Origin of the sequence: Bradyrhizobium canariense, from assembly GCF_018130465.1 — a bacterium.
Classification (GTDB): domain Bacteria; phylum Pseudomonadota; class Alphaproteobacteria; order Rhizobiales; family Xanthobacteraceae; genus Bradyrhizobium; species Bradyrhizobium canariense_C.
Genome location: NZ_JAFCKJ010000005.1, coordinates 285,561 through 341,297, shown reverse-complemented (window position 1 = coordinate 341,297; position 55,737 = coordinate 285,561). Strand labels below are relative to the sequence as shown.

55 protein-coding genes, 1 tRNA gene, 2 pseudogenes and 1 riboswitch (1 of these 59 cut by a window edge) are annotated in these 55,737 nt (G+C 64.3%); of the genes and pseudogenes, 25 read left to right on the top strand and 33 right to left on the bottom strand.

Annotated elements, in window-relative coordinates; all coding sequences use genetic code 11:
• Positions 1 to 199 precede the first annotated feature (199 nt).
• Together JQ591_RS17200 and pdxH are read right to left on the bottom strand one after the other, a co-directional pair.
• Positions 200 to 952 (bottom strand): SDR family NAD(P)-dependent oxidoreductase, encoded by a 753-nt coding sequence (locus JQ591_RS17200; RefSeq protein ID WP_211397194.1) that lies wholly within the window; start codon positions 950 to 952, stop codon positions 200 to 202.
• 97 nt (positions 953 to 1,049) lie between these two features.
• Positions 1,050 to 1,691: a pyridoxamine 5'-phosphate oxidase gene (gene pdxH / locus JQ591_RS17195; protein WP_211397193.1), complete on the bottom strand. Its 642-nt coding sequence runs from the start codon at positions 1,689 to 1,691 to the stop codon at positions 1,050 to 1,052.
• Between the two features lie 113 nt (positions 1,692 to 1,804).
• Between pdxH and JQ591_RS17190 the strand changes: the two genes are divergently transcribed.
• Positions 1,805 to 2,212 carry an RT0821/Lpp0805 family surface protein gene (locus tag JQ591_RS17190; RefSeq protein ID WP_211397192.1) on the top strand — a complete coding sequence of 136 codons (408 nt, stop codon included), beginning with the start codon at positions 1,805 to 1,807 and terminating at the stop codon, positions 2,210 to 2,212.
• 109 nt (positions 2,213 to 2,321) lie between these two features.
• Positions 2,322 to 3,284 (top strand): DnaJ C-terminal domain-containing protein, encoded by a 963-nt coding sequence (locus JQ591_RS17185; protein WP_211397191.1) that lies wholly within the window; start codon positions 2,322 to 2,324, stop codon positions 3,282 to 3,284.
• Between the two features lie 409 nt (positions 3,285 to 3,693).
• Here JQ591_RS17185 and JQ591_RS17180 read toward each other — a convergent pair whose 3' ends face one another.
• Both JQ591_RS17180 and JQ591_RS17175 read right to left on the bottom strand, forming a co-directional pair.
• The gene (locus JQ591_RS17180) at positions 3,694 to 4,464 is read right to left on the bottom strand and encodes an anti-sigma factor family protein (RefSeq protein WP_211397190.1); all 771 of its coding nucleotides are present in this window, start codon (positions 4,462 to 4,464) and stop codon (positions 3,694 to 3,696) included.
• 106 nt (positions 4,465 to 4,570) lie between these two features.
• Positions 4,571 to 5,059, bottom strand: a complete 489-nt coding sequence (locus JQ591_RS17175; protein WP_007594679.1) for a sigma-70 family RNA polymerase sigma factor — start codon at positions 5,057 to 5,059, stop codon at positions 4,571 to 4,573.
• 173 nt (positions 5,060 to 5,232) lie between these two features.
• Here JQ591_RS17175 and fabI point away from each other — a divergent pair, with 173 nt between their 5' ends.
• The 4 genes from fabI to JQ591_RS17155 all read left to right on the top strand — a co-directional run bounded on the left by fabI (position 5,233) and on the right by JQ591_RS17155 (position 9,131).
• On the top strand, positions 5,233 to 6,048 hold the full coding sequence (gene fabI / locus JQ591_RS17170; protein WP_211397189.1) for an enoyl-ACP reductase FabI: 816 nt from the start codon (positions 5,233 to 5,235) through the stop codon (positions 6,046 to 6,048).
• A gap of 14 nt (positions 6,049 to 6,062) precedes the next feature.
• Positions 6,063 to 6,662, top strand: a complete 600-nt coding sequence (locus JQ591_RS17165; protein WP_211397188.1) for a histidine phosphatase family protein — start codon at positions 6,063 to 6,065, stop codon at positions 6,660 to 6,662.
• A gap of 114 nt (positions 6,663 to 6,776) precedes the next feature.
• Entirely contained in the window at positions 6,777 to 7,865 is a 1,089-nt protein-coding gene (gene aroC / locus JQ591_RS17160) for a chorismate synthase (RefSeq protein ID WP_211397187.1), read from the top strand.
• Between the two features lie 75 nt (positions 7,866 to 7,940).
• Positions 7,941 to 9,131, top strand: a complete 1,191-nt coding sequence (locus tag JQ591_RS17155) for an adenylate/guanylate cyclase domain-containing protein (RefSeq protein WP_211397186.1) — start codon at positions 7,941 to 7,943, stop codon at positions 9,129 to 9,131.
• A 43-nt stretch (positions 9,132 to 9,174) separates the two neighbouring features.
• Here the strand turns inward: JQ591_RS17155 and JQ591_RS17150 are convergent, their stop codons facing one another.
• From JQ591_RS17150 to JQ591_RS17115, 8 genes are all read right to left on the bottom strand, one after another.
• Complete coding sequence (locus tag JQ591_RS17150; protein ID WP_211397185.1) at positions 9,175 to 10,344, bottom strand: HWE histidine kinase domain-containing protein; 1,170 nt, start codon at positions 10,342 to 10,344, stop codon at positions 9,175 to 9,177.
• Between the two features lie 199 nt (positions 10,345 to 10,543).
• On the bottom strand, positions 10,544 to 10,738 hold the full coding sequence (locus tag JQ591_RS17145) for a hypothetical protein (RefSeq protein ID WP_211397184.1): 195 nt from the start codon (positions 10,736 to 10,738) through the stop codon (positions 10,544 to 10,546).
• Positions 10,739 to 10,967: 229 nt separating this feature from the next.
• Positions 10,968 to 11,627: a Spy/CpxP family protein refolding chaperone gene (locus JQ591_RS17140; RefSeq protein WP_211397183.1), complete on the bottom strand. Its 660-nt coding sequence runs from the start codon at positions 11,625 to 11,627 to the stop codon at positions 10,968 to 10,970.
• 240 nt (positions 11,628 to 11,867) lie between these two features.
• Positions 11,868 to 12,173: an ATP-dependent Clp protease adapter ClpS gene (clpS, locus tag JQ591_RS17135; protein ID WP_211397182.1), complete on the bottom strand. Its 306-nt coding sequence runs from the start codon at positions 12,171 to 12,173 to the stop codon at positions 11,868 to 11,870.
• Positions 12,174 to 12,216: 43 nt separating this feature from the next.
• Positions 12,217 to 12,558, bottom strand: a complete 342-nt coding sequence (locus JQ591_RS17130; RefSeq protein ID WP_211397181.1) for a DUF190 domain-containing protein — start codon at positions 12,556 to 12,558, stop codon at positions 12,217 to 12,219.
• A gap of 2 nt (positions 12,559 to 12,560) precedes the next feature.
• Positions 12,561 to 12,989 (bottom strand): fluoride efflux transporter CrcB, encoded by a 429-nt coding sequence (gene crcB / locus JQ591_RS17125; RefSeq protein WP_211397180.1) that lies wholly within the window; start codon positions 12,987 to 12,989, stop codon positions 12,561 to 12,563.
• 6 nt (positions 12,990 to 12,995) lie between these two features.
• Positions 12,996 to 13,394, bottom strand: coding sequence for a fluoride efflux transporter CrcB (gene crcB / locus JQ591_RS17120; RefSeq protein ID WP_283817780.1), 399 nt, complete (start codon positions 13,392 to 13,394; stop codon positions 12,996 to 12,998).
• 7 nt (positions 13,395 to 13,401) lie between these two features.
• Positions 13,402 to 14,613, bottom strand: coding sequence for an MFS transporter (locus tag JQ591_RS17115; RefSeq protein ID WP_211397178.1), 1,212 nt, complete (start codon positions 14,611 to 14,613; stop codon positions 13,402 to 13,404).
• 125 nt (positions 14,614 to 14,738) lie between these two features.
• A riboswitch (Fluoride riboswitch) is annotated at positions 14,739 to 14,816 on the bottom strand.
• A gap of 288 nt (positions 14,817 to 15,104) precedes the next feature.
• Here JQ591_RS17115 and JQ591_RS17110 point away from each other — a divergent pair.
• Positions 15,105 to 15,974, top strand: a complete 870-nt coding sequence (locus tag JQ591_RS17110; RefSeq protein WP_211397177.1) for a DUF1194 domain-containing protein — start codon at positions 15,105 to 15,107, stop codon at positions 15,972 to 15,974.
• Positions 15,975 to 16,149: 175 nt separating this feature from the next.
• Positions 16,150 to 16,782, top strand: coding sequence for a hypothetical protein (locus JQ591_RS17105; RefSeq protein ID WP_211397176.1), 633 nt, complete (start codon positions 16,150 to 16,152; stop codon positions 16,780 to 16,782).
• Between the two features lie 66 nt (positions 16,783 to 16,848).
• Here JQ591_RS17105 and JQ591_RS17100 read toward each other — a convergent pair whose 3' ends face one another.
• Positions 16,849 to 17,490 (bottom strand): carboxymuconolactone decarboxylase family protein, encoded by a 642-nt coding sequence (locus JQ591_RS17100; RefSeq protein WP_211397175.1) that lies wholly within the window; start codon positions 17,488 to 17,490, stop codon positions 16,849 to 16,851.
• A gap of 182 nt (positions 17,491 to 17,672) precedes the next feature.
• Between JQ591_RS17100 and JQ591_RS17095 the strand changes: the two genes are divergently transcribed.
• Complete coding sequence (locus JQ591_RS17095) at positions 17,673 to 18,275, top strand: hypothetical protein (protein WP_211397174.1); 603 nt, start codon at positions 17,673 to 17,675, stop codon at positions 18,273 to 18,275.
• Between the two features lie 12 nt (positions 18,276 to 18,287).
• Here the strand turns inward: JQ591_RS17095 and JQ591_RS17090 are convergent, their stop codons facing one another.
• The 9 genes from JQ591_RS17090 to JQ591_RS17050 form a co-directional block, all read right to left on the bottom strand.
• Entirely contained in the window at positions 18,288 to 19,346 is a 1,059-nt protein-coding gene (locus JQ591_RS17090) for an Acg family FMN-binding oxidoreductase (protein ID WP_249137101.1), read from the bottom strand.
• 108 nt (positions 19,347 to 19,454) lie between these two features.
• A complete protein-coding gene (locus tag JQ591_RS17085; RefSeq protein WP_211397173.1) occupies positions 19,455 to 20,702 on the bottom strand; it encodes a class I SAM-dependent RNA methyltransferase in 1,248 nt (415 codons plus the stop codon).
• Positions 20,695 to 21,429, bottom strand: coding sequence for a TlyA family RNA methyltransferase (locus JQ591_RS17080; protein WP_211397172.1), 735 nt, complete (start codon positions 21,427 to 21,429; stop codon positions 20,695 to 20,697). Before JQ591_RS17080 ends, JQ591_RS17085 begins: the two co-directional genes overlap by 8 nt.
• 26 nt (positions 21,430 to 21,455) lie before the next feature.
• Positions 21,456 to 22,010, bottom strand: a complete 555-nt coding sequence (locus JQ591_RS17075; RefSeq protein WP_211397171.1) for a nucleoside 2-deoxyribosyltransferase — start codon at positions 22,008 to 22,010, stop codon at positions 21,456 to 21,458.
• A 33-nt stretch (positions 22,011 to 22,043) separates the two neighbouring features.
• Entirely contained in the window at positions 22,044 to 23,972 is a 1,929-nt protein-coding gene (dxs, locus tag JQ591_RS17070; protein ID WP_211397170.1) for a 1-deoxy-D-xylulose-5-phosphate synthase, read from the bottom strand.
• A gap of 597 nt (positions 23,973 to 24,569) precedes the next feature.
• Positions 24,570 to 24,821, bottom strand: a complete 252-nt coding sequence (locus tag JQ591_RS17065; protein ID WP_008132970.1) for an exodeoxyribonuclease VII small subunit — start codon at positions 24,819 to 24,821, stop codon at positions 24,570 to 24,572.
• 73 nt (positions 24,822 to 24,894) lie between these two features.
• Positions 24,895 to 25,824 carry a histone deacetylase family protein gene (locus JQ591_RS17060; RefSeq protein ID WP_211397169.1) on the bottom strand — a complete coding sequence of 310 codons (930 nt, stop codon included), beginning with the start codon at positions 25,822 to 25,824 and terminating at the stop codon, positions 24,895 to 24,897.
• Positions 25,825 to 25,959: 135 nt separating this feature from the next.
• On the bottom strand, positions 25,960 to 27,618 hold the full coding sequence (locus tag JQ591_RS17055) for a bifunctional metallophosphatase/5'-nucleotidase (protein WP_211397168.1): 1,659 nt from the start codon (positions 27,616 to 27,618) through the stop codon (positions 25,960 to 25,962).
• A 117-nt stretch (positions 27,619 to 27,735) separates the two neighbouring features.
• Positions 27,736 to 28,494 (bottom strand): enoyl-CoA hydratase-related protein, encoded by a 759-nt coding sequence (locus JQ591_RS17050; RefSeq protein ID WP_211397167.1) that lies wholly within the window; start codon positions 28,492 to 28,494, stop codon positions 27,736 to 27,738.
• Positions 28,495 to 28,826: 332 nt separating this feature from the next.
• Between JQ591_RS17050 and JQ591_RS17045 the strand changes: the two genes are divergently transcribed.
• On the top strand, positions 28,827 to 30,065 hold the full coding sequence (locus tag JQ591_RS17045) for an MFS transporter (protein ID WP_211397166.1): 1,239 nt from the start codon (positions 28,827 to 28,829) through the stop codon (positions 30,063 to 30,065).
• 143 nt (positions 30,066 to 30,208) lie between these two features.
• Here the strand turns inward: JQ591_RS17045 and JQ591_RS17040 are convergent, their stop codons facing one another.
• Entirely contained in the window at positions 30,209 to 31,987 is a 1,779-nt protein-coding gene (locus tag JQ591_RS17040) for an acyl-CoA dehydrogenase (protein WP_211397165.1), read from the bottom strand.
• A gap of 275 nt (positions 31,988 to 32,262) precedes the next feature.
• On the opposite strand from JQ591_RS17040, the gene JQ591_RS17035 reads away from it, so the two are divergent.
• Positions 32,263 to 32,337, top strand: a tRNA-Gln gene (locus JQ591_RS17035).
• 310 nt (positions 32,338 to 32,647) lie between these two features.
• On the opposite strand, the gene JQ591_RS17030 is transcribed toward JQ591_RS17035, so the two are convergent.
• Positions 32,648 to 33,628 carry a LysR family transcriptional regulator gene (locus tag JQ591_RS17030; RefSeq protein WP_211397164.1) on the bottom strand — a complete coding sequence of 327 codons (981 nt, stop codon included), beginning with the start codon at positions 33,626 to 33,628 and terminating at the stop codon, positions 32,648 to 32,650.
• Positions 33,629 to 33,730: 102 nt separating this feature from the next.
• Here JQ591_RS17030 and JQ591_RS17025 point away from each other — a divergent pair, with 102 nt between their 5' ends.
• The 12 genes and pseudogenes from JQ591_RS17025 to JQ591_RS16970 all read left to right on the top strand — a co-directional run bounded on the left by JQ591_RS17025 (position 33,731) and on the right by JQ591_RS16970 (position 43,064).
• Positions 33,731 to 34,675, top strand: a complete 945-nt coding sequence (locus JQ591_RS17025; RefSeq protein ID WP_211397163.1) for a ketopantoate reductase family protein — start codon at positions 33,731 to 33,733, stop codon at positions 34,673 to 34,675.
• A gap of 4 nt (positions 34,676 to 34,679) precedes the next feature.
• Positions 34,680 to 35,066, top strand: coding sequence for a VOC family protein (locus tag JQ591_RS17020; RefSeq protein WP_211397162.1), 387 nt, complete (start codon positions 34,680 to 34,682; stop codon positions 35,064 to 35,066).
• 12 nt (positions 35,067 to 35,078) lie between these two features.
• Complete coding sequence (locus JQ591_RS17015; RefSeq protein WP_211397161.1) at positions 35,079 to 35,549, top strand: MaoC family dehydratase; 471 nt, start codon at positions 35,079 to 35,081, stop codon at positions 35,547 to 35,549.
• Positions 35,546 to 36,772: a CaiB/BaiF CoA transferase family protein gene (locus JQ591_RS17010; RefSeq protein ID WP_211397160.1), complete on the top strand. Its 1,227-nt coding sequence runs from the start codon at positions 35,546 to 35,548 to the stop codon at positions 36,770 to 36,772. The genes JQ591_RS17015 and JQ591_RS17010 overlap by 4 nt, the downstream gene beginning before the upstream one ends.
• A gap of 3 nt (positions 36,773 to 36,775) precedes the next feature.
• Positions 36,776 to 37,603: a shikimate dehydrogenase gene (aroE, locus tag JQ591_RS17005; protein ID WP_211397159.1), complete on the top strand. Its 828-nt coding sequence runs from the start codon at positions 36,776 to 36,778 to the stop codon at positions 37,601 to 37,603.
• Positions 37,604 to 37,618: 15 nt separating this feature from the next.
• A complete protein-coding gene (locus JQ591_RS17000) occupies positions 37,619 to 38,473 on the top strand; it encodes a shikimate dehydrogenase (protein ID WP_211397158.1) in 855 nt (284 codons plus the stop codon).
• 51 nt (positions 38,474 to 38,524) lie between these two features.
• Positions 38,525 to 39,193, top strand: coding sequence for an amino acid ABC transporter permease (locus JQ591_RS16995; RefSeq protein ID WP_211397157.1), 669 nt, complete (start codon positions 38,525 to 38,527; stop codon positions 39,191 to 39,193).
• A 12-nt stretch (positions 39,194 to 39,205) separates the two neighbouring features.
• Positions 39,206 to 39,862: an amino acid ABC transporter permease gene (locus tag JQ591_RS16990; protein WP_211397156.1), complete on the top strand. Its 657-nt coding sequence runs from the start codon at positions 39,206 to 39,208 to the stop codon at positions 39,860 to 39,862.
• Positions 39,863 to 39,913: 51 nt separating this feature from the next.
• Positions 39,914 to 40,741 carry a transporter substrate-binding domain-containing protein gene (locus JQ591_RS16985; RefSeq protein WP_211397155.1) on the top strand — a complete coding sequence of 276 codons (828 nt, stop codon included), beginning with the start codon at positions 39,914 to 39,916 and terminating at the stop codon, positions 40,739 to 40,741.
• Positions 40,742 to 40,803: 62 nt separating this feature from the next.
• Entirely contained in the window at positions 40,804 to 41,550 is a 747-nt protein-coding gene (locus tag JQ591_RS16980; RefSeq protein ID WP_249137090.1) for an amino acid ABC transporter ATP-binding protein, read from the top strand.
• A gap of 13 nt (positions 41,551 to 41,563) precedes the next feature.
• On the top strand, positions 41,564 to 42,013 hold the full coding sequence (aroQ, locus tag JQ591_RS16975; RefSeq protein ID WP_211397154.1) for a type II 3-dehydroquinate dehydratase: 450 nt from the start codon (positions 41,564 to 41,566) through the stop codon (positions 42,011 to 42,013).
• A gap of 6 nt (positions 42,014 to 42,019) precedes the next feature.
• Positions 42,020 to 43,064, top strand: a pseudogene (locus tag JQ591_RS16970) (Gfo/Idh/MocA family protein).
• Positions 43,065 to 43,218: 154 nt separating this feature from the next.
• On the opposite strand, the gene JQ591_RS16965 reads toward JQ591_RS16970, so the two are convergent.
• Positions 43,219 to 44,106, bottom strand: a complete 888-nt coding sequence (locus JQ591_RS16965) for a VOC family protein (RefSeq protein WP_211397153.1) — start codon at positions 44,104 to 44,106, stop codon at positions 43,219 to 43,221.
• Positions 44,107 to 44,272: 166 nt separating this feature from the next.
• Here JQ591_RS16965 and JQ591_RS16960 point away from each other — a divergent pair, with 166 nt between their 5' ends.
• Positions 44,273 to 45,460: a CaiB/BaiF CoA transferase family protein gene (locus tag JQ591_RS16960; protein WP_211397152.1), complete on the top strand. Its 1,188-nt coding sequence runs from the start codon at positions 44,273 to 44,275 to the stop codon at positions 45,458 to 45,460.
• 227 nt (positions 45,461 to 45,687) lie between these two features.
• Here JQ591_RS16960 and JQ591_RS16955 read toward each other — a convergent pair whose 3' ends face one another.
• From JQ591_RS16955 to JQ591_RS16925, 8 genes and pseudogenes are all read right to left on the bottom strand, one after another.
• Complete coding sequence (locus JQ591_RS16955; RefSeq protein ID WP_211397151.1) at positions 45,688 to 46,368, bottom strand: SDR family oxidoreductase; 681 nt, start codon at positions 46,366 to 46,368, stop codon at positions 45,688 to 45,690.
• Positions 46,369 to 46,372: 4 nt separating this feature from the next.
• Complete coding sequence (locus tag JQ591_RS16950) at positions 46,373 to 47,593, bottom strand: sialidase family protein (protein ID WP_211397150.1); 1,221 nt, start codon at positions 47,591 to 47,593, stop codon at positions 46,373 to 46,375.
• A complete protein-coding gene (locus JQ591_RS16945) occupies positions 47,590 to 49,026 on the bottom strand; it encodes a sodium:solute symporter family protein (RefSeq protein ID WP_211397149.1) in 1,437 nt (478 codons plus the stop codon). The genes JQ591_RS16950 and JQ591_RS16945 overlap by 4 nt, the downstream gene beginning before the upstream one ends.
• Positions 49,027 to 49,275: 249 nt before the next feature.
• A pseudogene (locus JQ591_RS35340) lies at positions 49,276 to 49,356 on the bottom strand (DUF72 domain-containing protein); the annotation flags it as partial.
• A 309-nt stretch (positions 49,357 to 49,665) separates the two neighbouring features.
• On the bottom strand, positions 49,666 to 50,814 hold the full coding sequence (locus JQ591_RS16940; RefSeq protein ID WP_211397148.1) for an amidohydrolase: 1,149 nt from the start codon (positions 50,812 to 50,814) through the stop codon (positions 49,666 to 49,668).
• Between the two features lie 134 nt (positions 50,815 to 50,948).
• A complete protein-coding gene (locus tag JQ591_RS16935) occupies positions 50,949 to 52,037 on the bottom strand; it encodes a mandelate racemase/muconate lactonizing enzyme family protein (protein WP_211397147.1) in 1,089 nt (362 codons plus the stop codon).
• Positions 52,038 to 52,162: 125 nt separating this feature from the next.
• The gene (locus JQ591_RS16930; RefSeq protein WP_211397146.1) at positions 52,163 to 53,356 is read right to left on the bottom strand and encodes a M20/M25/M40 family metallo-hydrolase; all 1,194 of its coding nucleotides are present in this window, start codon (positions 53,354 to 53,356) and stop codon (positions 52,163 to 52,165) included.
• Between the two features lie 101 nt (positions 53,357 to 53,457).
• Entirely contained in the window at positions 53,458 to 54,702 is a 1,245-nt protein-coding gene (locus tag JQ591_RS16925) for an MFS transporter (RefSeq protein ID WP_211397145.1), read from the bottom strand.
• Between the two features lie 159 nt (positions 54,703 to 54,861).
• Between JQ591_RS16925 and xylB the strand changes: the two genes are divergently transcribed.
• Positions 54,862 to 55,737, top strand: the 5' portion of a protein-coding gene (xylB, locus tag JQ591_RS16920) for a xylulokinase (RefSeq protein WP_211397263.1). It continues 570 nt past the right edge of the window; only the first 876 of its 1,446 coding nucleotides appear in the window; it begins with the start codon at positions 54,862 to 54,864; the stop codon falls past the right edge of the window.

Genomic DNA, 55,737 nt, shown 5'->3' with positions numbered 1-55,737 from the left:
TCACGTCGGATTCGACTCGATTGAGGAACGGAAGCCAAGGGCGATCCAGGTCTTGCGGCGGCGTTGTCTGGATCGCCTTGCTTCCCCGGCGTTGTTTCCAACATCGTCATTGCGAGGAGCTCTCGCGACGAAGCAATCCAGACTGTCTCCATCGAGGCGGTCTGGATTGCTTCGCTTGCGCTCGCAATGACGAGGTAGCCTACACGTGCTGGCCGCCGTTGATGTGGATCTCGGCGCCGTTGACGTAGGACGAGGTGTCCGTGCACAGCACGTAGATGATCTTGGCGACCTCGTCGGGCGTGCCGAGCCGGTGCATCGGGATCTGCTGGTCGACGATCTTCTCGGTGCCCGGCGACAGGATCGCGGTGTCGATCTCGCCCGGCGCGATCGCGTTGACGCGCACGCCGACGCGGCCGAAGTCGGAGGCCATCTCGCGCGTCAGGGATGCCAGCGCGGCCTTCGAGGTGGCGTAGGCGGCGCCCGCGAAGGGATGCACGCGCGAGCCCGCGATCGAGGTGACGTTGACCACCGATCCCTTGGCCGTCTTCAGTTCCTCGATCAGCCCGCGCGCCATCATGATCGGAGCGAAGAAGTTGACGTTGAACACGTGCGTCCAGGTGTCGAGGTCGGTGTCGATCGAGCCGAGCCTGGAGCCGCCGGGCCCCTTCGGCGAGATCGCGGCATTGTTGACGAGCGCATGCAGCATACCGCCTTCGAGGCGGTCGCGGATGTCGGAGATCGCGCGCGTGGTATCGGCGGGGGTGGCGAGGTCGACCTGGATATGGTCCTCGGGGCCCGCATCCCAGGGACAATCCTCCGGGAACGGATGCCGCGAGCAGGTGATGACGCGCCAGCCGGCCGAGGAAAATCGGATGACGGTCGCGTGGCCGATGCCGCGGCTGGCTCCGGTCAGGAGCAGCGTGCGGCGCGGCGCGTTGGAAGACTGCGGCATGAAGGTCTTTCAGGTTGGAGCATGATCCGGACCCGGAGGGCTGCGTTAGCGCAAAGTGTGCAGCGGTTTTCCGAACAGATCATGCTCAAACAAAATACTAGGGATACATCCGCGTCTTGGACCATTTCTGGCCGGCCGCGTCACGGCGAAATTCGATGCGGTCGTGCAGGCGGAATGGGCGGTCGTGCCAGAACTCGATACGCGACGGCGTGATACGCCAGCCGCTCCAGCCCGGCGGACGCGGCACCTCGCCGATGATGTGCTTGGCGGCGACCTTGGCGATCGCCTGCTCGAAGGCGAAGCGGCTCTCGAGCTCTTGCGACTGCTTGCTCGCCCAGGCGCCGATCTGCGCCTGCTTCGGGCGGGTGGCGAAATAGGCGTCGGCCTCGGCCTCGGTCACCGGCGTCACGTTGCCGCGGATGCGGACCTGACGGCGCAGCGACTTCCAGTGAAAAAGTAACGCCGCCTTAGGATTTGCGGCGAGTTCGCGGCCCTTCTGGCTGGCGATGTGGCTGTAGAAGACGAAACCCTCGGTATCGAAGCCCTTCATCAGCACCATGCGCACATCCGGCAGGCCGTCGGGATCGACGGTTGCGAGCGCCATGGCGTTCGGATCGTTCGGCTCGCTCTTGATCGCCTCGTTCAGCCAGGCCTCGAACAGCGCAAAAGGCTCGTCGGCGGCGGTGAAATCACCGGATGTTAAGGGTGTCTGGTGTTTCATCGAGGTCGTGTCGGTCATGTCTGGAGTCCGAGTTGCGTCCCGCGGTCCAAAACGCGTTGTTGTCCGCTACCGCCCTATATAGGGTATGGGGACGCGTTGGCCTATCCGCGATCCGGCCGTCCGGCGTCGTCATGACGATCATTCTGATCGGGCTCGGCACCGGCGGTTGCAGCTTTTCCCGGAATGACAAGAGTGCCTACGCCAAGGCCGACGACAACGACCTCACCGGCTCGATCGCAATGCAGGCCAAGGCGTCGGCCCCGACCGAGACCGATCTCGCCTTCGCCCGCAACGCCGCCTCCGACGTCCTCAGCAAGAACGACAAGGATTCCAGCCAGCATTGGGAGAATCCGGAAACCGGGGCGCGCGGTTCGGTCACGCCGATCGCGCAATCCTATGCCGCCGAGGACGGCCGCAAGTGCCGCGACTTCCTGGCGAGCTACGTCAACGGCAGCACCGAAAGCTGGCTCCAGGGCGCCGGCTGCCAAAGCACCCGTGGCAGTTGGGAGATTCATACGCTAAAGCCGTGGCGGAGCTAGGAATCGCTTCACCAGGCTAGTTGCAAAAATGCCACTCACCCCCCACATGAGGCTCAGGTGGGGCGGGGAGCCCTTTGAACAATTCAATTTCTTGAAGGAGACGTGACGGATGCGCGACCCCTATGAGGTCTTGGGGGTGCCGCGGAGCGCCAACGCTGCCGCGATCAAGAGCGCCTATCGCAAGCTTGCCAAGAAGCATCATCCCGACAGCAACAAGGACGACCCGAAGGCCGCCGAGCGATTCTCCGAGATCAATTCGGCGAACGAGATCATCGGCGACGAGGACAAGCGCAAGCAGTTCGACCGCGGCGAGATCGACGCCGACGGCAAGCCGCGCTTTCAGGGTTTTCCGGGCGGCGGCGGGCCGCGCGGTCGCGCCGGTCCTGGCGGGTTCGAGAGCTATACGTTCCGCGGTGGCGGCGCAGGCCCTGGTCAGGGTGGCGGCGCGTTCGAGGATATCCTCAACAGCATGTTCGGCGGTGGACAGCGTCCGCGGCCCGGGGCCGGCGGCGCCGGGCAGTTCGAATTCGACACCGGCGGGATCGGGGTTGATCTCGACCTGAACGTCGCCATGACTGTCTCGCTGGAAGAGTCGGTGCAGGGCGGGGAGAAGCGCGTCCGGCTGCCGACAGGCAAGGAACTCAACGTCAAGATTCCGGTCGGCGTCGTCAGCGGCCAGCAGATCCGGCTGAAGGGGCAGGGCGAGACCGCGCAGGGCCATCCACCCGGCGATCTCCTGATCACGATCACCGTTGCACCGCACTCTTTTTTCAAGATCGAGGGCGCCGATCTCAGGATCGACCTGCCGGTCACGCTTTATGAGGCGGTGCTTGGCGGCAAGGTCCGCGTGCCCACCCTCGGCAATGCCGTGGAGCTTTCGGTCCCGAAAAACACCTCCAGCGGCCGGACCTTCCGCCTCAAGGGCAAAGGATTGCCAAAAGCTGGCGGAACCGGGGATCTCTTCGTCACCATCAGGATTATGCTACCGGACGGGAACGACGCCGAGCTTGAAGCATTGATGGAGAAGTGGCGGGACCAACACCCCTACAATCCACGTAGCGGGCTTGGCTAACGCATGATCCGGAAAAGTGTGTAGCGGTTTTCCGAAAAGATCATGCGCAAACAAGAGCTAAAGCGCGATCCATCGCGCTTTAAGGCGAGATCGGCAGCTGAAGGGGTTCTCCTAAAGACTGAGAGCGTCATCCATCGAGATGATGCTCATCATATGCCTGAGGCGTGGTAGCCCTTCTTGGCTCACGTGCTCGACGTGTCGGCTGTCCGGCGGGGCAGCCGATAAAAAGGTGCGGCCTCGAGAGGGGGACCAGCGCGGTACCAAAAACCCCAATCGAGGCCGCCCGCGTCGATCGGCGGATCGAACGCTGCTCATTTTCGCGTGATCATCCGGTGCGATAATGAGACGCGCCGATGTCTTCATTCCAAATTTTCAATGTCGGAATCGAGGCACCGCGCTTGCGTGGTGTCTAGGTGCCGTTTTTCTCTGCCTGGTCGTAGACCGCTTGCGCCACTTTGGTCAGCCGGTCCCGGTCGCCGCCACCGCTGACGACGTAGCCGACGCCGCGCTCGGCCCAGAACAGCGCCCCGTCCTTGTCCGTCCTGGCGTAGCGCATCTGCGTCGCGCCGTTCTCGGTCTTGGCGGTGTAGATCGTGTACCGCTCGCCCGAGGCGCCCTCATACATCAGGAACGACGCCGGGCCGTTCGGCCCGGGCAAGAGCCGGCCGCCGACGAGCTTTAGTCCACTCGTCTCCAGGTTCGGAGCAAACACGGTCCAGCCGCAGCGCCTGGTCAACCAGGCCTGGAGGTGGTCGCGCTCGTTGCCGCCGACCTCGACGGGGTGGCGAACCTCGACGACATAGAGGCGGTGGGCGTCGAGCGCGTCCGTCGTGAAGTTTTGGAAGGTGGAGGGGGCATTGGCGGCGCCATGCGCCAGCCAGCCAGCGGTGCCGCCGGCGACGAAGGCAACCAGCACCGCCGCGGCGGCGCCATAGAGCCAGTGCCGCGGGCGGCGCTCGAGCCGCTCGAGCTCCAGCCGCGCCGGCACCGGCTCCTGGGCGACGGAATCGTAGCGGGCGTGCAGCATCTCGGCCATGGCGCGCCAGGACTGCACGCGCTCGCCATCCTCAGGCTGCGCGGCAAGCCAGGCCTCGACGTCGGCGCGGCGCTCGGCCGGCAGCTCGCCGTCGACATAGGCGTGCAGTTCGTCCTCGGTCACTGGGATCTTGCGGTCGTTCATATCGGTCGTCTCTGGCTCTGCGGCCCAAAATGTTCTTCGTGGTTCAACTGCGCCGCTTCCCACGCCATGCAGTGGAAACGACGGGCGCGATGCATCAACCCTGCCATCATTTCACCCGCCTGAGCGCCGGGCGCTCACCCTCCAGCGAGGCTTTAACGTGGGCGCGGGCGCGTGCCAGGCGCGACATCACGGTGCCGATCGGCACACCCTGGATGTCGGCGACCTCGCGATAGCTCATGCCCTCCAGCATCACGAGGAGCAGCACCGAGCGTTGCTCCTCGACGAGCGTCGCCAGCGCCCTCTCGATATCGCGCCCTTCGGCTTCGGTCCCGCTGGCATCCGGGTTGTTCTCCGTCAGCTGCATGAATTGCGGGCGCCGTGCCAGCGAGCGCCGCCGGTTCTTGTTGAGGTTGGTCAGGATCGTATAGAGCCAGCTCCTGACGTCGCCCCCGAGGAACAGGCGCTCCGAACGCAGCGCCCGCACCAACGTATCCTGCACCAGATCGTCGGCCGCATCCGCCTCTCGCGTGAGCGCGCGGGCGTAGCGGCGCAACGCCGGGATCATGGCTTCCACACTCTGGCGAAACGCACTCATTGCGGTCTTGACGTCCTGATGTTCGGCGCGAGCGCCACAACGATGATAACACCCGAGCGGAACGGCTATTCCGGCGCTCGAAACAGCGTTAACGCCGCGTATTAGGACTGTACCGCAACGGAGGGCTGGTGTACCTCCAAACCTTACCGAGAGCTCGACGGGACGTTAGGAAAATGGCGCAGAATTCAGGTCTGATGCAGGGCAAGCGCGGGGTCATTCTCGGCGTTGCCAACAACCGCTCGATCGCCTGGGGCATTGCCAAGGCATGCCATGCCGCGGGTGCCGAGCTCGCCTTCACCTATCAGGGCGATGCGCTGAAGAAGCGCGTCGAGCCGCTCGCCGCCGAGATCGGCGGGCTCGTGCTCGGCCATTGCGACGTCACCGATGCTGCGACCATTGATGCGGCCTTCGCGGTGCTGAAGGAGAAGTGGGGCAAGATCGATTTCCTGGTTCATGCGATCGCCTATGGCGAGCAGCTCGACGGCCGCTACGTCGACACCACGCAGGAGAATTTTTCGAAGTCCTTGCTGATCTCCTGCTATTCGTTCACGGCTGTGGCGCAGCGCGCCGAGAAGCTGATGACCGACGGCGGCTCGCTCATCACGCTCAGCTATTACGGCGCCGAGAAGTGGATGCCGCACTACAACGTCATGGGCGTCGCGAAAGCGGCGCTCGAAGCGAGCGTGCGTTATCTCGCCGCCGATCTCGGCGAGAAGAACATCCGCGTCAACGCGATCTCGGCGGGGCCGATCAAGACGCTCGCGGCGTCCGGCATCGGCGATTTCAGATATATCCTGAAGTGGAACGAGGCCAACGCACCGATGCGGCGCAACGTGACCACTGAAGACGTCGGCGGCAGCGCGCTGTATTTCCTGTCCGACCTCTCGCGCGGCGTCACCGGCGAGGTGCACCACGTCGATTCCGGCTATCACGTGCTCGGCATGAAGCGCCCGGACGCACCGGACATTTCGTTCGGTGGGAAGGACTAGTTTCTGAATCTGGAATGCCCGTGCCCACGATCTATTATCTGCGCCACGGCGAGACCGAGTGGAATGCGCTCGGGAGGCTTCAGGGCACCAAGGACATTCCGCTGAATGCGCGCGGTCGCGGTCAGGCCGTGCAGGCCGGCGGCATTCTCGCCGATCTGTTCAAGCGCGACGGCCGCGACAAGGCCGGGTTACCCTACGTGTCGAGCCCGCTTGGCCGCGCCCGCATGACCATGGAACTGGCGCGCGGCAGGCTCGAGCTGCCGGTGACGGACTACGCGCTCGACGACCGCCTGCGCGAGATCGGCTATGGCACCTGGGAGGGGCTGACGCTGGCCGAGAGCGAGGCGACCGACCCCGAAATCTACGCCAGGCGCCTCGCCGACAAATGGACGGTGGGCCCCGCGGGCGGGGAGACCTACGCCGATGTGCAGGTCCGCGTGCGCGCCTGGTACGACCAGCTCCGGACCGACACCGTCGCGGTCGCCCACGGCGGCACCTGCCGGGCCCTGATGGTTTCACTCGGCCTGGAGACGCCGGCGAGCGCCGCCGAACTCTATATCGAGCAGGGCGCCGTCTACGTGTTCCGCGACGGGCGGCTGGAGAAGTTTAGTTAGGCCGGTGTCGCCCCGTCCTCCGCCGACAAGCCCGGCCATGACGACCGTGGGCATATTTGACCCATATTTCAGGGCGAGCTAAGTCAGCACTGACTTATCAGCCAGCGAGCAGCGATGTCCTTCAACACCTTCGGCCACATGTTCCGCGTCACGACCTTCGGCGAGAGCCATGGGGTGGCGATCGGCTGCGTGGTCGACGGCTGCCCGCCCATGATCCCGCTCGTCGAGGCCGACATCCAGCTGGACCTCGATCGCCGCCGGCCCGGCCAGTCGCGCTTCACGACTCAGCGCCAGGAGCCGGACCAGGTGAAGATCCTGTCCGGCGTGATGGCGCATCCGGAGACCGGCGTACAGGTGACGACGGGCACGCCGATCGGGCTCCTGATCGAGAACACTGACCAGCGCTCGAAGGACTATTCCGAGATCAAGGACAAGTTTCGTCCGGGCCACGCCGACTTCACCTATGAAGCCAAATACGGCTTGCGTGACTACCGTGGCGGCGGCCGCTCATCCGCACGCGAAACCGCGATGCGCGTCGCCGCCGGTGCGATCGCGCGAAAAGTGCTGCCCGAGGTCAAGGTGCGCGGCGCGCTGGTGCAGATCGGCCCGCACAAGATCGACCGCGACAAATGGGACTGGGACGAGATCGCCAACAATCCGTTCTTCTGTCCCGACAAGGACAAGGCCGCGTTCTTCGAGACCTATCTCGACGGTATCCGCAAGAGCGGCTCCTCGATCGGCGCTGTGATCGAGGTCGTCGCCGAGGGCGTACCGGCAGGCCTTGGCGCACCGATCTATGCAAAGCTCGACGCCGAGCTGGCGGCCGCAATGATGAGCATCAATGCGGTGAAGGGCGTCGAGATCGGCGCCGGCTTTGGCGCGGCCGAACTCACCGGCGAAGAGAACGCCGACGAGATGCGCACCGGCAATGACGGCACGCGTTTTCTGTCCAACCACGCCGGCGGCGTGCTGGGCGGCATCTCCACCGGACAGCCGGTGGTGGTGCGTTTCGCGGTCAAGCCGACCTCGTCGATCCTGCAGCCGCGTCTCACCGTCGATCGCCACGGCGCCGACACCGAGATCATGACCAAGGGCCGCCACGATCCCTGCGTCGGCATCCGCGCCGTCCCCGTCGGCGAAGCCATGATGGCCTGCGTGCTGGCCGATCATTTCCTGCGCGACCGCGGTCAGGTCGGGCGCTAGCGCGGCGCGCTGGTGTCGCGCCACCAGCCTACCGCGCAGCTTGACGATGCCACAACTTCGTCTGCAAATGCGGACATGGAAAGCTCCGAGCTCCAACGCATCACCAACTGGCTGATCGACGGCGCCTGGGCGTCGAAGGCCCCGGCCGAGATGATTGCGGAAGCCTGCGAACGTATGGTCGTAGCCGGTCTGCCGCTGTGGCGGTTCGGCATCTTCATCCGCACGCTGCATCCCGAAATTTTCGGTCGCAACTTCATCTGGCGGGAGGGGGAGGGGGTCGAGACCGGCACGGTCGATTTCGAGATCCTGGAGACGCCGGAATTCGCCAGAAGTCCGCTGCGGGTCGTGTTCGAGCAGGGACTTGAGGTGCGGGGACGCATGGACGACCCCGGCAGCAAGCATTTCCCTTTTTTCGATGACATGCGTGCCGAAGGCGTAACCGACTACGTCGCGACGCCAATGCGGTTTCTCGACGGCTCGGTCCACGCGACGAGCTGGACCACGCGCCATCCAGGCGGCTTCAGCGATGAAAACATCGCGGCGATTCACGCTATCGTCAAACCGCTCGCTCGCGTTGCCGAGATCATCAGCCTGCGCCGCACCGCCGAGATGCTGCTCGACACCTATGTCGGCAATCGTGCCGGCGCGCGCATCCTTGGCGGCCAGATCCGCCGCGGCCACAACGACACCATGCAGGCTGCGATCTGGCTCTCCGACCTGCGCGGCTTCACCGCGCTGTCGGACCGGCTGCCGGCCGAGACCGTGGTCGAAATCCTCAACCATTATTTCGACTGCCAGGTCACCGCGATCCGTGGCCATGGCGGCGAGGTGCTGAAATTCATGGGCGACGGCCTGCTCGCGGTGTTCCCGATCGACGAATATGTCGGTGATGCCGCGCATGTCTGCACGCGCGTGCTGGAGGCGGCGCGCGAATCCCGCGCCAGCGTCGAGGCGCTCGCCTTTCCGGTCGGCGACGTCATCGAGCGCTTCCGCTTCGGCGTCGCGCTCCACGTCGGCAACATCCTCTACGGCAATATCGGCGGCGGCAACCGCCTCGACTTCACTTGCATCGGCCCCGCCGTCAACCTTGCCGCCAGGCTCGAGAAGATCACGGGGCGCCTGGGGCGGACCGTCGTGGCCTCGGAAGGCTTTGCCAATGTCTGCCACCACGACTGGCACGAGCTCGGCGAATTCCCGATCGCGGGATTTTCCAAGGCGCAGCGCGTCTACGGGCTGGCGGATGAAGCGCCGGTGGTGATGGCCTGAGGTCGTCCCCGGAAGTCCGCCGCCATCCCCGGTCGGAAGAATTTCAAGCGCTGGACGCCATCACCGACTTCAGCGGTACATCCAGCTGATAGACAAATCCGGACGCTTCATAGGCCAGCTGCACCTGCCCGTTCAGTTGCTGGCCGAGTGACTCGATCATCCGGGTGCCGTAGCTCCGTCGTGTCGGCGCCACCACCACGGGACCGCCGCTTTCGCTCCACGTCAGGCGCAGCCTTTGCTCGATCTCGTCTACGGTCCATGCGATCTCGACATGCCCGGAGGAATTGGACAGTGCGCCGAATTTCGTCGTGTTGGTGCAGAGCTCGTTGAACGTCATCGCGAGCGCTATCACGGCACCGGATGTGATCCTGAGGTCCGGCCCATTGAAATGGAATCGTCTGCCCCCCTGAATGTCGTAAGGATCGGTGGCGCCGCTCAGGGTGTGAGTGAGGCTCGCATTTGACCAGCTGACCTTGATCAACAGGTCGTGGGCACGCCCCAACGCCAGCAGGCGCCCATCCATGGCCTTTTGGCCTTGCTCGAGATTGATCGCGTCCCGGAAGCTCTGGGCTGCGATTGCGCTCACCGTTGCAAGCGTATTCTTGATGCGATGATGCAGTTCTCCGAGGATGAGCTTCTGCAACTTGTCGGCAGCCTCGCGCTCCTGGGCTTCGATGCCGGCTTGAGCGAGGAGGACCTTGGCGTCGGTATCGGCCTGTTCCAGCAACAGGCGCAAATTGTCGTTTTCCGCTGCCAGAACCGATTCCTGCGGCGATCGAGCCAGCTCAAGGTTTTCCCCGGAAGCGGTCGTTGTGCTCGGAAGGATCTTTCGCGCGCCCGCCCCGATCATTGCCTGCAACTGCGAGATCATTTCTCCGACGGCGAGCGGCTTGCGAAAGAAGCGGCTGTTCGCCGGCGTTTCGGCTTCAGGCGGCTTTACGTGGCCGGAAACCAGCACGATCTTGATGGCAGGCCAGCGATCGTGCACTGCCTGGGCCAGCTTCAACCCGTCCATGGTCCCGGGCATCTGGATGTCGCTGAACAGAAGCGAGATGTCCGACCGCGACTCGAGGATCGAGAGTGCTTCGTCGGCGTTGACTGCCTCCACAGGGCAGTAGCCTGCATCCTCCACGATATCGACCGCGCGCATGCGCAATATCATCTCGTCTTCGACGACGAGAACCTTCGGCAAGGAGGTTCGAATTGTTGACATCTGTGCACGACACCTTCCTGGATCATCCGACAAGCTCGGCCGGTGCTTTGCGATTGTTGGTCTAGCGGCGCGCCGTCACCATGCGGGTATCATGCGCCCCGACATCGGTCGGTTTTCCAGCAATTCAGCGCCGACGCTCAACCGGCACTGCTGCCTTGTTGGTTTCCGCTCCGTCGGCAGGCCGATGCTGCCTTCGCGCCTAGCGCGGTGCCTTCAGGCTTGGCAAACTTAGCCAATCATGAATGTGCGAAGCCGTTTCGCTCAATCGCGCCGCTTTGAGCAGCGATTCCCGCTGAACCCCGGGCGGGGCTATCTCCGCGCGACGGCGGGCCTCGGTTGCCAATTGGGCAAGGCGATCGCTCAGCGGGATGGTTCTCTTGGTGGTGTCTTGCATGGGACGCTCCGCATAGGGCGGGAGCGCAGAGACTCTCTCAGTCACCGATGGATGCCGTGACGAGCCGGTGATGGCTCAGCATGCGCCTCTTGACGGCCAATAGATACATTATTCGGCACAGCCGATTCGGCGGCTGGAATCGGGGCCTCGCCGGCCTTTGTTCGCGCGCGCCACCTACTCGAATGGGCACCGCCGGCGGCAAGTCATTCGTGCCGCCTGCGACCGCAGGTTATTGCGTCGGCTTGCCGGTCTGCATTCCCGTGCCCATCATGCTTCCGCCCCGCATCGCTGACATCATCGGCATCATGCCCATCTGCGGCGCGAGCAGCTCGTCCGCGGTCTTCTTCTGCTCGTCGGAAAACATCGCGACCAGGTTGGTGAGCGCCGATTTCATCGCCCGGGTGCCTTCGAGGCGCGCTGCGAGCCATTTCTCCTGGAACGCGAGCCTTTCGATCAGGACGGGACCTCCGGGGCCTTGCTGCGACATCATCGAGCCGCGCATCTCTCCCAACGTCTTGGCGTTCGTCCGCAGGGCATCGGCGAACGCGCTCCAGGCGGGCTGCTGTGCGTCGGTGATCTTGAGCTCGGTGCGGAGGAACGCGATCCGACCCTCGATGTGATCGATGAGCTCCATGCCACCCATCCCGTCTCCGGACTGCCGCATCATCTCCATCATCTTCGCCATGTTCATCATGGGCATCTTCCCGTCCATCATTCCTCCGCCATTGATGCCCTGAGAGCCGGCCGGACCCGGCTGGACCGCCTTGGGCTGCTCCTGCGCCTCCTTCGGGTCGGGGTGATGCCCCTGATGCTCCGCGGCTGGTTGAGCCCAGGCGGCATGCCCGAGTGTCGTGACGAGTAGGGCTGCGGCAAAGGTCAAAGCACGCATGGCAAGCTCCTGAGGGTAGGTGGCCAGTTCTCAGGATGACTCGTTCTCGCCGCCGGTTGCTTGAGGCACGTCAATGTGACCGCTTCCCGGCGCGCGACGAGCCGTCGCGGAGGGCTATGAGCCGGACGCTAAAGAGCGCGCCTTTGTCGGCATCGATGTAGCGGCCAATGGCTAGATGTCGCTAGCCGCCTGCGAAGTTCCGCGATGCCAGTCGGAGGGCAAGGTCGGAAAGCGTGTAAGCTATTCCTCCGGCTCCGTCGTGAACAGCAGCGGATAGCCCTTGGTGCGGCCGGCGTCGGTGGCGCGGGTGGCCTTGGTCTCTGCGACGTCCTTGGTGAACACGGCGACCACGCAGGCGCCGAGCTTGTGGGCGGTGATCATCACCTTGTAGGCCTGATCCTCGGTCATGCGGAACTCGGCCTTGAGGATCATCGTGACGAATTCGCGGGGCGTAAAGTCGTCGTTGATCAGGATGACCTTATGCAGCTTCGGCCGCTCGACCTTGGTCTTCGTCCTGGTTTTCGGCTTGATGACGGTGTCGCTCATTCCGCCTCCCGGATACGGCGGGCTCGGGTTCCTGCCGGCGCGCTCAGCGCGCGGCCTTCTCACCATATTGCAGGACCTGCACCTTCTCCAAGGTCATCAGGCCGCTCGACATCATGCCATCCAGGATGGGCAGGAATGCGTTGATGTGGTCCTCGCTGTCGACGATCTCGATCAGCAGCGGCAGGTCTTCCGAGAGCCGCAGAATCTTAGAAGTGTGGAGCCGGCTCGACTTGCCGAAGCCCATGGGGCCGCGCAGCACGGTGGCGCCGGCCAGATGCCGCTCGCGCGCTGTCATCACGATCGCTTCATAGAGCGGCTTGCCGTCGAAATGGTCGCTCTCGCCAATGAATATCTTGAGCGAAACTGCCTGATTGGGGATTTGCATGGTCAGCTCCTTGTCAAGCGGTTGGTGCCGCTGGCCATCATATGGCCGAGCCACACCGACACCAGCCAGCAAATGACGGACGCGGCGATATAGGCGAGCGCCGTATATTTCGTGCCGCCGTGGAACAGGCGGAAGGTCTCCAGGCTGAAGGTCGAAAAGGTCGTGTAGCCGCCGCAGAACCCGGTCATGACGAACTGCCGGTGCTCGGGCCGCGCCAGCACGCGGCCGTCGGGCCCGGTCAGCGTCGCGTAGAAGCCGATGATCAGCGAGCCCGTGGCATTGATGAACAGCGTCGCGACGGGGAAGCCGGGGCCGGTGTCGAGCGCAAGCCCGACCAGATAGCGCGTCAGCCCGCCGACGATGCTGCCGGCGGCAACCCAGGCATAGAGTACCGCGGTGCGCCAGCGATCGGCAGAGGAGGGGGACTTCATCTGCCTCTAGCCTCCCAGAGTGTCCGCGAGGAGGAAGCCGCAACTGACGGCCGCGAGGCACAGCCCGACCGAGAACACGACATTCCCGAGCGCGTGCATCGGCTCGCCGTTGCGCGCCAGCGTCAGCGTTTGCAGGCTGAACGAGGACACCGTGGTGTAGCAGCCAAGAAAGCCGGTCACCGCGAACAGCCATGGATCGGGCGCGGCGAAGGCCGAGCCGGGATGGGTCGCCAATGCGCCAAAAATGCCGATCAGGAAGGCGCCGGTGACGTTGATGGTCATGGTGCCCCACGGAAACGTCTCGCCTAGCCGCCGCGCGATCGCGCCGGAGATGAAATAGCGCGCACAGCCGCCCAGCACGCTGCCGATCATGATCGCAAACACTCCGCTCAGCACGGCGAACAGCCCCCCGTCATCGTTTCTCCTCCATTGCCAGCCCGTTGCCGACGGCCAATAGCCCCATGAGCGCGACCAGCGCGAAGCCGAGCCCGGCCAGGAACGTGCCGGCCGGACCATAGGTATCCCACAGCGCGCCGGCGATCACGCTTGCGGCCAGCAAGGCAAGGCCGGTGAACAGGTTGAAATAGCCGAACGCGGTGCCGCGCAAGCTCGGTGGCGCGGCGTCGGCGACAAGGGCCGAGAGCAGGCCTTGCGTCAATCCCATATGCAGTCCCCACAGCACGACGCCGAGGGCGAGGCCCCCGAGGCTTGGCAGCAGCGCGAGCGCGAGATCGGCGCCGGCGAGGAAGACGAGGCCGAGCGCGAGCAGGCCGGTGCGGTTGATCCGGTCCGAGAGCACGCCGGCCGGATAGGCCGACAGCGCATAGACGATGTTCATCAGCACCAGCACGGCCGGCACCCACATCGCATTGAGCCCGATGTTCTGCGCACGCAGGATCAGAAAGGCTTCGCTGAAGCGCGCCAGCGTGAAGACGATGCCAACCGCGACGACACGCCAGTACACGGATCCAAGCTGCCGCATCGCGGCGGTGTTCAGCGGATTCTTTGACGGCTCCCGGCCTGGGTCCGGCTCCGGCTCGCTTACCGCGAACGCGATCAGTCCGAATGACAGGAACGCCGGCAGCACGGCCACCCAGAACACCGCCGTAAAATTATCCGCCGTCCACCACATCAGGCCGATCGCCATGAGCGGCCCGACGAATGCACCGATGGTGTCGAGCGACTGACGCAAGCCGAAGCTCGCGCCGCGCAGGCCGATGGGTGCAATATCGGCGATCAGCGCATCGCGCGGCGCGCCGCGAATGCCCTTGCCGACGCGGTCGATGAAGCGCGCGGCGACCAGCCATCCGACGCTGGGGGCAAGCGGGAACAGCGGTTTTGTCAGTGCGGCCAGCCCGTAGCCGAGCGCGGCGAGCAATTTGCGCCGGCCGAGCCAGTCGGACAACGCGCCGGAGAAGATTTTCGTGATCGAGGCGGTCGCTTCGGCGATGCCCTCGATGAAGCCGACGGTGAGCGTGGAGGCGCCGAGCACGGTGACGAGATAGACCGGCAGCAGCGCGTGGATCATCTCGGAAGAGACGTCCATCAGCATCGAGACGAAGCCGAGCACCCAGATCCCCCTGGGCAGCCCCGCACGCGCAGCATTCGGTGTCGTCAGCGTCACGTCCAGGACTTCCCCTTGGCCTCTGCTTGACCTGTCCTTGGCCTTCGCGTCCAGGCAACAAAAAACCCGCCAGCGGCGGGTTTGTCCATGCTCCCGCCGAAGGCAGAGGCCCAAAAATTGCCCCTCCTCAAGCAGGAGTCATCAGCCCACTACGGTCACAGGCCGCCGGGCGGTTGTCGGGGGACTCCATCCCCATCTGTGTCGCCAGCCTAGCATGGAAATCGCGCCGGACAAGTGGGCGAGGTGCTCTGTCCAGTGGCCCGTCATTCCGGGCACGAACCGCGCGCTACGGCATGCCGCTGCCAGCGATCGCGCAGTCCAGCGGCGCGAGCGCGGCAACATGGCGGCAGCTTTGCGGAAAGCTTCGCAACTCCCGACTCGCAAATCCCTAACTGGCAAATCCCTAACCGGAATGTGAAGCGCAAGCGATCTTCGGACTTTGCGGCAAGGCGATTGCATGTCACCATCGCGTCATACGACGGGAGGCTGCGATGCGCTTGCTGTTCTCGATCGGGGCTTTGCTGGTGACCGGCATGTTTGCCGGAGGGGACGTCGCGGGCATCGCGGCACCAGGGCCTAAATTTGAGTCACCTAAAATTCAACCGCAGCGGCAAGCAGCCGACAGGGACGCGCAGACGGTCGATGTCGAGCTGATCCTCGCTGTCGACGTGTCCTACTCGATGGACATGGACGAACTGGCGATCCAGCGTGAGGGCTACGCGCAGGCGATCCAGTCGAAGGAATTCCTGCAGGCGCTGAAGCTGGGTCCGAACGGCCGGATCGCCGTGACCTATTTCGAGTGGGCCGCCTCGACCGACCAGAAGATCATCATTCCCTGGCGGCTGATCGACGGACCGGAGACCGCCGATGCCGTCGCCGCCGAAATCATGAAGACGCCGATCCGGCGCGCCTCGCGCACCTCGATCTCCGGCGCGATCACTTTCGCGATGCCGCTGTTCGACGAAGATCCCTATCGAGGGCTGCGCCGCGTCATCGACATTTCCGGCGACGGTCCCAACAACAATGGCACCCCGGTCACGATTGCGCGCGACGCAGCGATCGAGAAGGGCATCGTCATCAACGGCCTGCCGATCATGGTCAAGGAGCCGTCCTATTCGACCATGGATATCGACAATCTCGACTTCTACTATGAGGATTGCGTCATCGGCGGCCCCGGTTCCTTCGTCATCACGATCAAGGACCGCGACAAGTTCAAGGAAGCCATCCGCACCAAGCTCTTGATGGAGGTTGCGGGCCGCATGCCGGAGCGCCGCGTGATGCACGTTGCGGACAAGGACAAGGAGCCGCGTGTGAACTGCATGATCGGCGAAAAGATCTGGTCGGACCGCTGGGGTCGCTGAGCGCTGCCCCCGGACGAGACCTTTTGCCCTATTTGCCTGCGATGGAAATTTAACCATGCGTTAACCGTTGCGTGGCCCTAATCGGCTGTTTCCAGTTGTTTCCGGATAAGGTTCTGACGTTGCTGTCGGGGCACGAACGAAGCGGGCCTGTCAGACCAATCCGCCGAGCAATCCAATGGCCATCGTCACCTCGAGCACCAGCCAGATTTCTCCCGCTCTCGAGCGGGTCTATCACCAGAGCTCCCTGCTCGGTGAGTGGAAGGGCAATTGGGCTGGCAACAACCAGCCTGTCAGCTTCAAGGTCGTGAACATCCGCGGTGCCCGGGCGCAGGTCGAGTACACCCATAACGGGCGCACGGAGCGCGGCTTTGGCGAGGTCGCCGGTTCGCTTCTCACCTTCGGCACGGTCACGGTCGGCACCAAGGACGGCAAGAGCCTGGTGCTGTTGTCATCTGCAGGCGCGGGCAAGCAGACCGCGACGCTCGAGAAGCAGGCGCCGCCGGCCTCGGACAGCCGTCTGATGGGAAGCTGGGGCGGCTATTCCAGTGACAATGGCAAGAGCGCGAGCTTCAGGGTGCTCGCTGTCAACGGCAACGAAGCGCAGGTCAGCGTCACCACTGACGGCGTCACCCGTCAGGGCACCGGCACCGTCTACAAGAACGTCATCATGTTCGGGCAGGCGCAGATCGCGACCGATGACGGGCAGAACGGCAAGATCATCTACCAGGTCGGCAACAAGTCGTTCATGGTGCCCGTGACGAAATATCCGCCGGCCGATACGTCGTCCTCGGTGGACAAGACCGCGTAACGCCTCGCCGTCATTTGCCGCGGCATGATGTCAGCGCCGCCGTAGTAGTGAAATCGAACGCTCCGGCTATTTCGCGGCGAGCGGTGGCAGCGGCGGTACGCTGTCGTTCGGCGCGTCCGCCTGCATGGTGATCAGCGTCATCGAGACCAGGTCGTAATAGCCGATCAGGCCGATGATATCCATGATGCCGCGCTCGCCGAATTTCTGTTGCGCCACGCGGTAGATTTCGTCGGAGACCTTCTTGTCGCGGTAGAGCGCCATCGCGAGATCATAGAGGGCAGCTTCGTCGTCCTTCATCGCCTTCGGCCGTACGCCGTTCGCGATGTCGCTAGCGACCTCTGGGTCGAGGCCGGCCTTCATCGCGAGCGGATAATGCGCGAACCATTCGTACTGCGCGGTCCATTGCCGCGCGGTGATCAGGATGGCGAACTCGCTGAGGCGCGCCGGCAGCGACGAATTCCAGCGCAGGTAATCCGACATCGCCGAGAGCTTCGGCGCGAGCTCCGGGTTACGGATATAGGCGCGGTAGGGCGGGTTGGTGAATTTGGCATTGCGCGGGGGCACAGCGATCGCATCCGCCCATTCCTTCTGCGGCGGTGTGAGTTCGTCCGCCTTCAGCGGCACGAAGCGGGTCGGCTCGGCCGCGCGGCCCGCTCCCGAAATCGCGACAGTGAACAGCACGGCCAGCGCCACGCCCGGATATCGCATCGTCTTTCTCCCATTCCGGCGGACTCGCGCCGCCTTGTTTCGGACGACAGCTTACGGTCCGGTGGGAACCGTGCAAGACCTCGGCAACGCATGCGGGAGTTGAAGGAAACGATGCCGGGGCTCCACTGGCATTCGCCACATCCGTCGCGTATAATTTCCGTACTTCCTTGACGGTCACCTGAATGTCCAGCCTCGCAGATTCACGCGTCCTCGCAATTCTCTTCGCCGTGCTTTGCTTCGGTGGAGCATCGGCCCATGCGCAAGTGGCGCCCCTGAGGTATTGGATACCGGGCGGTCCTTTCGGTTGGGGTGGCAGTGCCGGCGAGAGCGCCGATGCCTACGGCAACTTTCCAAGCTTCAAGGCCGGCGACGTTGACGGAAGCTACAGTTTTCGTCCCGGTTTCTTTGTCGGAAGCGAACGCGGCAGTCTCGGTTTGAACGGTTTCAGCCAGAGCGGACCAGTCGGTAGCTTCAGCGCGCTCTCTTACGATGGCACGCAGTTCGGGTACAACACCAAGACCGCGGGCGGCATGCCCGTCACGTTCTTTGCCGGTTTCGACACGCTGAAATACGGCGGCGGCATTGGCAGCTCGCTTGCGCCGCTCACCTCCAGCGCCTCGCCCGGCTATGGCGCATTCGCGGGTGTCGAGTTCAAGCCGACCTCCAACCTCAGCCTGTCGTTCGGCGCCGGTTTCATCCAGCAGCAATCGGGGCGCATGGACAGCGACATCAACTCGTCGATATTGCCCGGCGAGTCACCGGCCCTGGGCAGCCTTCGGCGCTAAACTGGAACTGCATCATCCGCGCATCACCAGCTCCGGGCTGCGCCTCAGCGATTTCGGCAAATCCGGCCCGGCTCCGAAACGGATCACAATATCGGGACGCCGCTCGCCGAGTCCGAGTGAGGCTGCGAATTGCGACCTCAGTGTCGGCACCTCGACCGGCTGGTTGACGAAGGAATATTTCAGCCCGAGCGCGGTCGCCTGCAAGCCGAACCGCTGGCAAGCGCGTCCGACCGCGATCCACTGCGATGCGTCGCTCCGGTCGGCGGCAAGCACGAGGACCCCCGCGGAGCTGTCGAGCTCGTCGCGGTACTTTCTGTTCTCCGCCTGCTCCGTGAAGACGAGCTTAAGCAGCGGCCGCGCGACCCATGCCGGCAGTGACGGGCTGCCTGACGCGCGCGAGAACAGCCCGTCCATGGACGCGACCGCATCCGCCTCGTTGAAGCGCATCCAGCTCACGAGTTCGCTCATGAAAGCCTTGTCGCGCATTTGTGCGGAATTGCCTTCGAGCACATAGTCGGTGACCTCAGCGATGGCTGCGCGTTCGGTCAGCAGGATTGCCGACACGTTCGGCTCGCGACAGGCGTCCTCGAGCTGGCGCAACATCTCGGGCGCGACCGGCCTGCCGTCGAATGCCGCACGGGTGCATTGCCTGACTGGAATTGCGTCCGCCAGCGCCGATGGGGCGGGCGGAGCCTGGTCGAGTGCGATCACTATCCGGTCGCCGTCGATCGTCTGGTTTGCGCGCCAGCCCAGCGTTGCCGCCGCAAGTGCGAGATTTTGGGCGGCGCAGCCGAGGCTGACGAAAAGGTGGTGATCGTCCGGGTCGACTGCGGGACAGCGGCGCGCGACGTCGGGCCTAATCACGATTTCATTGCCATGGGCAGAAAAAATCCAGGGCTGGGTGTTGTGGCTGTTGGCCGCGAGTGTCGCAAAACGCACGAGCTCGCGATCTCTCGGGGTCGATCGCAGCGGTGCCCGAGCCGCCTGCACCGCTTCCTCATAGCTCCTGGCCGAGGCCTCCGCGGGACTGGCAGTGAGCGCCGCCGCGGAAAGGCCGAACGTATTGGTCATGAATTGTCGCCGGTCGATCGCCATCATCCGCTCCGCGGCCACTCCACGCGAGCTTAGCGCAACGGCAGAGCCGGTCGGTTGACCGGCATCAAGGTCGGGAGGACGCGGTTACCTCACAAACCGCGCCACCAGCTCGACATGCGGCGTATGCCGGAACTGGTCCACGGGCACGACGCTGTCGATCTTGTAGCCGCCGTCGATCAGCAGCCGCGCGTCGCGGGCAAATGTCGCGACGTTGCAGGAGACCGCGACCACCACAGGCACCTTGCTCGCGGCGAGCTTCAAGGCCTGCGCCTGCGCGCCTTGGCGCGGCGGGTCGAACACGATTGCGTCGAAATCGCGCAGCTCCGGCGGCACCAGGGGGCGGCGGAACAGATCGCGCGGCTCGGCCTTGATCGGCTTGAGCCCCGGCGTGCGCGCGGCCATTGCGAGCGCTGCAATGGCGCCGGCGTCGTTGTCATGGGCGGTGACGCGCGCCTTCTCGGCGAGCCGCAACGCAAACGGCCCGACGCCGCAGAAGAGATCGAGAACGTTCTTGGCCTTGCCGATGCGCTCCGCGACGAGAGACGCAAGCGTCTGCTCGCCCGCGACGGTCGCCTGCAGGAATGAGCCCGGCGGCAGCGTCACCTCGGCGCGGCCCATCTGCAGGGTCGGCGGCAGGCGTTGCAGCACCAGTTCGCCGTGCCGTGTCAGCCGCGCCAGGCAGTGCTGCTCGGCGACGCGCGAGAGCGCCGTCACGAGCGGCGTTGGTAGCGGGCCGGAGCCGCGCACATCGACGTCGAGACCGTTGGCGGTCGCGGTGACCTGGATGTCCAGCGGTTTCGTCACCGGCATTTTAGATGTCAGCAGCTCGGCGAGCGCCCAACCCGCATCGAGCGCACCCGCGAGCCCGGGATCGAGGATCGGGCAGCGATCGATCGGGATGACGTCGTGCGAGCTGGCAGCCGAGAAGCCGACCTTGAGGATGTCATGCGTGCCGAACCGGCCGTGCAGCGTGATGCGCCTGCGCCCCGCGCCGTGGGCGTCAACCAGCGACGCCACCTCGCAGTCGATGCCGGCCTGGGCCAGGGTCTCGACCACGATGCCGCGCTTCCAGGCGTGATACGGTTCAGCCGCCCAGTGCTGGATCGCGCAGCCGCCGCAGACGCCGAAATGCGGGCAGAACGGTGTGATGCGCTCCGGGCTGGCGACATCCACCGCCAGCAGCTTGCGGCGGTCAGGGTGGTTGCCGACGACATGATCGACCTCGACGGTCTCGCCGCCGAGCGTGTAGGGCACATAGATTGCCTCGCCGGCGTCGAGCGAGACGCCGTCCCCGCGATGGCCGACGTGATCGATCCTCACGCGCTCAACCACGGCGCGCGCCCAGGAAGAATTCGATATTGCCGTCCCCGCCGGTGATCGCCGACGGGAACACCTCGATATCGGTGCAGCCGAGCGAGGCCGCAAAGGCGGCGATGTCGTCGCAGATCTCGCGGTGCACGGCGGCGTCGCGGATGATGCCCTTCTTGTTGTGCTTCCGGTCCGCTTCGAATTGCGGCTTGATCAGCGCCAGCAGGCTCATCGGCGCGGCCGCGAGCGACAGCGCCACGGGCAGCACCGTCTTGAGCGAGATGAAGCTGACGTCGATCACGACGACATCGGGCCGCGCTGGCAGGCGCTTGCCGTCATAGGCGCGGATGTCGGTCTCTTCCATCGACACGATTTTGGAGTGACCGCGCAACGAGGGATGCAACTGGCTGGTGCCGACATCGACGGCAAAGACGAGACTCGCGCCGTTCGCCAGCAGCACCTCGGTGAACCCGCCGGTGGAAGCGCCGACGTCGAGGCAGACATGGTCCTCGATCTCGATGCTGTAGCGCTCCAGCGCGCCGGCGAGCTTGACGCCGCCGCGGGAGACGTAGGGGTGCGCGGGCTCGGCCTGGATCACGGCGTCCTCGGCGATGGTCTCCGACGGTTTTGCGACCTGCTTGTCGTCAGCGGTGACGAGCCCGGCCTCGATCGCCGCGCGCGCCCGCGCCCGGCTCTCGAACAGGCCGCGCTCGACCAGCAGAACATCCGCGCGCTTGCGGGCAGGGGACATAATCTCTCCGAAGACGCCTGAGGCGCTTATGTAGCGATCAATCGCGCGGCCGCCATCCGGACGCAAGCCTCGAACGCGGCCAGATCGTGCCAGACGTCGATTGGCATCTGCGCCGGCGTCACCAGCGGGCAACCATGCAGCTCAAGCGCATGGATCATCATGAGATTGTCGACGAGGCCAAAATCCTCGACCGTGAGCCCCTGCGCGTCGACCAGCCGTCCGTCCTCGGACGTCACGTCCATGAAGCGGCCGACACGGTCGGCATAGGCGGCGCCGTCGTTGGAATAGGCGAGGCAAAACTTGCGGCGGCCGGCCATGTAGCCGAGCTCGTAGACGGTGCCGGGATCGGCGCCGGCGCCGCGGAACGGGGTGAGGTTGGCGATGATGGCATCGGCCGCGTCCATCATCGCCTCGTTGCCGCAAAAGATCTGCCGCGAGGCGTCGGGAGCGGCGAAGTCGATTTCATTGTCGAGGGGGTAGAGGCCGGTCAGGCCGTTCGCGGCACAGATCGCGGCCTTCTGTCGGCCGATCTCGACCGCATCTGGCAGGAACACGTCGGGGCCTGCCAGATAGATTTTCATGAGAGCTGCTTCGCAGAAGGTCGAAGCTCGCTGTTAGGCGAGCTTGACCGTCTCGGCCTTGACGTCCTTGCCGAGCGCCTCGAACACCTTGGCGACGATGCCCTTGGCGTCGAGACCGGCACGACCGTACATCGCCGCCGGCGTGTCGTGGTCCTGGAACACGTCGGGCAGCACCATGGAGCGGAACCGCACCAGGCCGCTGTCGAGCGCGCCCTGGTCGGTCAGGTATTGCGCGACATGCGAGCCGAAACCGCCGACCGAGCCTTCCTCGATCGTGATCAGGATCTCGTGGTCGCGCGCGAGCTTGAGCACCAGTTCGGTGTCCAGCGGCTTCATGAAGCGCGCATCCGCGATCGTGGTCGAAAGGCCATGGGCTGCGAGCTCGTCGGCGGCCTTCTCGCATTCGGCGAGGCGCGTGCCGAAGGAGAGCAGGGCGATCTTGCTGCCCTGGCGGATCACGCGGCCCTTGCCGATCTCCAGCGGAACGCCGATTTCGGGCATCTCGATGCCGCGGCCTTCGCCGCGCGGATAGCGCAACGCGCTCGGGCGGTCGTTGACCGCGACCTGGGTTGCAACCATGTGCACCAGCTCGGCTTCGTCGGCCGCGGCCATGATCACCATGTTCGGCAGGCAGCCGAGATAGGCGTTGTCGAACGAGCCGGCATGGGTGGCGCCGTCGGCGCCGACGAGGCCGGCGCGGTCGATGGCGAAGCGCACGGGCAGGCTCTGGATCGCGACGTCATGCACGATCTGATCGTAGCCGCGCTGCAGGAAGGTCGAGTAGATCGCGCAGAACGGCTTGTAGCCTTCGGTGGCGAGACCGGCGGCGAACGTCACTGCGTGCTGCTCGGCAATGCCGACGTCGAAGGTGCGGTCCGGGAAGGCCTTGTTGAAGATGTCGACGCCGGTGCCGGACGGCATCGCCGCGGTGATGGCGACGATCTTGTCGTCCTTCTCCGCTTCCTTGACGAGGCTCTGGCCGAACACGTTCTGATAGGCCGGCGCGTTCGGCTTGGCCTTGGCCTGGGTGCCGGTCGCGACGTCGAACTTGACGACGGCGTGGTACTTGTCGGCGGAAGCTTCCGCCGGGCCGTAGCCCTTGCCCTTCTGCGTCACGACGTGAACCAGGATCGGGCCGGTCTCCATGTCGCGCACGTTCTTCAGCACGGGCAGGAGATGGTCGAGGTTATGGCCGTCGATCGGGCCGACGTAATAGAAGCCGAGCTCCTCGAACAGCGTGCCGCCGTCCATCATGAAGCCGCGGGAATATTCCTCGACGCGGTTGGCGCGGCTGGCGATGATCTTGGGCAGGCGCTTGTTGATCTGCTTGGCCGCATCGCGCAGCGTGCGATAGGTCTTGCCCGAGTAGAGCCGCGACAGATAGGCGCTCATCGCGCCGACCGGCGGCGCGATCGACATGTCGTTGTCGTTGAGGATGACGATCAGGCGCGAGTTCATTGCACCCGCATTGTTCATGGCCTCATAGGCCATGCCCGCCGACATCGCGCCGTCACCGATCACGGCGATAACGTTGTTCTTGCCGCCGGAGAGGTCGCGCGCGACCGCCATGCCGAGACCGGCGGAGATCGAGGTCGAGGAATGCGCGGCGCCGAACGGATCGTAATCGCTCTCGCTGCGCTTGGTGAAGCCGGACAGGCCGCCGCCGGTGCGCAGCGTACGGATGCGATCGCGTCGGCCGGTGAGGATCTTGTGCGGATAGGCCTGGTGGCCGACGTCCCAGATCAACCGGTCGCGCGGGGTGTCGAAGACATAATGGATCGCAGTGGTGAGCTCGACCACGCCGAGGCCTGCGCCGAAGTGACCGCCGGTCACCGAGACGGCATCGATGGTTTCCTGACGCAGCTCGTCGGCGACCTGGCGCACCTGCTCGATCTTGAGCTTGCGCAAATCGTCCGGCGTCCGGATGGTGTCGAGAAGCGGCGTTTTACTGTATGCGTTCACGGCGATTTCCAATTTGTCAGCGCCGGAAGATCGTTCCGGCGCGCGATGGGTTTGCACAATATCGGCGCAGCGCGAGTCCTAAAACCGTCGGAGCCACCTGCATGGGGCAAAGCCCCGTCTTCAAGCTTAGGTGAGCTTAAGTGCTCTCCGGTTCAGTCTCTGTGATCCCTGTCACTTAGATCGGCTTCGTCCATCCCAGCCAATTCATCAGCAGTTTGAAGCGCTTGTCGTCGGTAATCTGTGCCCACGCAAGGCTTACAAAAAGCCACACTCCGCGCAGCTTTACACCAAAGCTTGGGCCAAAGCCAACCCGCTGGGCCGATTACGGGCATGCACCTGCAACCCGCGGGCCAGGGTGGTTAATCCTGGCGCCAGCGGAAGGGTTCCAGGCTTGCCCGGTTCCTCGGCAGTTTTTTGGCGGGAGGGAGGCCATTTTGGACGGATTCAGGAGGGCGAGGGCCCTCGTGAGGGAGTTCCGTGATCTTTGGACCGCCGGTTACCCGGCCAAAGGCAGCAGCAGCGGCTCCGGCGGCGGCGTGCGATCATGAAAAATTGCGGGAGGCCGATGCTTGAGATGGGCGGCTTTGAAAGCGGTCCTTACTGGACGTCGAGCGGCGCGGTGCCGGTGGCCTGGCCGCTGGCATCGGTGGTGATCTTGTCGACGCGCGCCTCGGCCTGGCGCAGCAACTCCTCGCAGCGGCGCTTCAGGGCCTCGCCGCGCTCGTAGATCGTCACGGATTCCTCGAGCGGCACCTTGCCGTCCTCGAGCCGTTTCACGATCGTTTCGAGCTCCTCGATGGCGCGTTCGAAGGTCAGCCTGGAGACGTCGACTTGGGTATTTTCGGCCATTTAAGTTTCCGATTGCCCGATTCGCTTCACGTCAGAGAGAGCAAAGTTTTGAGGGCGTAATGTGGCGGGTGCGTCAGGCGCCCATCAGGGCGCCGACATGCGCCGTAACAGATTCTTTCAGTCCTTGCAGGTCGTAGCCGCCTTCGAGCACAGAAACAACGCGTCCCCCGGCGGTCTTGTCGGCGAGGTCCATCAGCTTGCGCGTCACCCAGGCGTAATCCTCCGCGCGCAAATTCAGCGATGCCAGCGGATCGCGATAATGCGCGTCGAAGCCGGCAGAGATGACGAGCAGCTCCGGGCTGAATTTCTCGAGCTGCGGCAGGATCAAATTCTCGAACGCGATGCGGAATTCCGGCCCGCCGTCCTCGGAGGCGAGCGGCGCGTTGACGATGGTGTCGTGGTCGCCGCGCTCATTCTTGGCACCGGTGCCCGGAAACAGCGGCATCTGGTGCGTCGAGCAGTACATCACGGTCGGGTCCGACCAGAAGATGTCCTGCGTGCCGTTACCGTGATGCACGTCGAAATCGACGATGGCCGCGCGCGTGATGCCGTATTTGCGCTGCGCGTGGCGCGCGGCGATTGCGACGTTGTCGAAGAAGCAGAAACCCATCGGCTTGCCGATCTCGGCGTGGTGGCCGGGCGGGCGCACCGCGACGAAGGCGTTGCGATGCTCGCCCGCCATCACCGCTTCGGTCGCCGCGACCGCGCCGCCGACGCCGCGCATCACCGCTTCCCACGTGCCCGGCGACATCGAGGTGTCGCCATCGATATAGACCAGTCCGCTGGTCGGCGCGATGTGGCGCAGCTCCGTGACGTAGTGCTCGTTGTGGCAGAGCGTGACGAGGTCGAGATCGCCCTCCGGCGCCTGGTCGCGTACCAGGAACTGGAAGCGCTCATGCGACAGCGCTTCCTCCACCGCGCGCAGGCGGTCCGGCCTTTCAGGGTGTCCCGGCGGCGTGACGTGGTCGAGGCAGGCCTTGTGGGAGAGGAGAAGCGTACTCATCAGGTCGGCCTCATGGAATGCGGGCTCTCGGCGTCGCTTGGCGCATCCGGCGCCAAAACGCAAATGCAAAACCCAATCTATGCGTTCCCCCGGGAATGGCAAAGGGTGGTCCCGGACCGGTCCGTTTGATCCGGATCAATTCACGCGCAGGATGCGGCTCAGCGGCAGCGGCCCGATCGGTCCGTGCGCCCTGAAAAACGCGAACAGCGCGTCAGCGTCGTAGCCGCCATATTGCGGCCCGGTGCCCTGTTTGGCGACCGTAAAGCCGTCGCCACCGACTGCGAGGTAATCGTTGAGGGTGACGCGGTAGCCGCTTCCGGCGTCGATCAGCCTGCCATTGAGCGTCATCTTCTCGTTGATCACGCGCTCGCCGAATGGCTTCGCCGCATCCCAGGCATAACTGAACCCGTTCGAGACCTGGAGAATCCGCGGCCGCTTCGGATCGAGCCATTGCTGCTCCAGCATGTCCTTGAGCTGGCTGCCCGTGAGCGTCATGGTGACGAGGCGGTTGCGGAACGGCTGGCTGGCGAAAACGTCGCCGAAGGATATCGCGCCGTTCTCCTTTGGAACGATGTCGGTGCGGATGCCGCCGGGATTGGTGAGTGCGATGACAGCGCTGCCGTCCTTGGCGTCCCTGGTCGCGGCGAGCTGCGCGTCCGCGATGACGTCGCCGAGCGCGCTTTCGCCGGCCTCGTTCGGCACGCGTGACAGCGTCTGCGTCACCGATCCAGCCGGCCGATTGGCGATCGGCGCCGAAAGCTTGTCGTAGGCGTCGATCAGTGCGGTCTGCTCGGGATCCTTTGCCAGTGAGGCATTGGCGACGATGACGTTCTCGGCCCTGGCGCCGACGATGTCGCGCGTTGCCGGATCGAGCTTGAGGTCGATCGCGGTGACCAGCGTGCCGTATTTGTCGCCGCTGGTGACGAGCCGGCCGTCGACTTCGCAAACATAGGCACGATGAGTGTGGCCGCTGACGACGACGTCGACGGCGCGATCGAATTTTTTCACGATGTCGACGATCGGCCCCGTAATGGCGGGGCATTCATTGTAGTCGCCGGCCGGCTCGCCGCCCTGGTGGATCAGCACCACGATCGCCTCGACCCCACGCGCCTTCAGCTGCGGCACCAGAGCGTTCACCGTCTCGGCTTCGTCGCGGAACTCGAGGCCAGTGATGCCTGATGGCGAGACGATGCCCGCGGTCTCCTTCAAGGTCAGCCCGATGAAGGCGATGGGGATGCCCTCGAACTCCCTGATCTCGTAGGGCGGGAGCACGCTCCTGCCCGTCGCCGTCTCGATGGTGGACGCCGCGAGATAGTGGAATTTGGCGCCGAGGAAGGGATGCGGCCCCTGACAGCCGTCGACCGGATGACAACCGCCGTTCTGCATCCGCAAGAGCTCGGTCTTGCCCTCGTCGAATTCGTGATTGCCGACCGAGGTGATCGCGAGCCCCATCATCGAGAGCGACTCGATCGAAGGCTCGTCGTGGAACATCGCCGACAGGAACGGGCTCGCGCCGATCAGGTCGCCGGCGGCGACGAAGATCGTGTTCTTGTGGCCCTCGCGCAGCTGCTTCACCAGCGTCGCCATGTATTCGGCACCGCCGGCCGCCACCATCACCTTCCTGGACCTGTCCTCGGGATCGCTGATCCGGATGCCGCCCGGCGGCGGGCGCAGATTGCCGTGGAAATCGTTGATCGCGAGGATGCGCAGCTCGACCGGTGCTGCGGTTTGGGCGGACGCGGGCAGGATGGCGAGCGCGAGCGAGAAGACGGTCAGGCGGAGAACATGTCGCATGGAACCAGACTAGTCGCTCCGCACGAAGATTTCACGAAAGTTCTCTCCGTTATTCCGGGGCGCGACCAAGTCGCAAAACCGGAATGACGGCGGGTGGACGCGGCGCCGGACGGTACCCTACTTTTTCTTCCTGTTCGCAAACGCGTTGAACGCGGCGGTGGCTTCTTCCGACTTCAGCCGTTCGCCGAACAGGTGGGCCTCCTGGTCGATGCGGCGGGTGAGCTCCTCGGATGCGACGCGCAGCAGTTTGCGCGAGGTCGCGACCGCTTCGGCGGGGAGCCGGCAGATATCGCGCGCCACCTTGCGCGCCTCGACCTCGGTATGACCCGGCGAGACCACGGTGTTGACGAAGCCGGCGGCATGCGCTTCCGCGGCTGTAAAAGTCCGTCCCATCACCAGCATCGCGAAGGCGCGCTGGTAGCCCATCGTGTTCGGCATCAAGAGGCTGGACGCGCCGACCGGCACGAGCCCGAGATGGATGTAGGGCGCGGAGAAGGTCGCCGCGTTCGAGGCCAGCACATAGTCGCAATGGAACAGCATCACGGTGCCCATGCCGATCGACGCGCCGTCCACGGCTGCGATCACCGGCTTGGTGTTGAGGGCGAGCGAATAGAGAAACTTGGCGCCGTCCGACAGCGTCTCGGGGCGCGACGTGTCGGCGTGCATGAAATCGTCGATGTCGTCGCCGGCAGTGAACACGCCGGAGCCCCCGGTGACGATCATGCAGCGGATGTCGGGATTGTTCTGCGCGGTGTCGATCGCGCGGCTCATCTCCCGATACATATCGTGCGTGATAGCGTTCTTCTTGCTCGGGCGGCGCAGGGTGATCACGCGCGTTCCGCGCTCTTCGGTGACGACGATATTGCCATTCGGCATGAGGAGCCCCTGTGGTCGTCGCGACGCTGACGAGTCTCGGACGCTGGCGAGTCTTGGATGTTAGCGAGTCTGCCACCCTCAGCCTACATCATCTCGCAGGCGTGCCAATCCGGTCGCGCCACCTTTTCGACGATCCCCGTGTACCGGACGCCCGGCGCCGCCCTTGGTCCGCGTTCCCTGCGTGGCGCCGCGTCACACTGGATCACACGCGCCGTGTTGCACATTATCCGCTATTGCGCGTTGCAACAATCAGCTACAATGTTTCATTTGAAAAACCAGTGGTTGTGCGGCACGATGGCCCCGTCTCGTTCATTTGGCCGATTGCTCGATTGATGATTGCCGCCACTTGTGTTGACGAATCCTCGCTGCACTACCGCGGCTGGCGCGTCGTGCTGGCCTGCTTCCTGATGGCCTTCTTCATGTTCGGCTTCGGCCTGTACGGCCAGGGCGTCTATCTCGCCGAGCTCCAGCGCGCCCATGGTTGGTCGGGCACGCTGGTCTCCGCGGCCAGCACCTTCTCCTTTCTCCTGACCTCCGTCCTCGTCATCTTCACCGACGACCTGCTCGCCCGCATCGGGCTGCGGTCGCTGATCCTGTGCGGCCTGTTGGCGCTCGGCGCTTCGACGGTGCTGCTGGCGCTGCTGCAGACCCCCTGGCAGCTCTATCTCGCCTATGCGCTGATGTCGGTCGGCTGGACCGGCATGGGCACGGTGGTGATCGCGACCGTGCTGAACGCATGGTTCGAGCGGCGTCGCGGGCTCGCGCTCAGCCTCGCTTACAACGGCGCGACCTGCGGCGGGATCGTCCTCGTGCCGCTGCTGCTGTCGCTGACCGTCAGCATCGGCTTTCGTTCCGCCATGCTGGCGGCTACGACCGCGATGGTGGTGCTGGTGCTGCCGGTGGTCGTGATCTTCATCGGCTGGCCCGCCGGGACGTCGCTGGCATCGGGCCGATCTGCGTCCAGTGGCGGCACGGCCGCGCCGGCGCAGTCCCGCAAGGCGCTGCTCGCCAACGCGGCGTTCTGGACCATGGTGCTGCCGATCGCGATCGCGCTTCTGGCGCAGATGGGATTCATCATCCACCAGGTGACGTTTCTCGAACCGCTGATCGGCCGCGCCAGTGCGGGCCTTGCCGTCACCATCATGGCGGCGATGGCGGTGGTCGGGCGCCTGTCGCTCGGCCTGTTCGTGGATCGGCTCGATCCGCGGCTCGCCTGCGCGGCATCGATGACGAGCCAGGCGGCGGCTCTCTTTGTGCTTCTGCAAAGCACGAACCCGACCGTGCTGCTCGTGTGCTGCGCCGTCTACGGTTTCTCGATCGGCAACATGATCACATTCCCGCCCCTGATCATCCAGCGCGAGATCGGCGCGAGCGCCTTCGCCGCCGCGATGGGACTGGGCACGTCGATCAGCGGCATCGTCAGCGCCTTCGGCCCCGGCATCGTCGGTCTCGTGCGCAGCGTAACCGGCGATTACGCGACGGCGTTCGCGATGTGCGTGGTGCTGGATCTCCTCGCGGCGACGATCGTGCTGTGGCGGCCCGGGAGAAGGGCGAAGCTCGCAGCCTCGTAGTTCGTCCCACACACTCGGTGTCATCGCCCGACTTGATCGGGCGATCCAGTAATCCGAGACGTCTGTAGTCTATCGAGAAGCCGCTGCGTACTGGATTCCCCGCCTTCGCGGGGAATGACAGTGAGGAGGAGGGTAGGCCTCACTCACCCCAACAACACCGCATCCGCCGCCGCGACCGACTCCGCGCTCTCCGTCACGGTGCGCTCGAGCGCGCCGGCCTGCACGGTGATGTTCTCGGCGAAGAAGCGCGCCAGCGAGACGTAGCGCGCGGCGTCCGTGATGCCATCGGATTTCGCGGCGAGCGCTTCGGATGCCAGCATGCAGCCGCCGAGCGTGGCGCCGAACTGCTGCAAATACGGCGTCGCGCCGGCAAGCGCCTCGTTCGGCGCAGACGCAACCCGCTCCAGCAGCCATTTGCTGGTGCGCGTCAGCGCATCGAGCGCCTCGCGCAATTTCACGCCGGTGGTGCCGAAGGCGGGATCGTTTGAGGCTTCGACCTGCTTCACGATCGCCGAGAGCTCGTCGAGCAGTGCCCACACCGACGCGCCGCCGTTGGCCGCGAGTTTTCGCGTGACGAGGTCGATGGCCTGGATGCCGTTGGTGCCCTCGTAGATCGCGGTGATGCGCGCATCGCGATAGTACTGCGCCGCGCCGGTCTCCTCGATGAAGCCCATGCCGCCATGCACCTGCACGCCGAGATAGGCGACCTCATTGCCGACATCGGTGGAATAGCCCTTGGCCATCGGCGTCAGCAGCGCCGCGCGCGCGGCGGCGTCGGCGCGGACCTTCGGATCCCTGGCGCGCGTCGAGACGTCGATCGCGACGGCGGTCGCATAGCAGATGGTGCGCGCCGCCGCGGTCTGCGCCCGCATCCGCATCAGCATGCGCTTGACGTCGGGATGCACGAAGATCGCATCGGAGCCGTCACCCTTTTTGCCGAGGGCGCGGCCCTGCTTGCGCTCTTGTGCGTACGACAACGCCTGCTGATAGGCGCGGTCGGCAACACCGACGCCCTCGAGGCCGACGCCGAGGCGGGCCTGGTTCATCATCGTGAACATGCAGCGCATGCCCTGGTTCTCTTCGCCGACCAGGAAGCCGATCGCGCCGCCATGATCGCCCATGGTCATGGTGCAGGTGGGGGAGGCATGCATGCCGAGCTTGTGCTCGACGCCAGAGGCAAAAATGTCGTTGCGCTGCCCCAGCGAGCCGTCTTCGTTGACCATGAATTTCGGCACGAGGAACAGCGATATCCCCTTGGTGCCGGCGGGTGCGTCCGGCAGGCGCGCCAGCACGAAATGCACGATGTTGTCGGTCATGTCGTGCTCGCCATAGGTGATGAAGATCTTCGTCCCTTTGATGCGATAGGTGCCGTCGGCGGTCTTCTCGGCGCGGGTGCGCAGCGCGCCGACATCGGAGCCGGCCTGCGGCTCGGTCAGCTGCATCGTGCCGGTCCATTCGCCGGAGACGAGCTTTTCGAGGTAGATTTTCTTCAACGCGTCGCTGCCATGCGCGTCCAGCGCCTCCATCGCCGACGCCGTCAGCAGCGGGCAGAGGCCGAAGGCGACGTTCGAGGCGCTCCAGATCTCGGTGCAGGCCGCGTTGATCGCGAGCGGCAGGCCCTGGCCGCCAAACTCCTCGGGGCCGGAGACTGCGTTCCAGCCGCCCTCGGTCCAGCGCTTGTAGGCGTCCGGCCAGCCCGGCGCGGTCGTGACCTTGCCGTCGCTGAGCTTGATGCCGTGCTCGTCGCCGACCTTGTTGAGCGGGCCCAGCACGTCGGTTGCGAACTTGCCGGCTTCTTCAAGGACGGCGCTCACGATATCGCCGTCGAAATCGCCGTAATGGCCGGCCTCCATGGCAGCCTTCAGGCCGGCGCCGTGGTTGAGCGACAGCAGCATGTCAGAGATCGGCGCGCGGTAGGTCATGGTTCACTCCCGTGGACAGTTCTTGGCGCCGTATTCCCATGAAACGGGGGAGGTCTCAACTGTCGGGATACCAGGCTGCGCCGGGCCGGAACGGGCTGTTGCCGGGGCCTATGATAACGAGGGCCTATAATAAGGTGTGGCACCTCCCGGGCCGGCGGCTGTGGTATTTTGCCCTTCCAGGCGGTTGAAATGCCGCTTCTCTCCCTATAGACCGGCTGCGACCAACGGGAATCTGCGGTAGCCAGTTCTTCCGCCCCGTTTCGTTGGTCGCCTGTTGGGGCGTAGCCAAGCGGTAAGGCAGCGGATTTTGATTCCGCCATTCGGAGGTTCGATCCCTCCCGCCCCAGCCAGATCTCAAGCTGTTGAGTTCATTCGATAAGCAGTTTCACTTTGGGCGCGTTTGGAAACACAGATTCTAAGGCTCGGTCCAGAATTGAACTAAACGGCGTGGCCATGCCGGCTTATCTCCGAGGCTTCCATCCCAACATATATCGCGGAGGCTGCTTGGGCAGGTCTGTTTTGCCCTCATCGTAGAATAGGGTGCTACGGCGAACGAAGCGGACAACCGGTCCAGATGCGCATGTGCGGAATTGCAGCCGTGCCGCAGTCGGCCCAGCCGGCGGCCTCGGGGGGCGGTCGTTGCCCCGCTACCGGGGACCATTACGACTGCATATCGCGAGGCGCTCGTTTCTTGGGCCGACCGGAATGATATAGACCCCGCACTTCCTGCTGTTGAAAAAGCTCCGCGCAGACGCCACGAAGCCATTGGCTTGCCGGGTCGTGATGGAAGCGGGCGTGCCAATATTGCTTGACCGTAAACCCGGCGATTGCCAGCGGACAATCGAGCACCCGCAGTCCGTAATAGTGAGCCAGCGTTTCACCAATGTGCCTCGGCAAAGTGGCGATCAGGTCAGTCGTCCCGACGATCGCGGGTAGTCCCAAAAAGCCGGGTAGCTCCAGCGCGACGTCAAGGACCATTTGCTGCTGCTGCAGCGCGCCCGCGAGCAAGTGATGTCCAGTGCCGGAGCGAATGAGGACGTGCGCCTCGCGCCTGAAATCCTTTGCCGTGATGCGGTCTCGGATTCGAGCATGTTTTGCGTTCGCCAGGCAGACCCAATCTTGCGGAAATAGTGCCTGTTGGAAGTGTCCAGCATCGAGATCCGAGATGTAGCCAAGCGCCAGATCGGCCTCGCCGGATTGCAGCATGCGTGGGGTATCGGCGCCGATCTGTGTCGCCTCGATACGAATGCCTGGCGCAACGCGGCGGACGTGAGCGAGAATGGACGGAAGCAGCGTGACGTGGCTTCCGTCCGTCATGCAGATGGCAAAACGGCGCTTTGCAGTTGTCGGATCGAAGTCGGTGCGGAGCTCGGCAAGGCGACGCAGCATTTCCAACGCCTGCCTCGCGGTGCCGATGAGAGCCTCGGCGCGCGGCGTCGGCAGCATCCCCTTCGCTGAGCGGATGAAGAGCGGATCGTCCAGTTCCGCACGCAGGCGCGCCAACCAGATCGAGATGGTCGGCTGACTTTGACCGAGCTTTTCGGCTGCCTTGGTGACGCTGCCCGTGGTGAATAATGCGTCGAAGAGCCTGAGCAGGCGCGGGTCCAGCAGATTGGTCTCGACGTGATCCTGTTGCTTCATTGCGATTCTCAATAATAGATATAGAGGTCATAACATATCCAAATATCAACCGGCCAGCTACCATGCTTCCAACGCCGAGCATGGCGCGGGAGAAGCGTTCGGATGAGGATCTGCTTTATGGGAGCGGGAGCCTTGGGCTCGACCATCGGCGGTACGCTGGCGCGCGGCGGGGCCGAGGTCTGGCTGATCGATCCGTTCCAGGCCCATGTCGACGCGATCAACGCAGCCGGCCTGCGGATGCTCGAAGATGGCGTCGAGAACGTCGTGAAGATCACTGCTTGCACCTCTGCGACCCAGGTTGGGGTAGAGGCGGACCTCGTCATTGTCCTCGTCAAATCCTACCACACGCGGGATGCCATCCGTACCGCGGCGCCGATCATCGGGCCGCGGACGGTCGTGATGTCGCTCCAGAACGGTCTTGGTCACGAGGACATCCTGTCGGAGGAGGTTGGTCGTGATCGAGTCATGGCAGGCAAGACCTACGTCGGCGGTGTGCTGCTCGGCCCTGGTCATGTTCGTTCCGGGGTCATCGGCAAGGAGACCATCATCGGCGAGCTTGATGGGCGCTTGACAGAACGCGCGCAGCGAATCTCCGAGACCTTTAATCGCGCCGGCATTCTCACGCTGCTCAGCGACAACATCTTGGGCACGATGTGGGACAAGTTGTTCATCAACGTCGCCGGAGGAGGAATTACCGCCGTTACCGGGCTGACTTATGGCGGCCTGTATTCGTTGCCGGTTCTGGAAGATTGCGCGCTGGCCGCAATCTCGGAGGGCATCTCGGTCGCGCAGGCTGCTGGCGTGAAGATCTCGATTACCGATCCGCGACGCGCCTGGACGATGGCATCCGCTGGCCTGCCGCCCGAGTTCAAGACGTCGATGCTGCAGAGCTTGCAGTCCGGCAATCTGACCGAGGTTGATTATATCCACGGTTCCGTCGTGCGCTGGGGCGCCAGGCTCAACGTGCCGACCCCCGTCAATTCCACCCTCGTCGCGCTGGTCAAGGGCATCGAATACGCCCGCAGCGATTATCCTGGAAAGTCTTGAGACGATGTCGTTGCCCCGCGCCTATGTCGAACACGTCGCGATCCGTGTGCCGGACGTTGATCGTCACGTCGACTTCTTTCGTGAGGTGCTTGGTCTCGCCATTCGCGACGAGCAACCCGCCGATGGTGCGCGCCCGCGCCAGGTGTGGGTGCTCGGAAGCGTGCAACTCGTCGAAGATCCGAATTTCGTCGGACCGGAGGGGCGTCTCGCCCACCTCGGCATCATGGTCGACGATTACGAAGGCGTACTCGCTCGCGCCGCCGCCTGGGGCGCCAAGGCGTTGCCCGCGGGGCCGAACTGGCTCGAACTGCCGGGCGGGCTCAACGTCGAAATCTTGCAAGCCAGCGCAGGCGCTGTGGAATCCGCGCTGGCGATCAATCCGCGAGCTTAAGGAAGACGCGACATGACTGATGAGCGCTACTGGGACGATGCCAAGGTCGGTGACGAATGCGTCACCCTCTCAGTGACGGTCACCGAAGCGATGGTGAATGCCTATGCCGAACTGACCGGCGATTTCACGCCGGTCCATGTCGACGAGGAGTACGCAAAGACAACGCCGTTCGGTACCCGCGTCGCGCACGGGTTGTTTGGTCTGTCGCTGGCCGACGGTTTGAAGACGCGTGCCGATTACCGGTTCCTCCCGGGAATGTCGCTGGGCTGGACGTGGGATTTCAAGCTGCCGATCAAGCTCGGCGACACCGTGCACGTGAAGTTTCGCGTTGGTTCAATGCGGGCCACAAAGCGGGATGGGTGGGGCATCGTTGTGTTGCCCTCGGAGCTGATCAATCAGCGCGGCGAGGTGGTGCAGCTAGGAGAACATCGACTGATGATCCCGATGCGCCCGAAGACCACGGCCGCGGGAGAGCACGCATGAGCACGCAGAACCTGCCGCTCAAAGGCATTCGCGTCATCGACTACAGCCATTTCCTGGCGGGCCCGTTCATGGGGCGTTGTCTGGCCGCGATGGGCGCGGAGGTCATCAAGGTGGAGCGTCCAAAGAGCGGAGACGCAGGCCGGGCCCACGGATATTTCAAGGACGGACAATCCGGCTACTTCCTGCAGCAGAATATGGGGAAGCAGGGACTTTGCATCGACCTGCGCGACAAGCGTGGTCTCGACATGATGATGAAGCTGGTCGACACAGCCGATGTCTTCATCGAGAATTACCGACCCGGCGCACTCGAGCGTCTCGGGCTCGGTTACGAGGCGCTGTCGGGGCGGAATCCCAGACTGATCTATTGCTCGGTCTCCGCCTATGGCCATACCGGTCCCTATGCCGACCGTCCGGGCTTCGGGTTGATCGCAGAGGCGATGTCGGGGGCCCTGGCGCAACTGGGCTCCCCCGGTGAAGCGCCGCCGCTACTGCGGATGCCGCTGGCCGATATGTACACTGGCATTCATGGCGTCGCGGCTATCAATGCGGCGCTGGTTGGCCGTGCGCCGTCCGGGCGCGGCCAACATATCGATCTGGCGCTGTACGACTGCATGGTCTCGATGCACGACTATGCGGTTCAGCGTTACTTCCTCTCCGGCGGCGCCGACCTGCCGAAGCAGACCGGCAGCGGACAGCCGGATTCGACCGTTTACGGGGTCTTTCCGGCCAAGGACGGCAATCTTGTCATTGCTGCGCAAGTTGATGATGCGTGGCGACGATTGGCGAGCCTGATAGGAGGAGACACGCTGGCATTGGACGAGCGCTTCGCCAAGCCCGCTGCGCGGAACGCCCATTATGCTGAAGCCATGGAGATTGTGCGCAACTGGACGCTATCGCAGCCGTCTCGGGATGCGTGTCTTGCGGCACTCGAGGAAGCAGGTGTGCCGTCCGCTCCCGTGCAGACCATCGAAGAGGTCGTGAAGGATCCGCAGATCCACGCGCGCGGCATGCTGGTTGAGCAGGAGCATCCGGTGCTCGGCAAGGTAACGCTGCCGAACCTGCCGTTCCGGTTCTCCGATTGCGACACCACGGTGCGCACTCCGGCGCCACTGCTTGGGCAGGACAATCGCCGCATCGCCGCATCGCTTGGTCTGTCGAAGGAAACCGTCGACGCGATGGTGCGCGACGGCGTGCTTTACAACGAAGCTGCAGTGCAGGAGTGAGCGATGAGCGATCGCTACGCGGTGATTGGCAATCCGATCGGCTTCAGCAAATCACCCCTCATCCATGGCACTTTCGCCAAGATGACGGGACAGGATCTCGTCTATGAAGCGATCGAGGCACCCCTCAATGGCTTCAACGAACGGGTTGATCAATTCCGGACGGAGGGCGCCAAGGGGCTGAACATCACCGCTCCGTTCAAGCTTAATGCCTTCGAGTACGCAAACGAGCTTTCAGAGAGCGCCGAACGAGCTGGCGCCGTAAACTGTCTGAAGTTCGTCGGCGATCGGATCATTGGCGAAAACTTTGACGGGATCGGTCTCGTGCGTGACATCATCGGCAATCTCGGCGTCAAGATGGTCGGCCGGCGCGTCCTGATGCTCGGCGCCGGAGGAGCGGCGCGCGGCGCGCTGCTGCCGTTCCTGCGCCAGGAGCCGTCTGAGCTGGTTCTCGTCAATCGAACGCTGTCGAAAGCTGTTGCAATGGCCGAAGAGTTTGCCGGCTGTGGTCCCCTGATCGTGAGCGGCTACGCTGAACTGGCCGACCTTGCCGAGGGCTATGACGTCGTGGTCAACGCGACCTCTGCCAGCCTGCGAGGTGAAATGCCGCCGCATCCGGGCAATGTCTTCCAGGGCGCGGAGCTGGCGTACGAACTCGCCTATGGCAAAGGATTGACTCCCTTTCTGCAAGCGGCCCGCGTCGAAGGCGTGGCCAAGCTGGCTGACGGCGTCGGCATGCTGGTCGAGCAGGCGGCGGAAGCCTTTGTCTGGTGGCGTGGCGTCCGACCGGGCACGGCCGAGGTCATCGCCGAATTAACTGTCCCATTGAACTGACGGACGACGCCGATAATGCATCCCAAACCCAGCTTTCTCGTCGGCCTGATCGGCAGCGGCATCTCGGCGTCTCGCACGCCGCCCATGCACGAAGCGGCCGCCGACGCCGCTGGCATCCGCTATCTCTACAAGAAGATCGATCTGGTCGAGTTGAACCTCGGGGTCGAAGCGTTGCCGGAATTGCTCACGGCCGCAAGGCGGATGGGCTTTGACGGATTGAACGTGACCCATCCCTGCAAGCAGGCGATCCTTCCGCTGCTGGACGAGCTTTCGCCCGACGCGGAGGCGCTTGGCGCCGTGAACACCGTGGTCGTCAGCAAGGGCCGAATGACCGGCCATAACACGGACTGGTTCGGCTTTGCCGAGAATTTTCGTCGCAACATGCAAGGTGCACCGCTCGGTCGCGTCGTGCAATTCGGTGCAGGCGGCGCGGGCGCGGCGGTTGCTTTCGCGCTCATGAAGCTTGGTGTGCAGGAACTGACCATCATAGACGTCGACTTGGCCAAGGCGCAGAGCGTGGTCGACGGCTTGTCCTCTCGATTTGTAGAAGGGCGCTTGAGGGTCGGCCGGGATGTCGCAACGGCCGTGGCTGCCGCAGACGGAATTGTCAATGCGACGCCGATCGGCATGGACAAGTATCCGGGAACGCCGCTGCCGCTGGCGATGCTGTGTTCCAGGCTCTGGGTCGCTGAGATCATCTACTTCCCCCTCGAGACCGCGCTGCTGCGCGCGGCGCGTACCCTCGGCTGCCGCACGGTCGATGGTGGCGGAATGGCGATCTTCCAGGGCACCGAAGCATTCCGCCTGTTCACGGGCGTCTCGCCTGATCCGGACGTCTTCTTCGCAACGTTCGCCTCCCTGGGAGGGTGACACCCGGCCGATGGGCGAGCGGCACGCACAACGCCCGAGAGGAAACGCAAGATGGGCTACACGCTCGATTTCTCGGTGGTTTGGCACGCAATGCCCGCGCTGCTGTGGGGATGCGTGGGGACGTTGGGTTTGGCGCTTGCTGGCATGACGCTCGCAATGATCATCGGCGTCGCGGGCGTCGCGGCCCGCGATGCGAAGTCGGCCTGGTTGCGCGCCATCGTGATCGGCTTCGTCGAGATCGTGCGCAATACGCCGTTCTTGGTGCAGATCTTCTTTCTGTTCTTTGCACTGCCGCTTATTGGGTTGAAGCTCAATCCGACCGCCACCGCCATTATCGCACTCGGTGTGAACGGAGGCGCGTACGCCATCGAGATCATCCGCGGCGGCGTGCAATCGATTCACAAAGGGCAAATCGAGGCCGGCTACGCGCTCGGACTGCACAAAGGGCAGGTATTCCGTTCCATCGTACTCAAGCCCGCGCTTCGCGCGATCTATCCCTCGCTCACGGGGCAGTTCATCATGCTGACGCTGACCTCGTCGATCTGTTCGGCTGTGTCCGCCTATGAATTGACGTCGGTTGCGCAGCGAATCGAAAGCGACACGTTCCGCAGCTTCGAGGTCTATTTCTTCGTCACGTTCCTCTACCTCGCGATCTCCTGGCTGCTGATGTCGGGCTTCGCAATCATCTCCCATCGCTTCTTCTCATATCCGACGCGCTGAGGAGCACAGATCATGACACCGCATTTCGGTCTTCCAGAGTTCGGCTTCCTCATGCGTGGTCTGCAATGGACGGTGCTGCTGACGCTGGTTGCATTCGTCGGTGGCTGTACCGCCGGCCTGATCGTCGCACTGTTGCGCACCTGCGGTCGCACGACCGTTGAATGGATAGTCCGGATCTATATTGGAATCTTCCAGGGGACACCGCTGCTGCTGCAACTGTTCGTGGTGTACTACGGCCTGGCGCTCCTCGGATTGAAGCTGTCAGCATTCGTTGCGGTCGCGATCGGGTTCACCGTCAACGCCTCGGCTTTTCTCGGCGAGATCTGGCGCGGCGCAATCCAAGCCGTGCCTCGCGGTCAGACCGAGGCCGCAATGGCGCTCGGTCTGCATTATTCCTCGCGCATGCGCGACATCGTGCTGCCGCAAGCCATTCGCATCGCGCTGCCGGCGACCATCGGCTATCTCGTGCAGCTCATCAAGGGCACCTCGCTCGCTGCCATCGTCGGCTTCATCGAACTCGCCCGCGCCGGTCAAATCGTATCGAACCAGATCTACCAGCCGTTGCTCGTCTTCGGTGTGGTCGGCGCGATGTATTTCATCCTCTGCTGGCCACTCTCATGGTGGGGCAGTCGGGTGGAGGCCAGGCTCGCCCTGGCCGCTCAAAGGTAGGTTCGGCGCACCTACTCAATCAAACACAGCCATCACCAGGAGGAGATACTCATGTTGTTTTCGCTCAATCGCCGCCAGTTCGGCATTGCGCTGCTGACGTTGTCGGCCATCGTTGTCGCAGGCGGCTCGCAGGCGGGCACTCTGGAGGACGTGAAGAAGAAGGGCGTCGTCGTCATCGGCATTCAGGGCGATAATCCGCCCTGGGGCTATGTCGATAGCTCAGGAAAGCAGGACGGGATCGATGCCGACATGGGGCGCGCCTTCGCTGAATATCTCGGCGTGAAGGCCGAGTTCGTCCCGCTGGCGGTGGCCAATCGTATTCCGGCGCTGACCACAGGCCGCGTAGACATTCTGTTCGCGACCATGGCGATGCTGCCCGAGCGCGCGAAGGCGGTACAATATTCCAAACCATATGTTGCCAATGAGATTACACTTGTCGCTGCCCAGGCAACGCCGATCAACAGCAATGCCGATATGGGGAAGTACGTTATTGGCGTCCCACGCTCCTCCACGCAGGACACCCAGGTAACCAATAATGCTCCAGCGGGCGCCGAAATCCGCAGGTTTGACGATGACGCGGCCACGATCCAGGCGCTGCTCTCGGGTCAGGTGCAGGCGGTCGGCGCAAACAGCTTCTACCCGCAGCGTCTGAATGCCGCAAAGCCGGAACTTGGGTTCGAGCCCAAGCTTCACTTCACCGCTTTGTACAACGGGGCCTGCACGCGCCTGGGAGAGAAGGAGTGGAACGAGACGGCGAACAAATTCATCGACCAGATCAAGTCTAACGGCAAGTTGGCCGGTTTCTACGCCAAGTGGATGAAGGCGCCCGTGCCGATCTTCCCCGACTCAGTCCCCGGCGTTCCGTTCACAGTTCAATAATCACTGCAAGCGGCCGACGCGCTGGGCGCGTTGGCCGCTGTTCGATAGCGGAGGCCGAATCCATGCAGGACCAGATCCTGATCGAAATGAAGGGCGTGCAGAAATGGTACGGCGGGTACCAGGCTCTCCGCAACGTTGATCTCACTGTGCGCCGAGGCGAAAAGATCGTGCTCTGCGGTCCGTCCGGTTCGGGCAAGTCGACGCTGATACGCTGTATCAACCGCCTGGAGGCAATCCAGCAGGGTAGTATCGTGGTGAACGGTCATCGGTTGGACGACAGCATCAAAGCCATTGATGTCGTACGCCAGGACGTCGGCATGGTCTTTCAGAGCTTCAACCTTTTTCCGCATATGACGGTGTTGCAGAACTGCATGCTCGCGCCCATTCGCGCGCGCCGCATCAGCAAGACCGAGGCGGAGGCGACCGCGCAAAAATATCTCGAGCGGGTACACATTGGGGATCAGGCCGAGAAGTATCCGGCTCAGCTCTCGGGCGGTCAGCAGCAACGTGTCGCGATCGCGCGTGCGCTCTGCATGCAGCCCAAGGTGATGCTGTTTGACGAACCGACCTCGGCTCTTGATCCGGAAATGGTCAAGGAAGTGCTCGATACGATGATCGGCCTCGCCAACGACGGCATGACCATGATTTGCGTCACCCACGAGATGGGTTTTGCCCGCCAGGTTGCCGACCGTGTCATCTTCATGGCTGAAGGGCAGATCATCGAAGAAGGCGCGCCCGACGCTTTCTTCCGCAATCCGCAGCACACCCGCACCAAGCAGTTCCTTGGCGAGATCCTTGCCCATCACTGAACGGAGTTTTTCCATGAGTCGTCTTGTCTACGTCCTGAACGGGCCAAATCTCAATTTGCTCGGCAAGCGTCAGCCCCATATCTATGGCCACGAGACTCTTGCGGATGTGGAGCGAGATTGTCGGGGGCTGGCCGCGGAGCTCGCGCTGGAGATGCGCTTTCACCAGTCGAACAGAGAGTACGAGCTGATCGATTGGATCCACGAGGCGCGCGAGACGGCTGCCGGTATCGTGATGAATCCCGCAGCTTTCACCCATACTTCGGTCGCCATCCTGGATGCTCTGAACACGTTCGAGGGTACAGTGATCGAGGTGCACATTTCCAACGTGCACAAACGCGAGGAATTCCGTCACCACTCGTTCGTTTCCAAACGAGCTGATGGCGTGATCGCAGGTTTCGGAACTCAGGGTTATCTGCTCGGCTTGCGTCGTGTGGCCAAGCTACTTGACGAGAAGAAAGGGTAGCATTGCATGAGTGCACCCATTCGCCTGTCGGTCGTGGGAGCGGGTCTCATCGGCAAGCGACATATTGAGCACATTCTCGCACGGCCGGAGGCGGTACTATCGTCGATCGTCGATCCGATGCCGGCGGCACAAGAGTTGGCGGTATCGCTGAACGTGGACTGGTTTCCGTCCTTTCCAGGACATGGTCTCGGAAAATCGGCCAGAGGGGGTGGTGATCGCCACCCCCAACCAGATGCACGTGGCGAACGGCATGGATTGTATCGCTGCGGGCATCCCGGCGCTGATCGAGAAGCCGTTAGCGGATGATGTCGTTGCTGCACAGGCGTTGGTCGAAGCCTCCGACCGGGCGGGCGTGCCACTGCTCACCGGCCACCACCGCCGCCACAACCCGATGATCCAGCGTGCCAAGGCGGAGATCGACAGCGGCAGGCTCGGTCAGATCGTCGCGGTGCATGGCATGTTCTGGCTGGTCAAGCCGGACGATTATTTTGAAGTGTCCTGGCGCCGCGAGAAAGGGGCGGGGCCCATTTTCCTAAATCTCATCCATGATGTCGACCTGTTGCGGTATCTGTGCGGCGATATCGTCGCGGTACAGGCTGCGCAATCCAATCGGGTGCGCGGAAATGCGATCGAAGAGACCGCGGTGATCATCCTGCATTTCGCCTCCGGGGCGCTGGGAACGGTCAATGTCTCCGATACCATCCAGTCGCCTTGGAGCTGGGAATTTACCACCGGAGAGAATCCGGCCTACAGCCATGCGCTGGAGACCTGCTACCAGATCGGCGGCACGAGGGCATCGCTGGCTATTCCGCAACTCGATCTATGGCATCACCCGAGCAAGGCGAGTTGGTGGGCGCCGATTGAGCGCGAGCGGCTGAGCTACGAGAACGAAGACCCGCTTGCTCTGCAGATCGCCAATTTCTGCGGAGTCATCCGCGGTACGGCCGAGCCCGCGGTGAGCGGGCGCGAAGGGCTCAAAACCCTCACAGTGATCGACGCGGTCAAACGCGCGGCGGAAACCGGAGATTTCATATCGGTCCGAAATTCGTAAGCTTCCTTTTCATTTGGAAACAACCGCCAAGCTATTGATATTACTAGGGCAGAATTCTTGGCTTTTTTCCAAACGCAGATTGAAATCATTGAATAATCAAGCTGATTTTGATTCCGCCATTCGGAGGTTCGATCCCTCCCGCCCCAGCCAGCCCCTATCCCTCGTATTGGTCCGGCCCCATCGCCCAGAGCGACTGATCGTGGCCGGCCGCGTAATTGCGATTGTTGATCGCCGGGTTGCGGTTGACCATCGGCCGCATGAACATCGGGTGGGTGGCGCTGCGCACTTCGTGCTCGACCGTGAACAGAGGCTTGCCGCTGTCGAGATCGACGATGTCGCAGAACCGGTACTGGTATCGATTGTCCTCGCGCGAGACCAGGTTGCGCGCCAGCAGTCTGCGGTACGGGCCGGAGAAGTCGGTGATGTACATCTGCACATGGTGGCCGTCATAGTCGCCTTGCGGCCGATCGGTCTCGCGGAACAGCAGATGCTGGTCGCGGCCCGTCTTCACGGCGGCGACGGTGCCGTCGCCGTTCCACACCTCGGATGGCATGCCCATGATCTCGGGGTAGAAGGCGCAGATGCGCGCTGCGGATCCCACCGGCACGTCGAACTCGACATAGGGAATGCCGAGCGCGACGCGGCCGAAGCGCGCGGCGTCGGGCTCGTAGCAGCGCAGGCGGTTGCCCCACGGACAAATCGCTTCGACATGGTCGTTGTGCTCGGCGAAGGCGAACGCCGTGCCCTCGAGCTTTTTGGCGACCGACGCCAGCCGGGCGAGCAGCGCCTCGCGGCCCGCGATGACCAGCCCGACATGACCGCGCAGCACCTGCGGCCGTCCGCTCGGCAAGTGAAACTGGCTGCGGCCGGCGTTGATCCACATGTTGGTGTCGGACACCATGAGGTAGGGATCGCGGGTGAGCCCGAGGCCTGTGACGTAGAACAGCGTGGCGAGGCGCTGGTCCGGGACCTGGATGTTGACGTGCTCGAAATGGATCGCGTTGCCGAGATCTTCTGCGGATCGATCGAATTGTTGCGGCATGGATGAGGCTCTGATGGGGGAGGGACAGGTCCATACTAGAGCACAATTTCCGCCAGTCGAAATGATTCGCCGATCACATCTTGAGGGCAGGGCATGGCGTCCGTTGCCACCTTGCCGCAAATGCCAATCCCTGTAATCTGACAAAAAGCACAAAGGAAAGAGATCGATGGGAGGGGTTCTGGAGGGCGTGCGCGTCCTCGATTTCGGGCGCTATATCGCGGGGCCCTATTGCGCGACCTTGCTGGCCGAATTCGGCGCCGAGGTCATTCGCGTGGAGAAGCGCGACGGCAGCGAGGATCGCTTCGTGGCGCCGGTCGGCGAAAATGGCGAAGGCGCGCTGTTCCTTCAGGTCAACCGCAACAAGAAGTGCCTCACGCTCGATCCGATGAAGCCGGAAGGGCAGGAGGTGATGCGCCGCCTGATTGCGACCGCCGACGTCGTCGTCGCCAATCTGCCGCCGCAAACCCTGCTCGCGATGAAGCTCGACTACGACTCGCTCAAGGCGATCAAGCCCGACATCATCCTGACCACGGCCACCGCGTTCGGCGGGCCGGGGCCATGGTCCGACCGCGTCGGCTTCGACGGCGTCGGGCAGGTCATGTCGGGCTCGGTGTACATGACGGGCGCCGGCGATCCACCCTACCGGGCCGCGGTCAACTGGGTCGATTTCGGAACCGCGCTCCATTGCGCGTTCGGCACGCTCGCCGCGCTGATCGAGCGCGGCAAATCCGGGCGTGGGCAGATCGTCGAGGGCGCATTGCTCGCAACCGCTTTGTCCTTCACCAACGCCACGCTGATCGAACAGGCCGTCATCAACGTCAATCGCGTGCCATCAGGCAATCTCGGCCAGACCGCAGCGCCCGCCGACATCTACCGCACCAGGGACGGCTGGGTGCTGTGCCAGGTCACGGGGCATCCGCTGTTCAAGCGCTGGGCCAGGCTGATGGGCGAAGAGGAGCAGTGGCTGAACGATCCGCGCTTTGCCGACGACATCAGCCGCGGCAACAACGGCGCCGTCATCAGCGAGCGGATGGCGCGCTGGTGCGCCGAGCGCACCACGCAGGAGGCCGTCGACACCCTGGGCAAGGCGATGATTCCGACCGGCCCCGTGCTGAGCCCGCAGCAGGCGCTGGATCATCCGCACATCCGCGCCGCCGGCTTCATGCAGGACGTCGACTATCCCGGCTTGCCGAAGCCCGCACCGGTGGCACGCGCTGCCGTCCGCCTGTCGGAAACGCCCGGTGAAATCACGACGCGCCCACCCACGCTCGGCGAGCATACCGATCTTATCCTGGCCGAGCTCGGCTACGACAAGGCCGCGATCGCGGCGCTACGGCAGGGCGGCATTGTCTAGAGAGGAAGGGCTATCGTAGAAGGCAGCGGAGAGCTATCTGGCATGCTCGGCCTGCATGGTTCGCCCGGCGATGCAGAGCATCGTCCGGAACGCCCGCTTTGGCGGGCTCCTCACCATGAGGGTCTGATATCTCGCCGCGAAACACGACCTCATCCTGAGGGCCTGCCGCAGCCGGGCGTCTCGAAGGATGGCCGCAGACGAGCTTCCCGCCTCGTCTTGCCGCAAACTCACAGCGAGCTGCCGCCGCAGATGACGAGCTGCTGTCCGGTGATGGCGGCGGCGTCCGCCGAGAGCAGGAATGCCACCGCGTTTGCGACTTCCTCGGCGCGGATGTAGCGGCCGATCGGCGGCAATCTGGGCGTGACGTCGGCGCGCGAGGGATCCTTCAGCATCGGCGTCTCGGTCGCTGCCGGCGCAACCACGTTGACGGTAACGCCGCGCGGTGCGAGCTCGATCGCCCAGGACCGCGCCAGCGCCACCAGGGCCGCCTTGGTCGCGGCATATTGCCCGCGGCCGGACGCGCCTGATGCGGTGCGGCTGCCGATGAAGACGATGCGCCCGCCCTGCGTCAGGCGCGGCGCCAGCGCGTTGGCGAGGCGCTCGGCGACGTCGACATGCAGTCGCCACATCGCGGCACCCTCGTCATGGTCGAGCGATCCGAGCTGCCCGACCTTGAGCATGCCGGCGGCATGGACGAGCGCGGTCGGCGTGATGTCGGCGACGGCGGCCGCGATGGCGTCGACATCGGCGAGGTCGAGTGACAAATGATCGAATGCCGGGTGCTCGAATGGTGCGGGCCGTCGGCTGATCCCGGTGACGCGCCAGCCGTCGCGCAGCAGGCGCTCGACGATCGCCGCGCCAATCCCCGAGCTGGCGCCGGTGACGAGTGCGTGGGGGCTCTTGTCCATGATCTCAGTCCCGCGCGGCGGCGTCACCCGGTTCTCGTAACCCAGTTCTCGTGACCCATGGCTCGCTTACGCGCACGTATTTGATCGCGCGGCGGTGGAAGGTGAACGCCATGTGGATCGCGCCGTCGGCGGTCTGCTTGACGGACGGGTAGGACAGCTCGCGATTGGTCTGCTCGCGCGAATTGTTGGTCATGCAATAGCCGTCGCCGGTCTCGACGTTGCGCCTGGTCCAGCTTCGTCCGCCGTCGGCCGAGACGGCCAGCGTCATCGGTGCCCGCGGCGCGCCCCAGAATGCAGTGCGTCCGTCCGTCTTGCTGCCATCGTCGGCGATCACGGGAGGAAGGTCGTCCTCGATCTCGTCATACAGCGAGAGACGGCGTCCGGTCGCGTCATTTGCGCTTGAGTCGTTGAACACGAGCGCAAGATGACCGTTGGCGAGCCGCGTGACCTGGATCGAGGAATTGTTGTTGGGAAGCACGGTCGGAACAGGCGCCGACCAGGTCCTGCCGTGATCGGTGGACCGGCTCTGATAGATGTTGTCCGCCCAGCGGCTGCGATACAGCGCGAGCAGCGAACCGTCGTCGAGGCGCACGATGGACATGTGGACGCAGCCGCGGCTGCCGGGAACGTCGACGTCGCGCCAGGTCGTGCCGGAATCGGACGAGATCTTCACCGCGCTGGTGTCCTCGTCGCCGTTCCATTTCCGTCCCGGCGTGCTGTGACAATAGAACACCGGCAGCAGCCAGTCGCCATTGTCGAGCACGACGATCGGCTGGCGGATGAAGGTGCCGCGGCCACGGTGCTCGGGAAACAGCGTCTCGATCGGGCCCCAGCTCTTGCCGTTGTCGCGGGAGAGGCGGCGGCGGATCAGGGCGGTGTCCTGGTTTCCCGCCAGTTGCGCCGTCCACATCAGCCACAGCGCACCGTCGGGCGCGGGAAACAGCACCGGGTTCTGCTCCGAACGCGAATTGTCATCGGACAGCTTTTCGGCGCGCGACCACTGCGTCGCACCACGGGCCAGGCGCGAAAAATACACCGAGATGTCCGACATGCCTTCCTGGGTGCCGCCGAACCAGACGCAAGCCAGATCGCCGCCCGCAAGCGGCATCAGATTGGCGGCGTGGTTCTGCACGCAAGGCGAGGGAATGAAGGCGTCGAACCGGTCGGGATCGCCGGCAGCCGGGCGAACGACGCCGTCGGCGGCGATCTCGATGTCGGCAATCATGTCGAGGTCCTTTCCACGAATGCATTGGGTTGTGCGGCCTGCGGCGTCGCGGCAGCGATGGGCGCGCGGCCCAGCGCCAGGCGCTCGACCGCCATCACGATCAGCGGCGTCGCGGCGGCGACATACATGTTGTCGATGCCGAAGGGATTTCCGAGCATGTACCAGACCGTCGTCGAGACGGCGGCGCCGATCAGGCCCGCGGTGGCGCCACGATTGCTCGCGAACAGCGGCAGATAGAATCCCATCATCGCGATGATCGTGATCGACAGGCGCAGCGCGCGCGTGAAGAACGACAGCTTGAGGATCTCCGGGACGAAGAAGACGAACAGCAGCGGCGCGATGCCGATCACCACCGAGAACAGGCGGGTCATCTTCAGCTCGCGCTCCGGCGTCGGCTTCCAATAGGGAACGTAGAAGTCGCGCACCACCAGCGAGGCGATCGCCAGCGCAACGGTGCAGACGCTGACGAAGATCGAGGCGACGAGCGAGGTCGTCACGAAGGCCGAGGCCAGCGGCGGCATCTTCTCCAGGAATACGGGAAGCGCGTAGAGGCTGTTCATGTCGGGATAGAGGAATTTCGCGGCAACGCCGATCAAGGCAAGCAGGAAGCCGAGCGGCAGGCAGAACGCAGCGGCATAGAAGGTTGCCTTGCGGGCGTCGTCGGCGCTCGGCGTCGAGGAGATCGCCTGGACGATGAACTGGGTCGAGAAGATCGCACCGACGGTGCCGAAGGTCCAGGCGAAGATGGTCGCAAAGCCGATCTTGCCGTCCCAGGTGAAATAGTGGGCGGGCAGCTTGGCCTGCATCGGCGCAATGCCGCCGGTCAGGGACATCGCGACCGTGAAGATGATGAGGATGCCGACGACCTTGAAGGCGCTGTGCAGGATCGTCACCCAGGCGACGCCCTTCAATCCGCCGAACACGTAGTAGAAGGTGCTGACCACCGCGATGACGCACATCGCGAACGGCAGGCTGACATGCAGCGCGGTTGCGATCGCCGCCGCGCCGCTGATGTAATTGCCGACGTTCACGAGCAGCAGCGCGTAGATCATGATCACGGAGACCGTGAGCATGGTCGACTTGCCGTATTTCTGCGCGATCGCGGCCGAGATGGTGTATTCGCCGGAATTGTAGAGCTTCTTCACCATCAACAGCCCGAACAGCAGAAAGCCGATCGAGGCGCCGAGCACGGCCCACCCCGCAGCCATGCCGGACTGGAACGCTTCCTGCGCGGTGCCGACGGTGGACTTGGCGCCGACGAATTCGGACATCATCAGCACGCCGACCACGACGGCCGGCATCGCGCGCCCGCCGGTCATGAACTGATCGCTCGTCCTGCTGCGCAGCTTGAGCGTGAGCCAGGAGGTGAAGGCGATGTAGGCGACGATCATCGCGACGATGAGCGTGCTGTCGCCATTGAGGATGGCTTGCATCGTTGACGTTTCCTCTGGTGACGCGGACGCGGTGTTGTGACCCCGCTTGGTCCGGTTGCATTTGTTCGGAATGCGAACAATTGTTCTTAAGATCCATTAAACCTCCCCGGGCGCCGTGCGTCAAGCACAGGCGGCGCGAACCATCAGCGGGACACGGGCGATCAGCGGCGTCGGCGCTCCTCCGCCAAGGACCGGATCAAGGCGAGACGAAATGGGGGAGGCGGGCGTTCGTGAACCGGCGTCCGCGCGTTACAGCAATTGCTTCAACGCTCGCGCATCGGCCGGCGCCGCGCTCTTCTGGTCGTTGTCGAAATAGACAAAGACGTCGCACATAGACGAAGGCAACAAGCAGATCGGCGATCCCTTTCCCTCCGGGAAGGAGGTATGGGAAGCCGCATAGATCGAAGGGTTGGTGACCGACGTACCGGTCGCGGACGAGGAGGGCGGCAGGCTTCTCCCGGATATCACGTCGCGCAGGTCGAGGAGGTCAACGAGCCGCGGCCCGATTGGAAGCTGCCGCGCGAAATCTCGTGAGCGGGTTCGCGCCTTTCGTCAGGCCTTCAGCAGCAGCGCCCGCGCCCGGGTGAATTCGCCCGCCGCAGCGATTCGGACTTGGCTCGCCGCTCACGGGTCCATGCCCTAGTTCGACGCCAGCGCCGCCTTGGCGACTTCCGCCATCCAGCCTGACGCCACCGGCAGGATCGCGTCGTTGAAATCATAGCGCGGGCCGTGCAGCTCGGCGCCATCACGCAATTCGCCATTGCCGATCCAGACGAAGGCGCCGGGGCGCCGCGAGAGATAGTGGGCGAAATCCTCACCTGCCATGCTGGGCGCGAGGTCGCGCCGCAGCTCGGCCTGCACCTTGTCCGCGGCGAGGCGCGCGAGACCCGCTTCGACCGGTGTGTTGATGACGACGCCAACGCCGATGACGATCTCGGGCGTCACCTTGACGCCAAAGCTCGTCGCGATTCCGGCGCAGGTACGTTCGATCGCCTCGAGGATGGTGTCTTTCACCGCCTCGCGATGATAGCGTAGCGTGCCGCCGATCACGACCCGCCCCGCGATCTGGTTGCGCGCCGTGCCGCCTTCGAGCGTGCACAGCGAGAGCACGGCGGTGTCGAGCGGATCGACGCTGCGCGAGACGATCGATTGCAGCGCCACGATCAAATGGCCGGCCGCCATCACCGGATCGCGCGTCAGATGCGGCATGCCGGCGTGTCCGGCATGACCATCGATAGTGATGGTGATGCGCCCGCCGGATGCCATGACGACGCCGTCATGAACCGCGATGGTGCCGGTGCTAAGTCCCGGCCAGTTGTGAAAGCCGAACACCCGTTGCATCGGAAAGCGCTCGAACAGCCCGGCCGCGACCATCGCGCGCGAGCCGCCATAACCTTCCTCGGCCGGCTGGAAGATGAAGTCGACGGTGCCGCTCCAGCTTGTGTCGGCGGCGAGCAGCGCGGCGGCGCCGAGCAGCGAAGCGGTATGCCCGTCATGCCCGCAGGCATGCATCACACCGGGATTTTTCGAAGCATAGGGCAGGCCCGTGTCTTCGGTGATCGGCAGCGCATCCATGTCGGCGCGCAGGCCGACGCGGCTCTGTGCATGCCCGCGCGTCAACGTCGCGACGATGCCGTGGCCGCCAACGCCTGACACGAAGGGAATGCCGAGCTCGGTGAGCTTGTCCTGCACGAAAGCGGCAGTGGACTTCTCCTGGAGGGACAGTTCGGGATGCGCATGCAAATGCTGGCGCAACGCGGTCAGTTTCTGGTGCAGTTCGGGGGTCAAGGTCGGTCTTTCGGATGATGACGGCTGCTGCCACCATAGCGGATTATCGGGCCGCTGCATCCAGCCACGAGCGAATGCCCCACGTGCAACTACATCGTCATGGCCGGGACAAGCCCGGGCACGACGACCTCATGCTACGCCGCAAGCTTCGCCAGCCCGTTCCAGTCGAAGCTGATGCCGTGGCCCATACGGTCCGGCGCGAGCGCGAGCCCGTCCTGAAGCACCAGCGGATGCTCGATATATTTGTCGAGCCCAAAGCCGTGCGCCTCCAGATACGAGCGGTTCGGGCAGGCCGCGAGCAGGTGCACGGTGATGTCGTGCGCGCCGTGGCTGGTGACGGGCAGGTTGAATGCTTCCGCCAGCCGCGCGATCTTCATGAAGGCGGAGACGCCGCCGCAATTGGTGACGTCAGGCTCGGGATAGGACACCGCGCCCGCGACGATGTAGTTCTTGAACTCCCACAGCGAGCGCAGGTTTTCGCCGGCGGCGATCGGCACGCCGCCGGCCTGCATGATGCGGGCATGGCCCGCGACGTCGTCGGGGATGATCGGCTCCTCGAGCCAGGTGAGGTCGTAGGCTTGGAACGCCCGGGCGGCGCGGATCGCTTCCTCGACCGTCCACTTCATGTTGGCATCCACCATCAACGGAAAGCCGCCGCCGAGATGGTCTCGCATCGCCGCGACCCGCGCCACATCCGATTTGAGATCGGGCCGGCCGGCCTTCATCTTGATGGCGCGAAAACCCTTGGCGAGGTTGCCGTCGGTCTGCTGCAGCAGCGCCTCGACCGAGAGATCGAGGTCGATGCCGCCGGCATAGCAGGGTACGCGCGCGTCGAAGCCGCCGAGCAGCCGGAACAGCGGCAGCTTCGCGCGCCGCGCCTTCAAATCCCACAGCGCGATGTCGAGCGCGGAGAGCGCCAGCACCGCCGGCCCGCCGCGCCCGCCATAATGCAGGCCCCACCAGACCTGATGCCAGATCGCTTCGGTATCATCGGCCTCGCGCCCCTCGATCAGCGCGGGGATCTCGCGTTTGAGGATGTCGGCGACGGCGCCGCCATTGCGCCCGACCGTGTAGGTGTAGCCGACGCCTTCGGCGCCATCGGCATCGCGGATACGGCAGGTGATCAGCTCGAACGCTGCGATGTCGCCATGGGTCGAGTCGGAGAGCATGACGGGCAGGGGGATCCGGTAGAAACCGGTCTCGATAGTTGCGATGCGTGCCATGTCGCCTCCCTGTTTTTATTTTTGTTCGTAGGATGGGTAGAGCGAAGCGAAACCCATCATCTTCTCTTCGCAAGTAGCGATGGGTTTCGCTAACGCTCTACCCATCCTACAAGCCGCTTCCATGATCACCGCATCGTCGCGAGCTGCAGCGCCAGCGCGCAGGCGCGGTCGTATTCGTCGAGATTGATCCATTCGTCGATCGTGTGCGCCTCGTTCTGGCCGGCGCCGAAGGTCACGGTCGGAACGCCGTGGCGGACCATCCAGTTGGCATCGAGGCCGCCATTGGCGGTGCGCACGTTCGGGGTGCCGCCGACGGCGGACACGGCCTCCACCGCGCGTTTGACGACGGGCAGGTTGTCCTTCATGCGGAACGGAAAATAATCGGTTTCGGCCTTGAACTTGACCTTGCCGGACTTGCCTTGCGCGTTCGTGACCTTCTTGGCCGCCTTCTCGAACGCGGCTTTGTAGGCCTTGGTGATCTCCTTGAAGAATTTTCCGTCGTGGCTGCGGCTTTCGCCGCGCACATGGACGTAGTCGGTGACGACATTGGTGGCGTCGCCCGCGGGCCGCCCCTCGCCGCCGGTGACGGGGCCGACATTGCTGGTGCCTTGGCTCTTGCCCTTCACCACCTTGCCGAACCAGCCGCCGGCCTTCACGTCGGCAAGCGCGAGCGCCATGATCATGGTGGAGGAGATGCCGCGCTCCGGCGCGACGCCGGCATGCGAGGCGCGGCCGAGAATCTCGACGGTCCAGCGATCGGCGCCGACGGCGCCGATGACGACGTTGGAGGCCGCGCCGCCGTCATAGTTGAACGCCATCACCGGCGAGCCGAGCTCGTCCAGCTTGACGTGGCGCGCGCCGTAAAGCCCGCTCTCCTCGCGCACGCAGAACAAGAGCGTGATCGGCGGATGATCGAGCTTCTGCTTTTCGAGCTCGGCGGCCAGCGTCACCAGCACGCCGCAGCCGCAGCGGTTGTCGCCGCCGAGCGCGGTCTTGGCATCATTGACGATCTTGCGCTTCGCGAGTTTCGGCTTGGCGCCGGCGCACAGCGGCACGGTGTCCATGTGGGTCATGAACATGATGCGCGGCTGGTTGTGCAGCGCGCCGCGGCCGGGCAGGTCGACGATGAGGTTGCCGGTCTCGGTCGGCACGGGAATGCGCGTATTGGCGTCGTCGAGCCGGATCGCCTTTGCCGGCACGCCGCTTTCCTTCAGCGCGGCCGTGAGCTCACGCCCGATCGCCGCCTCCTGTCCGGTGACGCCCTCGATGGCGAGGAAGCGCATGAGGCGGTCGGTGGCGGCTTTGGTGTCGACAGGCATGGTTCATTCCTTTGGAACGCACTCGTAGGATGGGTAGAGCTCTTCGCGAAACCCATCATCTTCGTGCAAGAGTGATGGGTTTCGCTTTCGTTCTACCCATCCTACGAACGCGACGATGTGTAAGTCAAAAAGATCAGCGTACCGAACAGAAGCATGGCAGCCATGAAAAGCAGCACCGACGGCAGCCCCGCGAAGGCCGCTACCGCGCCGGTGACCGACTGCATCAGCGCCGCGCCGAGGAAGAAGGCGAGGTTGATCGCCGCGAGCGCCTTGCCCGCCACTTGTGCGTCGACCAATTGACGCGACATGCCGAACAGCAGCGGCTGTGCCGAGGTGGCGAGCCCAATGAGCACGAACAGCACGAGGTCGTATTGCGGCGGCATCACGGGGACGCCGAACAGCACGGAGACTGCGTAGTGCGGCGCCCCTAACGCCATCAGCGCCAGCAGCAATGCGCCGACCAAGTGCGTTCCCGCCACCAGGCCGCGGCGGCGGCCGATCCTGCGGTCGATCATGCCGATGAGAAGCGGACCGGCAATCATCGCCAGCGTGAATGCACCGAGCTGGTTGCCGGCCTCGATCCGCGACAATCCCTTGACCTGCATCAGCCACGGCCCGCCCCAGAGGCCGCGCAGCACCAGCGAGGTCGCAAGCGACACCAGCGCCAGCGCGATCAGGCCGCGCAAGGGCCGCGAGAGTCCCAGCCTGAGGACCTCGATCATCTGCGACAGCGGCGAGGATTCGTCCTTGTGCTCGGCCGGTTGGCTCGGCACCAGAAGGAACACCGCGAGCGCCACGGCGACGCCGCCGAGTGCCGAGATCCAGAACCCGGCGCGCCAGCCGTAAGTGTCGACCACGAAGGCGAGCGGGCTCGACGACAACAGCATGCCGATATTGCCGATCGAGAGGATCGCGCCCGACCACAGCCCGAAGCGCGCGGCCGACAATTGCTTGGCCGCCAATGTCATCGGGCACATCAGCATGCCGGAGGTGGCAACGCCCAGCAGCACCTGCCCGACCGCGAAGCTTTCGGGTCCCGTCGCGAACCCCGACGCGATGGCGCCGACCACGGTTCCCGCGAGCAGGCTCAGCGACACCGGCCGCACGCCAAAGCGGTCCATCGCCGCACCGACCGGGATCTGCGCGGCCGCAAACGCGAACGGGTAGACCGAGGTGAGGCTCGCCAGCGCCTGCGGTTCGATGCCGAAATCCGCCGCCATCAGGTCGAGGCTGACCGCTGGAATGGTGCGCAGCAAGGTCGAGAGCATGTGCCCGCAGGCGAGCGCGAGCAACGCAAGGATCAGCGCGCGGGTGGCTCCCGCGTCGTTGGTGGCGTCGATGGTCATGGGCGTTGCGTCCCGGCAAGGTTTCGGGTGGGGTTACATGATTGGCGGGTGCATGCCAACATCGGGAACGCCATGCCCGCAATGTCATGGATGCACAAGGCAATGGACGCGCAAGATCCTGGACCCGCAAGATCCTGGACCCGCAAGGCAAGTGACATCATGTATCTCGGCATCGACCTCGGCACCTCGGCCGTCAAAATCGTTCTGGTCGACGATGCGCAGCGCGTGGTGGCGAGCCGCAGCCGGTCGCTGACGTTCTCCTCGCCGCGTCCCGGCCAGTGCGAGCAGGATCCGGCGCAGTGGATCGAGGCCACCTTCGCGACGCTGGACGCGCTGAAGGCAGATCATGCGCGCGAGCTGGCCGAGGTCGAGGGCATCGGCCTGTCCGGCCAGATGCACGGCGCGACGCTACTCGACGCCAGCCACACGCCGTTGCGGCCCTGCATTCTCTGGAACGACGGACGGTCCTTCGCGGAATGCGCCGAGCTGGAGCGGCGCTGGCCCGCCTTGCGGGCGACGACAGGCAACAAGGCGATGCCGGGATTCACGGCGCCAAAACTGCTGTGGGTCGCCAGGCACGAACCGGAGATCTTCGCGGCGACAAACCTCGTGCTGCAACCCAAGGCCTATCTGCGCCTGGTGCTGACGGGCGAGGCGATCGAGGATGTCTCGGACGCCTCGGGTTCGCTGTGGCTCGATGTTATCAGCCGCGATTGGTCGGATGAGGGGCTTGCCGCGACCGCCCTGTCGCGCCGGCAGATGCCGCGCCTGGTCGAAGGCTGCGCGCCGTCGGCACGGCTGCGCAGCGAAATGGCGCAGCGCTGGGGCATGACCCGGCGGCCGATGATCGCCGGCGGGGCCGGCGATAACCCCGCAGGAGCCGTCGGCATCGGCGCCATCAATCCCGGCGCAGCCTTCATTTCGCTCGGAACCTCCGGCGCGTTGCTGGTGCCGACCGAGACGATCGCGGCCAACCCGGAGCGGGTCGTGCACACCTTCTGTCACGCCGTTCCCGACAGATGGATTCAAGCCGGC

Coding starts and splice junctions, on each gene's coding strand:
- JQ591_RS16930 (WP_211397146.1), bottom strand. CDS start 53,356: ATGCCTGTCGACACCAAAGCCGCCACCGACCGCCTCATGCGCTTCCTC.
- JQ591_RS17060 (WP_211397169.1), bottom strand. CDS start 25,824: ATGAGTACGCTTCTCCTCTCCCACAAGGCCTGCCTCGACCACGTCACG.
- JQ591_RS16925 (WP_211397145.1), bottom strand. CDS start 54,702: ATGACCATCGACGCCACCAACGACGCGGGAGCCACCCGCGCGCTGATC.
- JQ591_RS16990 (WP_211397156.1), top strand. CDS start 39,206: ATGACACCGCATTTCGGTCTTCCAGAGTTCGGCTTCCTCATGCGTGGT.
- JQ591_RS17045 (WP_211397166.1), top strand. CDS start 28,827: ATGATTGCCGCCACTTGTGTTGACGAATCCTCGCTGCACTACCGCGGC.
- JQ591_RS17140 (WP_211397183.1), bottom strand. CDS start 11,627: ATGCGTGCTTTGACCTTTGCCGCAGCCCTACTCGTCACGACACTCGGG.
- fabI (WP_211397189.1), top strand. CDS start 5,233: ATGGCGCAGAATTCAGGTCTGATGCAGGGCAAGCGCGGGGTCATTCTC.
- JQ591_RS17040 (WP_211397165.1), bottom strand. CDS start 31,987: ATGACCTACCGCGCGCCGATCTCTGACATGCTGCTGTCGCTCAACCAC.
- JQ591_RS16935 (WP_211397147.1), bottom strand. CDS start 52,037: ATGGCACGCATCGCAACTATCGAGACCGGTTTCTACCGGATCCCCCTG.
- JQ591_RS17175 (WP_007594679.1), bottom strand. CDS start 5,059: ATGAGTGCGTTTCGCCAGAGTGTGGAAGCCATGATCCCGGCGTTGCGC.
- JQ591_RS17105 (WP_211397176.1), top strand. CDS start 16,150: ATGGCCATCGTCACCTCGAGCACCAGCCAGATTTCTCCCGCTCTCGAG.
- JQ591_RS17090 (WP_249137101.1), bottom strand. CDS start 19,346: ATGACCAATACGTTCGGCCTTTCCGCGGCGGCGCTCACTGCCAGTCCC.
- clpS (WP_211397182.1), bottom strand. CDS start 12,173: ATGAGCGACACCGTCATCAAGCCGAAAACCAGGACGAAGACCAAGGTC.
- JQ591_RS16950 (WP_211397150.1), bottom strand. CDS start 47,593: ATGATTGCCGACATCGAGATCGCCGCCGACGGCGTCGTTCGCCCGGCT.
- JQ591_RS17180 (WP_211397190.1), bottom strand. CDS start 4,464: ATGAACGACCGCAAGATCCCAGTGACCGAGGACGAACTGCACGCCTAT.
- JQ591_RS17065 (WP_008132970.1), bottom strand. CDS start 24,821: ATGGCCGAAAATACCCAAGTCGACGTCTCCAGGCTGACCTTCGAACGC.
- JQ591_RS17145 (WP_211397184.1), bottom strand. CDS start 10,738: ATGCAAGACACCACCAAGAGAACCATCCCGCTGAGCGATCGCCTTGCC.
- JQ591_RS16985 (WP_211397155.1), top strand. CDS start 39,914: ATGTTGTTTTCGCTCAATCGCCGCCAGTTCGGCATTGCGCTGCTGACG.
- JQ591_RS16980 (WP_249137090.1), top strand. CDS start 40,804: ATGCAGGACCAGATCCTGATCGAAATGAAGGGCGTGCAGAAATGGTAC.
- JQ591_RS16960 (WP_211397152.1), top strand. CDS start 44,273: ATGGGAGGGGTTCTGGAGGGCGTGCGCGTCCTCGATTTCGGGCGCTAT.
- JQ591_RS17150 (WP_211397185.1), bottom strand. CDS start 10,344: ATGTCAACAATTCGAACCTCCTTGCCGAAGGTTCTCGTCGTCGAAGAC.
- JQ591_RS17030 (WP_211397164.1), bottom strand. CDS start 33,628: ATGAAGCAACAGGATCACGTCGAGACCAATCTGCTGGACCCGCGCCTG.
- JQ591_RS17200 (WP_211397194.1), bottom strand. CDS start 952: ATGCCGCAGTCTTCCAACGCGCCGCGCCGCACGCTGCTCCTGACCGGA.
- JQ591_RS17025 (WP_211397163.1), top strand. CDS start 33,731: ATGAGGATCTGCTTTATGGGAGCGGGAGCCTTGGGCTCGACCATCGGC.
- JQ591_RS17015 (WP_211397161.1), top strand. CDS start 35,079: ATGACTGATGAGCGCTACTGGGACGATGCCAAGGTCGGTGACGAATGC.
- JQ591_RS17055 (WP_211397168.1), bottom strand. CDS start 27,618: ATGCGACATGTTCTCCGCCTGACCGTCTTCTCGCTCGCGCTCGCCATC.
- JQ591_RS16945 (WP_211397149.1), bottom strand. CDS start 49,026: ATGCAAGCCATCCTCAATGGCGACAGCACGCTCATCGTCGCGATGATC.
- aroE (WP_211397159.1), top strand. CDS start 36,776: ATGAGCGATCGCTACGCGGTGATTGGCAATCCGATCGGCTTCAGCAAA.
- pdxH (WP_211397193.1), bottom strand. CDS start 1,691: ATGACCGACACGACCTCGATGAAACACCAGACACCCTTAACATCCGGT.
- JQ591_RS17075 (WP_211397171.1), bottom strand. CDS start 22,010: ATGAAAATCTATCTGGCAGGCCCCGACGTGTTCCTGCCAGATGCGGTC.
- crcB (WP_211397180.1), bottom strand. CDS start 12,989: ATGAAGTCCCCCTCCTCTGCCGATCGCTGGCGCACCGCGGTACTCTAT.
- JQ591_RS17010 (WP_211397160.1), top strand. CDS start 35,546: ATGAGCACGCAGAACCTGCCGCTCAAAGGCATTCGCGTCATCGACTAC.
- aroQ (WP_211397154.1), top strand. CDS start 41,564: ATGAGTCGTCTTGTCTACGTCCTGAACGGGCCAAATCTCAATTTGCTC.
- JQ591_RS17000 (WP_211397158.1), top strand. CDS start 37,619: ATGCATCCCAAACCCAGCTTTCTCGTCGGCCTGATCGGCAGCGGCATC.
- JQ591_RS17100 (WP_211397175.1), bottom strand. CDS start 17,490: ATGCGATATCCGGGCGTGGCGCTGGCCGTGCTGTTCACTGTCGCGATT.
- JQ591_RS17080 (WP_211397172.1), bottom strand. CDS start 21,429: ATGTCCCCTGCCCGCAAGCGCGCGGATGTTCTGCTGGTCGAGCGCGGC.
- JQ591_RS16995 (WP_211397157.1), top strand. CDS start 38,525: ATGGGCTACACGCTCGATTTCTCGGTGGTTTGGCACGCAATGCCCGCG.
- JQ591_RS17110 (WP_211397177.1), top strand. CDS start 15,105: ATGCGCTTGCTGTTCTCGATCGGGGCTTTGCTGGTGACCGGCATGTTT.
- JQ591_RS17020 (WP_211397162.1), top strand. CDS start 34,680: ATGTCGTTGCCCCGCGCCTATGTCGAACACGTCGCGATCCGTGTGCCG.
- JQ591_RS17190 (WP_211397192.1), top strand. CDS start 1,805: ATGACGATCATTCTGATCGGGCTCGGCACCGGCGGTTGCAGCTTTTCC.
- JQ591_RS17165 (WP_211397188.1), top strand. CDS start 6,063: ATGCCCGTGCCCACGATCTATTATCTGCGCCACGGCGAGACCGAGTGG.
- JQ591_RS17185 (WP_211397191.1), top strand. CDS start 2,322: ATGCGCGACCCCTATGAGGTCTTGGGGGTGCCGCGGAGCGCCAACGCT.
- JQ591_RS16955 (WP_211397151.1), bottom strand. CDS start 46,368: ATGGACAAGAGCCCCCACGCACTCGTCACCGGCGCCAGCTCGGGGATT.
- aroC (WP_211397187.1), top strand. CDS start 6,777: ATGTCCTTCAACACCTTCGGCCACATGTTCCGCGTCACGACCTTCGGC.
- JQ591_RS17050 (WP_211397167.1), bottom strand. CDS start 28,494: ATGCCGAATGGCAATATCGTCGTCACCGAAGAGCGCGGAACGCGCGTG.
- JQ591_RS17155 (WP_211397186.1), top strand. CDS start 7,941: ATGGAAAGCTCCGAGCTCCAACGCATCACCAACTGGCTGATCGACGGC.
- JQ591_RS17130 (WP_211397181.1), bottom strand. CDS start 12,558: ATGCAAATCCCCAATCAGGCAGTTTCGCTCAAGATATTCATTGGCGAG.
- JQ591_RS17095 (WP_211397174.1), top strand. CDS start 17,673: ATGTCCAGCCTCGCAGATTCACGCGTCCTCGCAATTCTCTTCGCCGTG.
- JQ591_RS16965 (WP_211397153.1), bottom strand. CDS start 44,106: ATGCCGCAACAATTCGATCGATCCGCAGAAGATCTCGGCAACGCGATC.